This is a genomic window from Cellvibrio sp. 25HG11W-0 (assembly GCF_057815475.1).
The window spans coordinates 173,015-230,685 of sequence record NZ_CM174230.1 but is presented as its reverse complement, the minus strand read 5'-3'; the positions used below and the strand labels follow the sequence as shown (position 1 = coordinate 230,685).

The 57,671-nt window shown below is 49.5% G+C and carries 54 protein-coding genes (2 of these 54 running past the window's edge); 19 read left to right on the top strand and 35 right to left on the bottom strand.

Features of this window, described 5'->3' with window-relative positions; all coding sequences use genetic code 11:
- The 6 genes from AC0KUT_RS01025 to AC0KUT_RS01000 all read right to left on the bottom strand — a co-directional run.
- Nucleotides 1-2,101, bottom strand: the 5' portion of a protein-coding gene (locus AC0KUT_RS01025; protein WP_488832802.1) for a putative bifunctional diguanylate cyclase/phosphodiesterase. It extends 227 nt beyond the left edge of the window; the window shows 2,101 of its 2,328 coding nt (coding positions 1-2,101); the start codon lies at nucleotides 2,099-2,101; the stop codon falls past the left edge of the window.
- A 20-nt stretch (nucleotides 2,102-2,121) separates the two neighbouring features.
- On the bottom strand, nucleotides 2,122-2,775 hold the full coding sequence (locus tag AC0KUT_RS01020) for a hypothetical protein (protein ID WP_488832801.1): 654 nt from the start codon (nucleotides 2,773-2,775) through the stop codon (nucleotides 2,122-2,124).
- Nucleotides 2,776-2,786: 11 nt separating this feature from the next.
- Nucleotides 2,787-4,646, bottom strand: coding sequence for a GGDEF domain-containing protein (locus AC0KUT_RS01015; RefSeq protein WP_488832799.1), 1,860 nt, complete (start codon nucleotides 4,644-4,646; stop codon nucleotides 2,787-2,789).
- Nucleotides 4,647-4,786: 140 nt separating this feature from the next.
- The gene (locus AC0KUT_RS01010; protein ID WP_488832797.1) at nucleotides 4,787-5,434 is read right to left on the bottom strand and encodes a thiol:disulfide interchange protein DsbA/DsbL; all 648 of its coding nucleotides are present in this window, start codon (nucleotides 5,432-5,434) and stop codon (nucleotides 4,787-4,789) included.
- Between the two features lie 68 nt (nucleotides 5,435-5,502).
- Nucleotides 5,503-6,147 carry a thiol:disulfide interchange protein DsbA/DsbL gene (locus tag AC0KUT_RS01005; RefSeq protein ID WP_488832795.1) on the bottom strand — a complete coding sequence of 215 codons (645 nt, stop codon included), beginning with the start codon at nucleotides 6,145-6,147 and terminating at the stop codon, nucleotides 5,503-5,505.
- A 165-nt stretch (nucleotides 6,148-6,312) separates the two neighbouring features.
- A complete protein-coding gene (locus tag AC0KUT_RS01000; protein ID WP_488832793.1) occupies nucleotides 6,313-6,996 on the bottom strand; it encodes a c-type cytochrome in 684 nt (227 codons plus the stop codon).
- Nucleotides 6,997-7,309: 313 nt separating this feature from the next.
- Between AC0KUT_RS01000 and yihA the strand changes: the two genes are divergently transcribed.
- Entirely contained in the window at nucleotides 7,310-7,954 is a 645-nt protein-coding gene (yihA, locus tag AC0KUT_RS00995) for a ribosome biogenesis GTP-binding protein YihA/YsxC (protein ID WP_488832792.1), read from the top strand.
- 480 nt (nucleotides 7,955-8,434) lie between these two features.
- Here yihA and AC0KUT_RS00990 read toward each other — a convergent pair whose 3' ends face one another.
- Together AC0KUT_RS00990 and polA are read right to left on the bottom strand one after the other, a co-directional pair.
- Nucleotides 8,435-9,340, bottom strand: a complete 906-nt coding sequence (locus AC0KUT_RS00990) for a hypothetical protein (RefSeq protein WP_488832790.1) — start codon at nucleotides 9,338-9,340, stop codon at nucleotides 8,435-8,437.
- 168 nt (nucleotides 9,341-9,508) lie between these two features.
- Nucleotides 9,509-12,304, bottom strand: a complete 2,796-nt coding sequence (gene polA / locus AC0KUT_RS00985) for a DNA polymerase I (RefSeq protein ID WP_488832789.1) — start codon at nucleotides 12,302-12,304, stop codon at nucleotides 9,509-9,511.
- 579 nt (nucleotides 12,305-12,883) lie between these two features.
- Between polA and AC0KUT_RS00980 the strand changes: the two genes are divergently transcribed.
- Entirely contained in the window at nucleotides 12,884-13,147 is a 264-nt protein-coding gene (locus tag AC0KUT_RS00980; RefSeq protein WP_488832788.1) for a hypothetical protein, read from the top strand.
- A 274-nt stretch (nucleotides 13,148-13,421) separates the two neighbouring features.
- The gene (locus AC0KUT_RS00975) at nucleotides 13,422-13,706 is read left to right on the top strand and encodes a hypothetical protein (protein WP_488832786.1); all 285 of its coding nucleotides are present in this window, start codon (nucleotides 13,422-13,424) and stop codon (nucleotides 13,704-13,706) included.
- Here the strand turns inward: AC0KUT_RS00975 and AC0KUT_RS00970 are convergent.
- On the bottom strand, nucleotides 13,677-14,612 hold the full coding sequence (locus tag AC0KUT_RS00970) for a zinc ABC transporter substrate-binding protein (RefSeq protein WP_488832784.1): 936 nt from the start codon (nucleotides 14,610-14,612) through the stop codon (nucleotides 13,677-13,679). The two genes, AC0KUT_RS00975 and AC0KUT_RS00970, sit on opposite strands and share 30 nt — an antisense overlap.
- 141 nt (nucleotides 14,613-14,753) lie before the next feature.
- On the opposite strand from AC0KUT_RS00970, the gene AC0KUT_RS00965 reads away from it, so the two are divergent.
- From AC0KUT_RS00965 to AC0KUT_RS00945, 5 genes are all read left to right on the top strand, one after another.
- Nucleotides 14,754-15,248 carry a Fur family transcriptional regulator gene (locus tag AC0KUT_RS00965; RefSeq protein ID WP_488832783.1) on the top strand — a complete coding sequence of 165 codons (495 nt, stop codon included), beginning with the start codon at nucleotides 14,754-14,756 and terminating at the stop codon, nucleotides 15,246-15,248.
- The gene (gene znuC / locus AC0KUT_RS00960; RefSeq protein ID WP_488832782.1) at nucleotides 15,241-16,083 is read left to right on the top strand and encodes a zinc ABC transporter ATP-binding protein ZnuC; all 843 of its coding nucleotides are present in this window, start codon (nucleotides 15,241-15,243) and stop codon (nucleotides 16,081-16,083) included. The genes AC0KUT_RS00965 and znuC overlap by 8 nt, the downstream gene beginning before the upstream one ends.
- A 6-nt stretch (nucleotides 16,084-16,089) precedes the next feature.
- Entirely contained in the window at nucleotides 16,090-16,875 is a 786-nt protein-coding gene (znuB, locus tag AC0KUT_RS00955; RefSeq protein ID WP_488832780.1) for a zinc ABC transporter permease subunit ZnuB, read from the top strand.
- A gap of 143 nt (nucleotides 16,876-17,018) precedes the next feature.
- Nucleotides 17,019-17,237 (top strand): hypothetical protein, encoded by a 219-nt coding sequence (locus AC0KUT_RS00950; RefSeq protein ID WP_488832779.1) that lies wholly within the window; start codon nucleotides 17,019-17,021, stop codon nucleotides 17,235-17,237.
- A gap of 177 nt (nucleotides 17,238-17,414) precedes the next feature.
- The gene (locus AC0KUT_RS00945; protein ID WP_488832778.1) at nucleotides 17,415-18,293 is read left to right on the top strand and encodes a UDP-2,3-diacylglucosamine diphosphatase; all 879 of its coding nucleotides are present in this window, start codon (nucleotides 17,415-17,417) and stop codon (nucleotides 18,291-18,293) included.
- Nucleotides 18,294-18,540: 247 nt separating this feature from the next.
- Here the strand turns inward: AC0KUT_RS00945 and AC0KUT_RS00940 are convergent, their stop codons facing one another.
- The 6 genes from AC0KUT_RS00940 to AC0KUT_RS00915 all read right to left on the bottom strand — a co-directional run bounded on the left by AC0KUT_RS00940 (nucleotide 18,541) and on the right by AC0KUT_RS00915 (nucleotide 26,264).
- The gene (locus AC0KUT_RS00940; RefSeq protein WP_488832776.1) at nucleotides 18,541-20,016 is read right to left on the bottom strand and encodes an alkaline phosphatase PhoX; all 1,476 of its coding nucleotides are present in this window, start codon (nucleotides 20,014-20,016) and stop codon (nucleotides 18,541-18,543) included.
- A gap of 194 nt (nucleotides 20,017-20,210) precedes the next feature.
- Nucleotides 20,211-20,618, bottom strand: coding sequence for an acyl-CoA thioesterase (locus tag AC0KUT_RS00935; protein ID WP_488832774.1), 408 nt, complete (start codon nucleotides 20,616-20,618; stop codon nucleotides 20,211-20,213).
- Nucleotides 20,619-20,660: 42 nt separating this feature from the next.
- Nucleotides 20,661-21,449: a hydratase gene (locus AC0KUT_RS00930; protein WP_488832773.1), complete on the bottom strand. Its 789-nt coding sequence runs from the start codon at nucleotides 21,447-21,449 to the stop codon at nucleotides 20,661-20,663.
- A gap of 105 nt (nucleotides 21,450-21,554) precedes the next feature.
- Nucleotides 21,555-22,955: an HDOD domain-containing protein gene (locus AC0KUT_RS00925; RefSeq protein WP_488832771.1), complete on the bottom strand. Its 1,401-nt coding sequence runs from the start codon at nucleotides 22,953-22,955 to the stop codon at nucleotides 21,555-21,557.
- A 242-nt stretch (nucleotides 22,956-23,197) separates the two neighbouring features.
- A complete protein-coding gene (recG, locus tag AC0KUT_RS00920; protein WP_488832770.1) occupies nucleotides 23,198-25,312 on the bottom strand; it encodes an ATP-dependent DNA helicase RecG in 2,115 nt (704 codons plus the stop codon).
- Between the two features lie 43 nt (nucleotides 25,313-25,355).
- Nucleotides 25,356-26,264 (bottom strand): hydrogen peroxide-inducible genes activator, encoded by a 909-nt coding sequence (locus AC0KUT_RS00915; RefSeq protein WP_488832768.1) that lies wholly within the window; start codon nucleotides 26,262-26,264, stop codon nucleotides 25,356-25,358.
- Between the two features lie 68 nt (nucleotides 26,265-26,332).
- On the opposite strand from AC0KUT_RS00915, the gene AC0KUT_RS00910 reads away from it, so the two are divergent.
- The 3 genes from AC0KUT_RS00910 (at nucleotide 26,333) to AC0KUT_RS00900 (ending at nucleotide 28,631) form a co-directional block, all read left to right on the top strand.
- Nucleotides 26,333-27,238 carry an SDR family oxidoreductase gene (locus AC0KUT_RS00910; RefSeq protein ID WP_488832767.1) on the top strand — a complete coding sequence of 302 codons (906 nt, stop codon included), beginning with the start codon at nucleotides 26,333-26,335 and terminating at the stop codon, nucleotides 27,236-27,238.
- Nucleotides 27,239-27,314: 76 nt separating this feature from the next.
- A complete protein-coding gene (locus AC0KUT_RS00905; RefSeq protein ID WP_488832766.1) occupies nucleotides 27,315-27,758 on the top strand; it encodes a hypothetical protein in 444 nt (147 codons plus the stop codon).
- Between the two features lie 336 nt (nucleotides 27,759-28,094).
- Nucleotides 28,095-28,631: a LysE family translocator gene (locus tag AC0KUT_RS00900; protein WP_488832765.1), complete on the top strand. Its 537-nt coding sequence runs from the start codon at nucleotides 28,095-28,097 to the stop codon at nucleotides 28,629-28,631.
- Nucleotides 28,632-28,835: 204 nt separating this feature from the next.
- On the opposite strand, the gene trmB is transcribed toward AC0KUT_RS00900, so the two are convergent.
- The 6 genes from trmB to ftsY all read right to left on the bottom strand — a co-directional run bounded on the left by trmB (nucleotide 28,836) and on the right by ftsY (nucleotide 33,914).
- Nucleotides 28,836-29,582: a tRNA (guanosine(46)-N7)-methyltransferase TrmB gene (gene trmB, locus AC0KUT_RS00895; protein ID WP_488832763.1), complete on the bottom strand. Its 747-nt coding sequence runs from the start codon at nucleotides 29,580-29,582 to the stop codon at nucleotides 28,836-28,838.
- A 26-nt stretch (nucleotides 29,583-29,608) separates the two neighbouring features.
- Entirely contained in the window at nucleotides 29,609-29,986 is a 378-nt protein-coding gene (locus tag AC0KUT_RS00890) for a DUF423 domain-containing protein (RefSeq protein ID WP_488832762.1), read from the bottom strand.
- 79 nt (nucleotides 29,987-30,065) lie between these two features.
- The gene (gene rpoH, locus AC0KUT_RS00885) at nucleotides 30,066-30,926 is read right to left on the bottom strand and encodes an RNA polymerase sigma factor RpoH (protein ID WP_488832760.1); all 861 of its coding nucleotides are present in this window, start codon (nucleotides 30,924-30,926) and stop codon (nucleotides 30,066-30,068) included.
- 206 nt (nucleotides 30,927-31,132) lie between these two features.
- Nucleotides 31,133-32,221 (bottom strand): permease-like cell division protein FtsX, encoded by a 1,089-nt coding sequence (gene ftsX / locus AC0KUT_RS00880; protein WP_488832759.1) that lies wholly within the window; start codon nucleotides 32,219-32,221, stop codon nucleotides 31,133-31,135.
- Nucleotides 32,218-32,886 (bottom strand): cell division ATP-binding protein FtsE, encoded by a 669-nt coding sequence (ftsE, locus tag AC0KUT_RS00875; RefSeq protein ID WP_488832758.1) that lies wholly within the window; start codon nucleotides 32,884-32,886, stop codon nucleotides 32,218-32,220. Before ftsE ends, ftsX begins: the two co-directional genes overlap by 4 nt.
- Nucleotides 32,887-32,909: 23 nt before the next feature.
- Nucleotides 32,910-33,914, bottom strand: a complete 1,005-nt coding sequence (gene ftsY, locus AC0KUT_RS00870) for a signal recognition particle-docking protein FtsY (RefSeq protein ID WP_488835803.1) — start codon at nucleotides 33,912-33,914, stop codon at nucleotides 32,910-32,912.
- 393 nt (nucleotides 33,915-34,307) lie between these two features.
- Here ftsY and rsmD point away from each other — a divergent pair, with 393 nt between their 5' ends.
- Nucleotides 34,308-34,922 carry a 16S rRNA (guanine(966)-N(2))-methyltransferase RsmD gene (gene rsmD / locus AC0KUT_RS00865; protein WP_488832757.1) on the top strand — a complete coding sequence of 205 codons (615 nt, stop codon included), beginning with the start codon at nucleotides 34,308-34,310 and terminating at the stop codon, nucleotides 34,920-34,922.
- 51 nt (nucleotides 34,923-34,973) lie between these two features.
- Here rsmD and AC0KUT_RS00860 read toward each other — a convergent pair whose 3' ends face one another.
- A complete protein-coding gene (locus AC0KUT_RS00860; RefSeq protein WP_488832756.1) occupies nucleotides 34,974-37,166 on the bottom strand; it encodes a carbohydrate-binding protein in 2,193 nt (730 codons plus the stop codon).
- A 260-nt stretch (nucleotides 37,167-37,426) separates the two neighbouring features.
- Here AC0KUT_RS00860 and coaD point away from each other — a divergent pair, with 260 nt between their 5' ends.
- Nucleotides 37,427-37,906 (top strand): pantetheine-phosphate adenylyltransferase, encoded by a 480-nt coding sequence (gene coaD, locus AC0KUT_RS00855; RefSeq protein ID WP_488832754.1) that lies wholly within the window; start codon nucleotides 37,427-37,429, stop codon nucleotides 37,904-37,906.
- Nucleotides 37,907-37,912: 6 nt separating this feature from the next.
- On the opposite strand, the gene mutM is transcribed toward coaD, so the two are convergent.
- Together mutM and AC0KUT_RS00845 are read right to left on the bottom strand one after the other, a co-directional pair.
- Nucleotides 37,913-38,725, bottom strand: coding sequence for a bifunctional DNA-formamidopyrimidine glycosylase/DNA-(apurinic or apyrimidinic site) lyase (mutM, locus tag AC0KUT_RS00850; RefSeq protein ID WP_488832752.1), 813 nt, complete (start codon nucleotides 38,723-38,725; stop codon nucleotides 37,913-37,915).
- Between the two features lie 181 nt (nucleotides 38,726-38,906).
- Entirely contained in the window at nucleotides 38,907-40,325 is a 1,419-nt protein-coding gene (locus tag AC0KUT_RS00845; RefSeq protein WP_488832750.1) for an HDOD domain-containing protein, read from the bottom strand.
- 64 nt (nucleotides 40,326-40,389) lie between these two features.
- On the opposite strand from AC0KUT_RS00845, the gene AC0KUT_RS00840 reads away from it, so the two are divergent.
- Complete coding sequence (locus tag AC0KUT_RS00840) at nucleotides 40,390-41,952, top strand: cation:proton antiporter domain-containing protein (protein ID WP_488832748.1); 1,563 nt, start codon at nucleotides 40,390-40,392, stop codon at nucleotides 41,950-41,952.
- A gap of 123 nt (nucleotides 41,953-42,075) precedes the next feature.
- On the opposite strand, the gene rpmG is transcribed toward AC0KUT_RS00840, so the two are convergent.
- From rpmG to radC, 3 genes are all read right to left on the bottom strand, one after another.
- Nucleotides 42,076-42,231: a 50S ribosomal protein L33 gene (gene rpmG, locus AC0KUT_RS00835; protein ID WP_193906046.1), complete on the bottom strand. Its 156-nt coding sequence runs from the start codon at nucleotides 42,229-42,231 to the stop codon at nucleotides 42,076-42,078.
- A 15-nt stretch (nucleotides 42,232-42,246) separates the two neighbouring features.
- On the bottom strand, nucleotides 42,247-42,483 hold the full coding sequence (gene rpmB, locus AC0KUT_RS00830; protein ID WP_488832745.1) for a 50S ribosomal protein L28: 237 nt from the start codon (nucleotides 42,481-42,483) through the stop codon (nucleotides 42,247-42,249).
- A 296-nt stretch (nucleotides 42,484-42,779) separates the two neighbouring features.
- Nucleotides 42,780-43,454 carry a RadC family protein gene (gene radC / locus AC0KUT_RS00825; protein WP_488832743.1) on the bottom strand — a complete coding sequence of 225 codons (675 nt, stop codon included), beginning with the start codon at nucleotides 43,452-43,454 and terminating at the stop codon, nucleotides 42,780-42,782.
- A 366-nt stretch (nucleotides 43,455-43,820) separates the two neighbouring features.
- Here radC and coaBC point away from each other — a divergent pair, with 366 nt between their 5' ends.
- The 4 genes from coaBC to slmA are packed head-to-tail and all read left to right on the top strand — an operon-like array spanning nucleotide 43,821 to nucleotide 49,264.
- Entirely contained in the window at nucleotides 43,821-45,023 is a 1,203-nt protein-coding gene (gene coaBC, locus AC0KUT_RS00820; RefSeq protein ID WP_488832741.1) for a bifunctional phosphopantothenoylcysteine decarboxylase/phosphopantothenate--cysteine ligase CoaBC, read from the top strand.
- 54 nt (nucleotides 45,024-45,077) lie between these two features.
- Nucleotides 45,078-47,669 (top strand): phosphomannomutase/phosphoglucomutase, encoded by a 2,592-nt coding sequence (locus tag AC0KUT_RS00815; RefSeq protein WP_488832740.1) that lies wholly within the window; start codon nucleotides 45,078-45,080, stop codon nucleotides 47,667-47,669.
- A gap of 17 nt (nucleotides 47,670-47,686) precedes the next feature.
- On the top strand, nucleotides 47,687-48,592 hold the full coding sequence (gene argB, locus AC0KUT_RS00810) for an acetylglutamate kinase (protein ID WP_488832738.1): 906 nt from the start codon (nucleotides 47,687-47,689) through the stop codon (nucleotides 48,590-48,592).
- Nucleotides 48,593-48,652: 60 nt separating this feature from the next.
- Nucleotides 48,653-49,264 carry a nucleoid occlusion factor SlmA gene (slmA, locus tag AC0KUT_RS00805; RefSeq protein WP_488832736.1) on the top strand — a complete coding sequence of 204 codons (612 nt, stop codon included), beginning with the start codon at nucleotides 48,653-48,655 and terminating at the stop codon, nucleotides 49,262-49,264.
- Between the two features lie 55 nt (nucleotides 49,265-49,319).
- Here slmA and AC0KUT_RS00800 read toward each other — a convergent pair whose 3' ends face one another.
- On the bottom strand, nucleotides 49,320-49,931 hold the full coding sequence (locus AC0KUT_RS00800) for a hypothetical protein (RefSeq protein WP_488832735.1): 612 nt from the start codon (nucleotides 49,929-49,931) through the stop codon (nucleotides 49,320-49,322).
- A 22-nt stretch (nucleotides 49,932-49,953) separates the two neighbouring features.
- Nucleotides 49,954-50,604 (bottom strand): orotate phosphoribosyltransferase, encoded by a 651-nt coding sequence (gene pyrE, locus AC0KUT_RS00795; RefSeq protein ID WP_488832733.1) that lies wholly within the window; start codon nucleotides 50,602-50,604, stop codon nucleotides 49,954-49,956.
- 211 nt (nucleotides 50,605-50,815) lie between these two features.
- On the opposite strand from pyrE, the gene AC0KUT_RS00790 reads away from it, so the two are divergent.
- Entirely contained in the window at nucleotides 50,816-51,586 is a 771-nt protein-coding gene (locus AC0KUT_RS00790) for an exodeoxyribonuclease III (protein WP_488832732.1), read from the top strand.
- A 107-nt stretch (nucleotides 51,587-51,693) separates the two neighbouring features.
- On the opposite strand, the gene hemW is transcribed toward AC0KUT_RS00790, so the two are convergent.
- From hemW to AC0KUT_RS00760, 6 genes are all read right to left on the bottom strand, one after another.
- Complete coding sequence (hemW, locus tag AC0KUT_RS00785; RefSeq protein ID WP_488832731.1) at nucleotides 51,694-52,884, bottom strand: radical SAM family heme chaperone HemW; 1,191 nt, start codon at nucleotides 52,882-52,884, stop codon at nucleotides 51,694-51,696.
- A 39-nt stretch (nucleotides 52,885-52,923) separates the two neighbouring features.
- Nucleotides 52,924-53,523, bottom strand: a complete 600-nt coding sequence (locus AC0KUT_RS00780; RefSeq protein ID WP_488832730.1) for an XTP/dITP diphosphatase — start codon at nucleotides 53,521-53,523, stop codon at nucleotides 52,924-52,926.
- Nucleotides 53,524-53,529: 6 nt separating this feature from the next.
- Entirely contained in the window at nucleotides 53,530-53,985 is a 456-nt protein-coding gene (locus AC0KUT_RS00775; RefSeq protein ID WP_488832728.1) for a DUF4426 domain-containing protein, read from the bottom strand.
- A 60-nt stretch (nucleotides 53,986-54,045) separates the two neighbouring features.
- The gene (metW, locus tag AC0KUT_RS00770) at nucleotides 54,046-54,633 is read right to left on the bottom strand and encodes a methionine biosynthesis protein MetW (RefSeq protein WP_488832727.1); all 588 of its coding nucleotides are present in this window, start codon (nucleotides 54,631-54,633) and stop codon (nucleotides 54,046-54,048) included.
- On the bottom strand, nucleotides 54,633-55,775 hold the full coding sequence (gene metX, locus AC0KUT_RS00765; RefSeq protein WP_488832726.1) for a homoserine O-succinyltransferase MetX: 1,143 nt from the start codon (nucleotides 55,773-55,775) through the stop codon (nucleotides 54,633-54,635). Before metX ends, metW begins: the two co-directional genes overlap by 1 nt.
- Nucleotides 55,776-55,897: 122 nt before the next feature.
- Nucleotides 55,898-57,671 carry the 3' portion of a dynamin family protein gene (locus tag AC0KUT_RS00760; RefSeq protein ID WP_488832725.1) on the bottom strand. The gene runs 254 nt beyond the window's last position, so 1,774 of the gene's 2,028 nt are visible here — the last part of the coding sequence; its start codon lies off the right edge, out of view — the gene reads right to left on this strand; its stop codon occupies nucleotides 55,898-55,900.

The window sequence follows — 57,671 nt, the reverse complement described above, 5'->3', positions numbered from 1 at the left end:
TCATGATAAATGACTTATCAATTTTCAATTCACTGACGGGAAGTTTTTTTAACTGCGAAAGCGAAGAGTACCCTGTGCCAAAATCATCAATGGATAGAGTTAAACCTAGCGCCTCTAAGCGCTTCAAATTATTTATCGATTTTTCGGCTTCACGCATTATGGCGCTTTCCGTAATTTCTAAACATAAATAATCTGCAGGAACTTGGTGTACATTTAATAGTGCTCCTACATATTGCGGCAAGTCTTCCACCAACAAATCTAAAGCAGATAAGTTAACTGACAACTTTAAATTTATTCCTTCTAGGATAAGTTGTTTTATTTTTAGTATGGCAACTTTTAAAACCCAACGAGTCAATAATGTAATTTGGCCCGAGCTTTCCAAAATGCCGATAAATTCATCCGGACCAATAAAACCTATTTCTGGGTGATGCCAACGCACCAGCGCCTCCGCGCCTAAAACATGCGGGTTCTCTAAATTAATTTTAGGCTGGTAATGCAAACTAATATGATTTTTAGCAAGAGAAGTTTCAAACTCGCGCGACAAATGCAAACGGCGCAAATGATTTTCATCCCAACCATTCTGATAGAAGCAGGTATTTTTCCCAGCAATACGGCCATTATTTAACGCCAAATTAACCCGACGCAAAAGACTTTCTACTGAGCTGGCATCATCGGGAAAAGCAGCCAAACCTATATTGACTTCTATGTTGACCTGTATACCACTCACGATCATAGGATTTTTATAAGCACAGTGAATGGACTCAACAAACTCTCCTGCCGCTTCACTGGTATAATTATTGAGCACACCTAAAAACTCATCGCTTCCCAAGCGATACACCTTTCTCTCACCCATTGCCTGCAGTAACTTTTGTCCTGCTGCACGCAAAACTCCATCGCCAATTTCCTGACTAAGTTCATCATTGATTTGAGTAAAGTTTTTTATATCCATTACAAATAGATAAATTTTATTATTCTGTTGCTGAGCCTGTGCAATAACCGCCTCTAGCTCAGGCACTATACGAATACGATTAGGGAGCCCCGTAAGTGGATCATGCTCAGATTGATAGCGTACTTGCTGCTCCCGCTCACCTATAGCTTCCTGCATATTAATAAATGCACTCGCCAGTTCACCCAGCTCATCGTTAGACTGCACCTTAATAGGTGTATCATAAAAACCTTTAGCAATACGCCGCGCTATACCCGCCAGCTTACGCACCGGCCGCGTCACACTGCGCGCTAAAAACCATGCAGCTACGGCAGCGAGCGCAGAAAAACTTAATGCCAAAATAAGCAACTGAACATTTAAACTGGCGAAGGGGGCTAAGACTTTACTGAGCGGAACCTGCAAGACAGCGATGAGTGCTTTATTTTGACGCGCAAAGGGAACCTGCAGCGACATTAGACCTGCATATTCAAATACACTGCCTTCTGCATAATCTTGGCGCAACTCTGCAACTAGCCGTTGACGTTCATCATCATCGAGCGTCCCGCTTAGATAATTAATATTATCTGCATGGAAATTAACGATAGACACCTCTAACCCTGTGAGCCGCTTTAGATCGTTGCTAAACTCTCGTTTGACCTCAAAACCCATGCCCGCTAAGCCAATTACAATGGGTGCTTTCACAGCAAAGAAAACAAACTGATAGGCCTTACCATCCACAATGACGGTGTCATATGCCTGCCCTTGCGCCTCTGCTTTATCGCGCAATTGCTGTAGCTCATTCGTTACTTTTAAACCAAAACTGGCATCGCTTGCGATGAGCTTTCCATCCAGGGTTATTAATACCCCCACATCGGCGTTCACTCGTGCCGAATGATTATTCAATGCTGAACGAATAGTATTTTCGTCCTTTGTTGCTACTGCATCTTTAAAACCAAAATCTTCGGTGAGCACTTTTACCGAAAGCGCCAGCTGTTTTACGTTTTGTTCCACGATACGCTGAAACAACTCACCGCCCGCCAAAAGTTCAGCGCGCGCATTTTGGGTTACTGCCTTATTAATAACTATGCGTGTGGCCACATAAGAGATGGCCTCTAGTGTGACCACCAGACCTAAAACAAAAGCCAACAACTTTACGAGATAACTCGATTTCAACATGTATTTCTTTCGCTTAGTGTTTAAAAGAGATTGTCAAACTCACCCACATCTTTAACAGGAATGGAACCAGACAAGTTATTTACAACCAATACTTTTTGCTGCGCAGCGCCGGAAGTTACCTGTATTTTTTCCACAGGGTAGTCATCACGTAGATCGGGATGATGTAACTCCAACTGATAGTCACCTGCAGGAACATTATTGATAGTTAACTTTCCGTTCGCGTCACTTTTAGCAAAATACTCCGTATTTAATACGTAGATATAACCAATCATTGAATCGTGAATATTGCAGCCCAAAACCACTTTCCCCGCTTGATCAAAAACAATCGGTTCAGCCGTCAAACCATGATACAAACGCAATTCAAACTTTTTTGCCGGAGAAAAGGAATAAACGTGATGACGAACATCATCACTATTGGGGAAACGCACTTGCGTATTGACGCGTATTGCCAGTACGCGGGGATCAAACATTTTCTCGCGCTGATCCATTATGGCCGTAGGCATTTGGTTGTAATCTATAGCGCTGCTAGGCATGAGGGCCACAACGGCATCTTTCACGGGTTGGCCCTCTTTATCCTTAATAAAAATATCAAGGCTTTCTGCTTGCGCTATTGGCATAATGACTGCAAAAAATAACCCGATAAACCCTGTCAGCATTCTGTGTTTAATTTTCATCCACACCCTCATTACACTAGTTTGCAGCAATTTCTACCTGCCTCTTTTGCAGCATAAAGACCAGTATCTGCACGCTCAAATACAGTCTCTAAAACATCGTCTTGTTTAAACTCTGTTAAACCAACAGAAAAAGTAATAGAAAGATGCTGATCTTTATAATTAAAAGACGCGCAGGCGATGGCTTCCCGTATTTTTTCTAAAACAAGCAATGCGGCAGGGCCTGAAGTTTCGGGCATAAGGGCAACAAACTCTTCGCCACCATAACGACAGAAAAAGTCAACTTCACGCAGGCGCTTTTGAATAGTTTTACCAATGACTTTTATTACTCGGTCACCCGCTTGATGGCCGTAATTGTCGTTAATTTTTTTGAAGTGATCTATATCAAAAATAGCAAGGCTTAAGGGGCGACCGTAGCGCTGCCAACGCTGTATTTCTATTGCAATGCGTTGGTTGTAAGCCTCACGATTGGGTAAATCGGTAAGCGAATCATGCATTGCCTTATAGCGCTGTGTATCCAATGTCTCACGATTTTTTTCCGCCTCCACTTCCATATTTTTAATTTTTTCACTTAAGGTCGCAAGTTGTTGCGCCAGTTGGTTTTGATCCGCATCACTGTGCTGATAGCTATCAATTGCCTGACGAATATTACCTAGCTGTGATTGCACTTGATGCTTAAGTTGACTGATATCGGTCGCTGAGTGAGATTGGGTTGCTAAGTCATCCATATGACGCATCACATCTTCCTGCAATTGGCGCGAAGCAGCACGCTCTGATTGGCTGTGCTCTACCGCACCACCAATTAAAGAATAAATTTCAACAAGCTCTTGGTTAACATCTTTTAAATAGGTTGCAAAAGCATCATTAGCTGCAAGATAGGCTTCCATCACTAAGTCGCGCACACCTTCTAAGGTGGGAATCAACGCATCCGGTGGCAGCCCCTGATCCACCTTTTTGCGAATATCGTCTACTTTTGATTGAATGCTCGATTCATTTTCTAAACTATTAAGAAAGGCGATTAGCACCTGCGTAATCTTATCTGCTGTCTCGGGCGCGATAGCATCTATTTTTGCTCTGCGCTCCTGTGCCGCCTCATGTAATTCCGCTGGGTCCATTGGCAAGGAGTTATCTGCTGGCACAATTAACAAGCCACTATCATCTAAAACCTTTACCGTTACTTCCGTATTGTCTGTGGTAATTTTGCGCTCAGTAGCAGCCTCAAACTCTATTGGCTTCTCTAGCTCAAATGGCTTCTCGTTTGTTAGCGTAGTTTTAATATTTTTGAGTGCTGCAGCTTCCAGCATGGCAGATTCAAGCAGAGAGTTTTCTGCTTGGGGGTTGGTACTGCGACCCGGCAATAATCGGCTTAAAAAACTTGTTTTAGGCTTTTCCACTTCCTCTAAAGCACGAACCTGTAAATCCGCTAGTTGGCGCAGTAGCGCAGGATAGAGGTATATTTTTTGACTGCGTGCAGGCAAATTATCGATATAGCGGCTAATTTCTTTATTGATACTGCGCGACAAATCCAGTTGCTGTAAGGGTTTAAGTGTTGCCGTGAGCGACTCGCGCACCTCGCGCGCGCCCAGTGTTCGCTGATCTTCAAAGCCGATAACAGCTTTTTCGAGCCTAGCGAGCAGACCATCCATATCCTGCACATTCATAGTCGCGCCCATAGTGCGCAATCGTTCACGTAACTGGCTCAACATTTGGTCTAGCTCAGCATTTTGTCCATCCGCTGCCACACTCACCCGCACGAGGGTTTTTCGTAGTAGCTCCTGTTGTTGGGCAAAATCTTTTTCTAAACTTTCCTGTATATCCAGCGCATTTAGATACTTCTCTCGCCAGTTATTTTTGTCCTCGTTATGACTTGCCATGATCAGCCTAAACTCCCGCAGAGTGCTCAAAAACTACAATCTATTGAGTATAGCCATAGACCGCCATTCCACATTTTTTAAGCCAATAAAAAAGCCCGCTAGACAGCATCTAGCGGGCTTTTGGTTGAACTCGTTAAACCTTATTGCTTAGTCACCGCAGCGCGTGCGCGCTCCGCACGAATCTTAGTCACCAAGTAATCAACCACTTTAAGCATTTCTTCCTGCCCACCGGCTTCGCGTGCGCCAATGCGGTACTTGCCATCAACCACCATTTCAGGGGTGCTGGTGATCTTATAGCTGCGCGCGCGCGCCTCAGCTTGCTTGATTTGACTACTCACGCCAAATGAATTGTACGTGCTTATCGCTTTCTCTTTTGAGATACCATAGGTTGCAAAAAAATCAGCCCACTGCTCTGCGTTGACAAGATTTTTATGCTCCACATGTATGGCATTAAATACCGCCATATGGGTTTTATTCTTAATTTTTAACGCTATAGAGGTGTAAAAACCACGGAGATGAGGCTCCATTTGCGGGCTCCACATAGCGTGTGACTGTATAAACTTCACATCAGGCTTCTGTTTTTTCGCCCAAGCATCAACAATAGGCTCGAAATGAAAACAATGTGGGCAGGAGTAAGCAAATACTTCTGTTACTTCAATTTTACTCTCATCTGCTCCGCGAACAGCGGGCACAATCTCCATGTACTCTTTGCCTTCGGTGTAGGGTGCCGCTTGAGCGTAAAGGTTCCAAGAAATCATCCAGCCCAATAAGGCCACTAAAATTCGCATACTCTAATCCTCTTTTATTTTTAGGTTGAGATAATAGGCACATGCCTGCCATCTCTAATATTTCTGTATTACTTTTTAGCCAGTGCGCGCTCTTTACGCACCTTAGCAACCAAGAAATCAACAACTTTAAGCATATCGCCCTGACCACCCGTCATGTTGGCATTGATGCGGTATTTACCTTCAACCACCATTTCCGGTGTACCACTTACTTTATAGCTACGCATACGGGCTTCAGCTTGCATAACCATACTGTTTACACCAAAAGAATTGTAGGTGTTTATTGCTTTTGCCTTATCCACACCGTAGGCAGAAAAAAACTCGGCCCAATCTTCCGCTGTTGCCAATGGTTTGTGTTCAACTTGAAAGGCCTTGAACGCATCCATGTGGGTTTTATCTTTAATTTTCAACGCGATAGAGGTATAAAAACCGCGACTCAAGGGCTCCATTTGGGCATTCCATTTGGCGTGAGTTTGCACGAAATCAACATCATCTGCCTGCTGCTTTTCCCAGACCTGCAACAAGGCCTCAAAGTGCAAACAATGGGGACAGTGATAAGAAAACACTTCTGCCACTTCAATTTTACTCGGGTCAGCGGTGCGCACCGGCTGCTCCAGCACAAAGTAATCTTTACCTTCTTTGTAGTCACTGGTGGCTTCTTGTGCGCAGGCACTTAGAGCAAATACAACACCTAACAGGGCTATCAAACTACGCATTGAAGCAATCCTCATATTATTTTTGGTGGATGAAATCAGGCTTTAGGCCTATAAAACGCCGACAAGTTCCACGTATTGCGAATACTTCTCAGACAGGAAATGACGATACCAATTTATACATGAAAAAAAAGGCGACCTGAGCCGCCTTTTTAATATTGCTGATGCTTAATGTAAACCCGCGATAAAGTTTGCCAGCGACTTAATTTCCGCATCACTCAGCTTTTCTGCCACTGAACGCATAATCATTTGGTCGCCATCATTAGTGCGCTCACCCGCGCGGAAAGCGCGCAGTTGTTTCTCAATATACTCAGGGTGCTGTCCGCTCAAGCGAGGGAAACCTGCAGGAATATTACCCTGCCCATTAGGTGCATGGCAGCCCGTACACGCAGGTACACCATTCGCTAGGTTACCTGAACGATAGGTGCGTTCACCCAACTCTAAGGCATCAACTAAGATGCCCGAGTTAACTTTTACGTCCAGTTTTTGCGAACCAGACAGCTGCGTTGTTTGACTCGCAAAATGTGCGGCTATATCGGCAAGATCTGCTGGGGTCATTTTAGCCAGCAAGCCAGTCATTTCAGGCACTGCACGCCCTGTGGTCGCTTTTTTATCTGCATTAGGTTCAACATCCCACGCGCGAATATCTTTCATTTGCTTGAGTAAATATCTTTCGCCCAAACCAGCCAGCTTAGGGAATGTACCCATTACGCTGTTGCCATCAGCGCCATGACAAGCGCCGCAAATAGCCGCTTTACCAGCACCAGCTGCGGCATCGCCAGCTGCTATAGCGCCCTGTGCAAGCGCAATAAATCCCAGTGAAAAAAGTGCATTTCTTACGATATATTTCATTGGCTAATCCGATATGAACGATGATTCGATAGTGACTGTGCTCTGGTGCGTAGCCTGCTGATAAATCAGGCAATACACATAGAGTACCTTTTCGTTAAATGCAGATAGAAAATCTATTCGCTAAGAGTAGAGTATCTATTCGCTAAGTATAGATGCCAGACATGTTTTTGCGGGCGCAGCCAAAACATTGATGCGAAGTTCGCTTAATGACCAGCCAACAAGCTACAATTCCGCCTTTGGCGCGCAGCCAAGCCTAAAAGACGGCGGCATTATATACCAACGCGCTAATAACACACTATTTTGAAGGGTTTTTATGTCTACCGAGATTTCATTTAACCGCGCCCACTTTACCCAAAGCGCCCCCAGTATTCGTGAATGTCCCCCCGAAGGCGGTGTAGAGGTTGCTTTTGCAGGGCGTTCCAATGCTGGCAAGTCGAGCGCAATCAACGCCTTGACCAATAACCGCAAGTTGGCGCGCACCAGTAAAACCCCTGGCCGCACGCAGCTCATTAACTTTTTCAACCTAAGCGATACCCAACGCTTGGTCGACTTGCCCGGCTATGGCTATGCCAAGGTATCACGCGAGCAAAAGGAAAAGTGGCAACGGGATTTATCGGAGTATTTACAAAAGCGAGAATGCCTACAAGGGCTAATCCTACTTATGGATATTCGTCACCCCTTACAAGAATTTGATACCACTATGCTGAACTGGGCCATTCAGGGCCAAATGCCAGTACACATACTGCTGACCAAAGCCGACAAATTAAGCCGCAGCCAAGCTATGTCTGCACTGTTTGCCGTGCAAAAAAGCTTAAAAGCGAAGGGGATTGACCAACTAACCAGCGTGCAATGCTTTTCTGCTCTCAAAAATACCGGCCTTGATGATCTTAAAGCCAAGCTCAATGAATGGCTTTCACTGACCGATGAGTCAGATACAGTCGTTACAACCAGCGAATAATTAACGCTCATAAAAAAACCGGTGGCTCGTAAAAGCCACCGGAAAAAACTGACATCCTTGGGGTGATGCCAGAACTTGATTGACCACACAGATCAAAAACACCGATTAAAGCAGGGGTTGCGTTAATACTGATACTCTAGACCAACACCCCCGTAAAAAAGTTCTGCCGATTTCTCCTGCGCTTGCAAGTGCAACATTGTTTGCACAATTGCCCGATTTTAGGCCAAAAAAAACCCCGAACCAGTCGGGGTTTGCTTAGCAAAAAACTTCGCGCTTAGCTGGCTTAAAAGCCATTAGGGGAGGAGTTAGCTCATGATCGTAAAACACACATAACTGAGACTCGCACCCCTACAAATTAGTTCAAAAAATAATTGCAATATTTTGCACAATGTTTTGTTAATTAAAAAATATCCTTATAAATCAAAAAGTTAAATGTAATTAATTTTACAATTAACACAAATAAAATGCCCAATACTTACGCTATTCAGATTGCTTGCTAGAACTCGCGCGCGCAACTGGCGCTAAAAGCGACAAGAAATCAGGCTTAATGCTGAGCGCCAAACCACCCAACAGGGGATTTTCCAAATAAATCGCTTTTCGTTTCGATAATTGGGCCCACTCAAGACTGGTTTTGAAATGCTTTAACCACAACTGCTGTAGAGAACCGTCTTCGTATGCCATTTTAATACCGACCTCTAGCCGCTCTTTCGCTAGGGTATTTTTGCTGTTCATATAGAATAAGCGCGGCATAGAATAAACCAGCATAAAACTGTCATCTATTTCCAAATCAGTCAGCTCTTTAAACTGCATGCGTTCATTGAGTATTTCATTAGCGCCGCGACAAAAAAAATCGACGCGCCCACTTAATACCATTAAAAATATGCCGTCATAATTGTCCATTTCGCGCACACTCAAGCCATTGTGGCGCAAAATAGCAGTGTCCGCCCAACCTACACCATGCGCAAAAGTATACTTTTTCAGTTGCTCCAGATTGGTAAAATCTCGTCCACTTGCCTTTAATTTTGGGTTAATAAAACAAATTCTATAACCCAAAACACCCAAGTCCAGAGGGAAATCAATATAGGTCAGCTTGCTATTTTGATCGAGCAGTCGCTCATAACTTGTTTCGATCACCAGATTCGGATAAGCATTATCTACAGCGGCCTTGAGCGAGCGAGTGTAATTGCGTGGAGGCATAGCTTTTAATGTAAAAGGCCCATATAGCTGACGCGTTTTTTCCAGCGCTAATGCCAACAGCTCATTACTATAATCATGATGCTTATCGAGTGGCGTATAGGGCGAGCGGTGAGTAACAACAAATTCAGACTCAGCCAATACCCTCTCAGTCATTGCGAACAACAGTAAAACACGCAATAAAATTTTCATGCCTATTATGTACCCGCTATCAGCAAGAGACCGCCACGCGGTCTCTACTGGATAAAATTAAACACACTTATTGCTGCCCCCTAGATAACAATATCAACAAGAATGAACTGTATTGATTGCTTCTTGCTCAAGTCTAGTTGGCAATTTCACACAGTCCAAACAATGACTTTAGTGTGCCTCGTCCCAATTATTGCCAACACCAGCCTCAACCAGTAGTGGTACTTTTAAGGTCGCTGCCGCCGACATACGTGCGATCAACCCCTCAGTTAGGGCCTCAACCTGAGCTTCAGCGACTTCCACCACTAATTCATCGTGTACCTGCATGATGATGCGCGCATCCAATTGAGACTCTGCGAGCCATTGATCAACTTTAATCATCGCCATTTTGATGATGTCCGCCGCCGTACCTTGCATAGGTGCATTGATAGCGGTGCGCTCAGCGCCCATTTGTAAATTTTTATTTTTTGCGTTGATCTCAGGCAGATACAGACGACGACCAAACAGGGTTTCTACATAACCCTGCTCATGCGCAAGAGCGCGAATGTTATTCATGTAGCGCTGGACACCGGGATAGCGCTCAAAGTAGCGATCGATATATTGCTGGGCTTCATTGCGGCCAAGATGTAATTGCTTGGCTAAGCCAAAAGCAGACATGCCGTAAATCAACCCAAAGTTAATGGCTTTCGCACTGCGGCGCATTTCAGTTGTAACACCATCAAGACTCACGCCAAATACTTCAGCTGCGGTTGCGCGGTGAACATCCAAGCCCTGTGCAAATGCATTGAGCAGGCCTTGATCCTCAGAGAGATGCGCCATGATGCGCAATTCAATTTGCGAATAGTCTGCTGCGACCAGCTTGGTGCCTGCAGGCGCCACAAAGGCTTGGCGAATACGACGCCCCTCTTCGGTTTTGATGGGAATATTTTGTAAGTTAGGGTCCTGCGAAGACAGGCGCCCAGTGGCGGCTACCGCTTGATGATAGCTGGTGTGTATACGCCCTGTACGCGGGTTAATCACCAACGGCAGCTTGTCGGTATAGGTCGATTTTAATTTGGCGAGGCCGCGATATTCCATCAGCACTTTTGGCAATGGATAATCCAGCGCTAATTCTTGCAACACTTCTTCTGCGGTTGAAGGCGCGCCCTTAGGGGTTTTTTTGATGATGGGCAATTGCTGTTGTTCAAATAGAATCACTCCCAACTGTTTAGGCGAACTCAAATTAAACTCCTGCCCCGCCAGCTCATAGGCCTTGCGCTCTAATTGCGTCAAGCGCTCGCCCAACTCAATACTTTGCTCGCCGAGCAATTTTGCATCCACATAGGCGCCGTTGCGCTCTATGCGCGACAGTACCGGCAGCAGTGGCATTTCAATGTCTTGGAAGACCTTTTTACGCGCAGGACATTGCGCCAACTGCGGCCAAAAGAATTGATGTAACCGCAGGGTGACGTCAGCATCTTCTGCTGCGTAATGGCCCGCATCTTCAATCTTTAACTGATTAAACGTCAGCTGCTTAACACCCTTGCCTGCCAACTCTTCAAACGTCACCGTTTTATAATCTAAGTAGTTTTTGGCCAAATCATCCATGTTGTGGCGACTGCCAATGGAATTCCAAACATAGGACTCCAGCATGGTGTCAAAGCCGATACCGCGCAGCTCTATGTCGTAATTGAGCAACACACTGCGGTCATATTTTAAATTTTGGCCGATCTTAATATGGCGCTCATCTTCAAGAAGAGATTTAAGCTCTGCCAACACCCAATCGAGCGGCAATTGTTCAGGGGCGCCCATATAGTCATGGCCACAGGGAATGTAGGCGGCTGTACCCGCTTCAATCGCAAAACTTAAGCCGACTATCTTCGCTTCCATAGCGTCGAGACTAGTGGTCTCAGTATCAAACGAGAAAGCCTCAGCTTGCTGTAACCGTGTCAACCAAGTGGCAAATAGCGCCTTGTCGGTGATGATGTCGTAGTGAATAGCCGCGGGAGCCTCCGCTTTAATCGCATCAACATTAATAGTTTGAGTGGTATCGATGCTTGCTGCCGCCTGGCTTTGCGCATCTGCCTTAGGGGAGGCAGCATTATCGCCAAGCTGATTAACCCAGGTTTTAAACTCCAACTCTTCAAACAGTTCGCGCAAACGTTGATTGTTGGGCTGAGGCAAGTGAATCGTTTCAGGACTAAACGCCAGCGCCACATCTGTTTTAATCGTCGCCAACTCATAGGACAAGTAAGCCATAGCGCGATGTTCCGCTAATTTTTCCGGCATGGTTTTCGCGCCGCGAAAGGAGAGCGTGCGCACTTTCTCTAGGTCGGCATAGATAGCATCCAAGCCGCCCATACCTTGAATAAGCCCCAGCGCGGTTTTTTCGCCTACGCCCGGCACACCGGGAATGTTATCAACCTTATCGCCCATGAGCGCAAGGTAGTCGATCATCAGCTCAGGGCCAAACCCATACTTGCCTTGCACACCGGGAATATCGAGAAAGGTATCTGTCATGGTATTCACTAGGCTGACGTAGTCATTGACCAACTGCGCCATGTCTTTATCGCCAGTGGAAATCACCACATCGCGCTTTTGCTCCGTTGCCTGGCGCGCAAGCGTGCCAATGACATCGTCTGCTTCAACCCCATCCACTACTAAGAGCGGCAAACCCATGGCCTCTACGATATCCAAAATCGGCTGCACTTGCGGCCGTAAGTCATCGGGCATGGGGGGACGATTAGCTTTGTACTCCGCATAAATGTCATCGCGAAAGGTTTTACCCTTCGCATCAAATATCACCGCAATGGGGCAATCAGGGTAATCCTTACACAAGCGCCGCAACATATTGACCACGCCTTTAATAGCGCCTGTAGGCTGGCCTTTTGAATTAGTGAGCGGCGGCAGTGCGTGGTAAGCGCGATATAGATAGGAGGAGCCATCTACAAGTACTAAGGGGGCCTGTTCAGGCTGAAGTTGGGTCATGTTTGAGTTCTATTTAAGTCAGATTTGTTTAGGGCGGCATAGGTCATTGCGTACGCACGCACCGGAATGGATAAAATTTTAGGCTTGCAGGATACACCAAAGGCCTTTTACACGGGCATTAAGGCGAAGAGAGAGAAAAAGGCGATGCTCACCTCGGCCTGTGTGCGGGGCGAGAGCGTAAAGAGAAGCTCAATCTCCTCCACTTTCAATCCACCTTGGTCTTTATCAAACCATCAGGCTTTAGGTTCCATCAATAAGTGTTACTGATATATAGAATGTGTTACCAGATGACAGCTGCCGCCTAAAATCTTGTTTTTATAGCTAAGTTTCGGTATTCGTTCACATTTTTACTATCCCTATAACAAAATGTTGTAACTGACCTCTAGCCATTAAAAATATATGTGTTACCATGCGTAACATATTAAAACGTAACTCAGTAACAGTTTAAGTCCACCCTAAAGATCAGGTTTTAGCGGCATAGGATTAAAGCTATTTACTTGTTACCCAACCCCAAGCTTTATTAATTATGAAGGTCGCCCACAAGGCAACTGGATATGAATATCATCTGAGGAACCTACGATGAAAAAGACTGCTCTATTACTTGCCGTTTTAACCTTAACCGCTACTGGTGTTTACGCTGACGAAATCGCAACACAAACACCTAAGCTCACCTTGGCGGCCGCTGAACTCAGCAACAAAACCCAATGGGTTGATACCGAAGAAGATGTGCAACTGCGTATCGAACAAGATTTGACCGACAAGACCGCTGCACTCAATGCTAAGGTTAACGCCAAGCTGGAACAGCAATTAGCCGATAAATTGGCGCACGATCTTGATCTGTAAAGAAAAGAATTCCACTGTCAAATTACAGTGAAATATGTTTTAAGTTATTGTTTTATTTGGTTTTTCTCTCCTCGTCTTATTGCCCTCACCCCATCCTTATAACTTTTTGTTTGGATGGTTTTGAGGGCTTTTTTATGGCGGTCACAAATATGAAACCTTGTTTGTTAATTAATCTCCTCCGGTTAAATATCAACCTAGACTGCCTTTAAGTGCTGCTGATTAAGCACTTGGGGGATCAACTTTTTATTAGCCATTTTTAGCCGGAGTCACACCTATGGACAACCTGATCTTTTCTCAGACTGCTATTTTTCGCATGCAACAATTAGCCAGCAGCTACTACCATAAGACCGGCATTCGTCATCGCATGGCAACACCTGAAGGTATGCTGGCGCTGCTACAAGAAGCGGGCCTATCGAACGACAAAGATATTCGCCACTGTTACGAGGCTTTTGTGGTTAGCCTCAATCAACGTCAAATGGATCAGCTGCGTGCGCGCAACGTAAAACTGCACCAACCTTCATCTATATCATTAGGGCTCAACATGCGCCAAGCAGGCTAAGAAACTCGCCCCCATGGTATTGAGTAACTGCTCATAGCTGGACACCTCTTGATTGCCAATAGGGTCCAGCAAGCCAATGCGTAGATTTAATTGCGCGGCCATAGTTTCCAAGGCTGCACTGTGATTGAAAGGTTCCATAAACAAACATTCACCCTCTTGCGCAAGCAATTGCCGCAATTCCTGTAGATGTTTTGCCCCAGGGCGACGCTCAGGGGTAAGTGCCACGTAGGCCAATTGATGCAGACCATAGCGCCCCACAAAATGAGCGTAGCCCTCATGATAGACACCAAAGCCACGCGCACTAATCGGCTTAAGTTGCAGCGCCAACTGCTGATCTAAGGTATTTGTCGTGCGCACAAAATTAGTGAGATTCACGGCGAAGTTGGCGCTAAGCTCAGGGTGCATGAGGCTCAGCTTGGCTGCCAACGCCTGTGCAATCACAATGGCATTGCGCGGATCTAGCCACAAATGTGGGTCATGTCCGCCATGTTCATGGGCCTGATGGTGATGCTCATCCGCATCCTCTGCGTCTTTCTCCCCCGCGGGCCAATAAATCCCCGCAAGATCATAAGCGCTCATCACTCGCTCAGCGGGCAAGTTAGCAAGCGGCTTGGCTAAAAAACTCTCCAACTCTGGACCAATCCACAGCACCAGCTCCGCCTTTTGCAAGCGCAGATGATCCGACATTTTGAGCGGGTAATCATGGGGCGATGCAGTTATAGGCAGCAGAGTTTCTACTTTAAGATGAGTGCCAGTAATCGCCTGTGCAATCAAGGCCAAGGGCTTGATGCTCGTAAGCAACAAAGGCTCAGATGCCGCTTGCGCCGCGGGAATCACGCCCTGCCAGAGCAGTGCCAAACCTAACGCTAATTGACCCATGAAACACTGCACTTTTTTAAACTTCACCGCTCACTCCATATAAACAAGATAAAGCGCTGCCTGAAATCGCCACGGCAGCGCAAATGACCTTATACCAAAAGATGTTATATAGTAACATAAAGCCTTTCTGACCCAAGGCATCAGTGCCGCCTTAAGATCTCCCAGATTATGACCACCCCCATTGCCTGCAGCCAACATAATCACGCGCATTGTATTAACGATGCATTGGCCGCTGCGCGCCAAATTTGCGAGCAGCGCGGCACACGTTTAACCCCCCAGCGCCTGCAAATTTTGGAACTTGTTTGGCAGAGCCACAAACCTCTAGGCGCCTATGCCCTTATGGATCAATTAGCGCAGATGGCCACCCGCACTGTTGCACCGCCTACAGTTTATCGCGCCTTAGAGTTTTTATTGGAACAAGGCTTAATTCACCGTATTCATGCACTTAATGCCTACATTGGCTGCCCCGCCCCCAAACACCAACATCAAAGCCACTTTTTACTCTGTCGCGACTGCGGCATAGCGGTTGAAATGGTGCAGCCAGCGCTGGTGCAGCACATTAACGACAGCGCTCAAGCGGCGGGATTTAGTGTCGTTTCACAAGCACTGGAAGTGATGGGCCGCTGCCCTGACTGCCAAACACGGAATACATCTCATGACTGAACAAAGCGTCACACAAGCATCAGCAACCGACTACCTAGTACGCGCCCAAGGTGTGGGTGTCATACGCAACGGACGCCACATTTTACAAAACGCCGACTTGACCCTTAGCGCCGGGAAAATCGTCACCCTCATTGGCCCCAATGGCGCGGGTAAAACAACCTTAGTGCGCAGCATTTTAGGCTTAATTAAGGCCGATGAAGGATCCATTGAGCGCGCAGCAGGTTTGCGCATTGGCTATATGCCTCAAAAATTACATTTAGAAGCCAGCCTGCCTTTGAATGTGGCGCGCTTTCTCGCCTTGGGCGGCAAAGCGCGTGTCGATTTAGCGGAAACCATGCAGCTAACGGGCATTGCCCATCTCGCGGCTAGTGCCATGCAGTCGCTCTCGGGCGGTGAAACACAGCGCGTACTTTTGGCGCGCGCACTGCTGCGCGACCCACAACTACTGGTGTTGGATGAACCCGTGCAAGGCGTCGACATTACCGGACAAGCAGCGCTCTACGCCCTCATTAATGAAATTCGCACCCGTCGCAATTGCGGCGTACTGTTGGTATCCCATGATTTGCACCTGGTGATGGCAAATACCGACATTGTGATTTGCTTAAATCAACACATCTGCTGCCAAGGTCACCCCGAGCAGGTCACCAATGACCCCGCCTATATAGCACTCTTTGGGGAGCTGGCGGGCATCAGCCAGAACCCACCGCAAGTCGCGCTCTATACCCATCACCACGACCATCAACACGATGCGCACGGCAATGTAATAGCAGCAAAAAACGACAAAGCCGGCCACGTTCACGTCCACAGCGCAAGCTGTCAGCATCATCACGAGTAAGTCATCATGCCCGAATTTCTCACCCTCGCCCTCTTGGCAGGTATAGCGGTAGCCTTGGTTGCCGGCCCCCTAGGCTCCTTTGCGGTATGGCGACGCATGGCCTATTTTGGCGATACGCTCGCGCACTCTGCGCTATTGGGTATCACCTTTGGCCTGCTGCTCGACATTAATCTCAATCTCGCCGTAGCCTTAGGCTGCCTGCTGCTTGCACTGATTTTGGTCGCACTGCAACACAATCGCTTTTTAGCGACCGATACCCTCCTGGGCATATTGTCTCACTCAACCCTCGCGCTCGGGCTGATCTGTGTAAGCGCCTTCAGCGAAACCCGCATTGATCTACTCGCCTATTTATTCGGCGACATTCTTGCGGTAAGCCGCGCCGATGTGATTAGCGTTTGGATCATTTCACTGAGTGTATTGGCGGCACTTGCGTGGCTCTGGCGCCCGCTGCTCGCCATTACCGTGCACGAAGAATTGGCGCAAGTAGAAGGCGTGCCCGTTACCGCCGTGCGCACAGCGCTTATGCTGTTAATGGCCTTAGTCATTGCGATTGCGATGAAAATTGTCGGGGTACTGTTAATCACCGCACTGCTGATTATTCCCGCCGCGGCCAGTCGCCGCCTGACCCATACCCCAGAGCAAATGGCACTGGTTGCTAGCCTCTTGGGAATGGTCGCTGTAGCCGCAGGTTTAGCGGCCTCCTACTGGTGGGACAGCCCTGCAGGGCCAGCCATAGTGCTCTCGGCAACGCTAATGTTTAGCCTCACGCTCTTTAAAAAACAGCCTGCTTAAAGCATCACTTGATGAAAGCTTGTGCGACATATCGCACAAGCCGTAATGGCAAACTCGCCTATCAGCTTCTGTTTGCCTCAGCCATAATGTGTAACAAATGGTGATTAAACCACTAAGACCTCCAACAGCAAGGGAACTGAGCTATGACAATACTCAACATTGGCAACGAAGCATTTAACAGCATGGATATCGCTGAAAAGGTTCAAAACGACATTGGTTTTCTCAATGAGCGCATCACGCTCTTGGAGCGCCAACCCCATTACAACCCCGTCGTTATGCAAACCTTGCGCGACATGCTAAGCAGCCGCACAGCGGTGTTAGATTGGCTCGTGCAAGATCACAAAATTGCTGTCAATCAGTAAGGTTTCCGAACACTAACCTACTGTCACCTACAGCTTCTTACTCCACTATTTTGTACAATTTTTTTCTATTCAACTGCTCCGATTTTCGGTGCAGTTGTCACCCAAAGTTCATAAAAATGTTGTGTTTTCGTCATAAGTTCACGCCACACTTGGGTGAAACAGCCACGGAAACACACTATGAACTTACCTCACTCAGTGTTGGCCAATGCCGCCCAGCTACTTGAATCCGCGGTCGAAAGTTCTGCCAATGATGTTCAAACGCCGCGCACCACCCGCCACCTTATCAATGCGCGCACGCTGTGGATTTCGGATATCCACCTAGGCTTTCGCGACTGCAAAGCCGATTATCTCTTAGATTTCCTTAATAACATTCACTGCGAAACCCTCTACCTTGTGGGTGATATTGTCGACCTATGGTCACTCAAGCGCCGCTTCTGCTGGCCCGCTAAGCACTACCAAGTCATGCTCAAGTTCTACGAATTGGCGGCGCGCGGCGTACGCGTCGTCTATGTACCTGGCAACCACGATATCCCCATGCGCCGCTTTGATGGCGAACTCTTTGGTCCCATAGAAATTATGGAAGAGTGCGAGCACATCACCCCCGACGGTAAACGCCTGCTGATCATGCACGGCGACGCCATGGATGCTTACATCAACCACAGCTGGCTGAAGCGCATGATCGGCGACCACGGCTATGAATTACTGCTGTTTATCAATCGCTGGTCCGAACGCATTCGCAAACTCGTGGGTCGCCCCTACTTTTCACTTGCAGGACTGATCAAAAGCAATATTAAAGGTGCCAAAACAGCGATTGAAACCTACGAGCGCGAAGCCTTGGCCGAAGCCAAGCGACGCGGTTTTGATGGGGTTGTATGCGGGCACATTCACTACCCTGCGCTGCGCGAAGAACAGGGCTTGCGCTACGCCAACTGTGGTGACTGGATCGAAAACTGTACGGCGCTAGTGGAAGACCATCAGGGCACTATGCGTCTGCTCCATTACAGCGACAAAATTGAATGGCGCGCTATGGATCAAGCTGCAGTGGCAACCGCGTAAACGCAACCCACTGACAACAACAGCCAGATAGCGCCCAAAGAACAAACCACCTAATAACAACAAACATAATAACAAAACGACTAACAATAAATCGCAACAAGCCACACCAAAACCATCCTGACTGGAGGCTCCCGGGAGCTTCCAGTAACTTAGAATCCAGCCGTGAAGCCCCTCAGTAAGACGTTGCTTTGGCCCTTTTTCGGTACGACGCGCGCTTGAGGCCTAATGTCCAAACAAAGTATTTTTTCTACCCGCGTTTGAGCCCCTTCGCTTGATTGCGTAAATGCCCCCAAGGACCCGTGATGGCGATGGTCATGCCAGGGCGCTGGATATTGACGAACAGCGTGGTGCCATCGGGCGAGAAACAAGCGCCGCAGAACTCTCCTTTATCGGGATGTGCATTCATCGCCAGGGTGTAAATACGCCCATCGGGTGTGAGGCCGCGCAGGTAATTCACGGTATCGGGGTTGTCTGAGTAACTGTCTTCGCAGATGATCAAATCGCCCCAAGGCGCAACCGCGAGGTTATCGCAAGATTCCAACACCGCGCGGTTGTGTGTTTCATAAAACAGCTCCATCACGCCCGGCTGCTCCACCTCGCGCTCAGTTCCTTCAAAAGGGCTGGGCTGATAGCGCCACACCTGACCGATTTTTAGCGGGCCGCCGCCAGTAGCCGCCAAGAAAATCTCGCGGGTTTTATCCGGGCGCAAAGCAAACGCTAAACCTTCACCGCGCGCAAAAATAGCGGCGCCCTTAGCTTCACCACGGGTACTTAAATCGCCATCGGGTGAGGTGACATCATCAAGATCAATCCACTCACAATTAAAACGTTGATGCAGTGCGACCGACTGCGCATTCTTATCCTCGGCATCCTCGGGCCAGTTGCGCGTATTCGCGCTATGCCAGCCACGCATCGCCAGCGCTTGTAAACGACCGCCTTCCGCCAGCTTGCCCGGTGTGCTGGGAATAAAACGGTAAAACAGGCTGCGATTGTAATCCTCCGACAAATAGACAATACCGCTGGTGCTATCAACCGCAGTAGCTTCGTGCACAAAGCGCCCCATGTCTTTCAACGGAATTGCATCAACCAATCCCTTAGCCTGCGCGGGCACTTCATACACATAGCCATGCTCGCGTCCAAAACCCTTCGCTTTCCCGTCGATGGATTCTTCGCAGCTGAGCCAAGACCCCCAAGGTGTGGCGCCACCGGCACAATTGCGTGTGGTACCGATTAAGCTCAAATGACTGCGTTCGACCCGCTGGCTTCTGTGACTGTATAACAGTGTTGTAGTACCGCCATTAATCGGGAGCTGGCTGGACAGGAAGTAATCATAGGCTTTGCTGCCAACATGTTTCTTGGCAAGATCGACACGCCCCTCAAAAGGGCCTATCTCATTGCTACCCGAATCCAACTCATGATTGCGCACCAAAATGCATTGGCTAGCATTGCCCGGCACCGGAAATGCGGCCATGCCGTCGGGTGCACTGGGCACTATTAGGCCATCGCTCATGCGCTCGCCGCTGCGGGAGATAATCTGGTAGCTAAAGTCGCGCGGCAAATTGAGGATGCCCGCCGGGTCTGCCACCAACTGGCCAACCTTATCGATGCCATAGACCGGATCCTGCACATAAACCTGCGCCTGCAGTTGCAAATTGTGAAGACCGCCCAGAGCAACAGCGGTAGCGCTGGCATTTTTAAGAAAGTGACGACGAGTTAAATCCATAACAAGACCTTATTAGGAAACGTAAAAAGGGGCGCAAAAAGATCCTCAGCCTGAATATTTTTGACCGCCAAAATATGACAGTAAAATAAAGACGATTGACAGCTTAACGTATAAGCATAAAAGAAACTCTGCCCGCCGTGGCGATAACCTTGCTGGGCATCAGCATTCCAACTTAGATATTGAGCACCTATTGACTAACGCTCAAACCAAGCACGTACATTGTCTGGCAGAGGTACAGATTTACCATTTTCGCTGCTCACCCACACCACCTTGGAGTAGCCTTCAGCCGCTGGGGTACTGGGGTCGCTCAAGGTAAAGACTTGATACTTCATCATAAAACTGGAGCGCCCTGGCTCGCTGATCGACAATTCAATACGCAGGGTTTCAGGGTGAAAAATAGGCCGTAAAAAAGTACAGCCAATGGTGACTACCACGGGGTGAGTCGCGCTTTTTAAAGGCATACCTTCTGCCAGCATCCACTGAAAGCGCGCCTCTTCAAAGTAGCGAAAGTAGTTGGTGTTATTGACGTGGCCGTAGGCATCCATATCGCCCCAACGCACGGGAATTTCGCAACTAAATAGCGGTGCTTTTATGTCGTTCATAGAATTCAAATCCTCGCTCTGCAGCTTAATAATTGGCCTTATTTAATAGGTTGTGCGGGCGTTAAAACTGACCTGCATTTCACCCAAGCCTGCATAACTGATGTGAATATCAGACTTTAACGGCACTTCTAATACGCCCGCATAGGAGCCGGTAATTACGGCCTGCCCTGCGACTATACCCTCGCCCCGGCTGCGCAAAAATTCAACCAGCCAATACAGCGGCGCGCGCGGGTGACCATTGGGATGCTGCCCCTGATGCAACTGGGTTTCACCCTTGGCAGTAACCGCTATAGTAAAACTGCTGGCCGCGCGCGCCAGCTCTGCATCCACTTCTGGGCCAATATACAAGCCCTGATTCACCAAACTATCTGCCAGCATATCGGGGAATTCACAATTGGCAGGCTCGGCGTAGCGGCAGTAAATTAACTCCAGTGCCATGTGGGTGCGGGCTATAGCGGCATCCACTTCCGCAGGGGTGTAGGGCGCAGCGCGAGGAGGTAAATCTGTACCAAAAAAGAACGCCAATTCTGGCTCTATGCGCGCCAAATCACCCTTTGGCCACAGGGCGACAGGTGCTACGGAATCGATGGTGCGGGTATAAATGGGCGCAACAATTAAACGATCTTGCGGCGGTAGTAAACACTTCCAACCGCCGATGCTATCGTCCATCTGTTCACACCAGCGCGCAGTCACTGCGGCTTGTATCTGCAAAGCATCATCGAGGTTCGCAGGGCGACAACCACTGGGCAAAGGCTCTGCTTGGGCGCCTGTTAGGCGGCGCTCAACCAATATAGCGGCGGCTTCGGCGGCGGCGATTAGGGTAAACGTCATAGAAAATCCAACATCAAATAACTAATAATAGAAAGAAAATGCTCAGGCCAAAAACACAAAACCCCTCGCAAAAGGGGTTGTGTTTAGCTGCTGAACAGGCGGGAATTAATGCGGCTCTAGCTCATGGGCTATGTGTTTGAGATCTTCGCTCGACTCTATGATATTTGCAACCGTCATGGCCGCTTTTTCGGGGTCGAGGTGCAACTCCTCAAAAATATGATCAGGAATAGCCAACTTGGGGCCCTGACCAATATTGTTCTGGTGCAACAAGCGCTGGGCCACAAAAATCAACTTGGCGTATTGATGGAACTCACCGTCATAAGCCGGGTTATTTTGATGACGCAAACCAACCACTACTTCTTCCGGCATTGACCAGAGCGACATCAAAGTGGCGCCCAACTGCTCGCGGGTAACACCCAACAAATGACGCTCAATGGCCTGATGGCCTATATGCGGATTGGCATCGCTCAGTTCGCAATAATTTTTAAAATAAGGTGGAAATACTTCGGCCAAAATCAGGTAACCAAAATTGTGGAGTAAACCACAGAGATAGGCCATGCCAAAACTGGGGCGATGATCCCGTGGAATCGCCGTCACTAAGCCTTCAATCGTCGCCGCCATATAAACGGCTTGCTGCCAGTAGGGCAAAGTACCGTGGGCGCCTTCTTTTGGAATCGTCATGGTTTTGCCTAAAGACAAACCCAAGGCTAGGTTCAACACCATATCAAAACCCAGCACGCGCACTATGGCGTCATGAATAGATTTGATTTTGCCCGGTGCTGAGTAATAGGGCGACGCAGCCCAACTCACCACCTGCGCGGCCAAGCTGGGATCAGTCTCCACTATTTGCGCCAAATCACTGATATCGGCATTGGGGTTTACGCGCAACTTGATAATGCGTTGCGCCGTGTCCGAGAGCGGTGGTAGCTCCAAGGTTTCTTCCAAGCGCTGTTTGATACGCAGCTGGGTGAAATTGCGTACGGCGCCCAGTATTTGATCGGTATCACTGGTGCCAGAATCATCGATTTCAAGCGGTAAAAGAGGCACGGCTATGTCGCAAATGACCGCATCATCAAGAATTTGTTTGAACTCATCGTGACTGAAATGGAGCAATTGTTGATCGTCGCCTGAATCAGCCCAGAGTTCCTTTTGCTCAAATAGATTGCGATCGACTAAGGTAAGCAAGCCCGCCAATTTAGGCAGTGCTGGAATGCTGTTGAGATTATGAGAGAGGCAGAATTTTTGAATTTCTTCGGTGCTAGCCGCCTGCAGTTCGCGACTTAACTGGCGATTAACGGCCTTGAGGTCCAACAGCCGATCGGCGGCGTGTATGACCTGAACTCGCCCTTTATCATCTTGTAAAATAACGGATTTTGCTGCGCTCATATTTCGCAAGTGCTGGTCGTGCCATAACCCGCGTTCCTGTTCGTCCATAGGTACCTCAGCAACTTGGTAGTGTACATTTTGCCTATTGAGCATGGATTGAACGCTGGTAGGTACTGGCACGGCCTACTCCTTTATATTCAGTGTTAATGAAGTGAGATTTTTTCGTGTGAAACCCCGTTCAGCACAAAAAAATAGAATTGAATTAGATCTAAATACAGCCGCTGCGCCGAGCTGAAGAGGTAACTCAAAGCATAGTCGAGATTCTCCTAAGCAACAGCTGAATCGTCTATTGCGCAGAAAAAAGAACCCAAAAGAATGAGACTCCTTCGCGGTTTATGGAACCTCGCCTCATGGCCCGGCCCTTAAACCTGTAAGTAGCGCTGACTATTGCCCAACCAGCGCGCCACTAAAGCCGCACATTGCTGCGGATAATCTGCCATTAGCAACAAGGCCGCCGCCTTCACCTCGTCCAATAAATGACTGTCGCGCACGAGATCGGCAATTTTAAATTGCATATCACCGGTTTGGCGGGTACCCAGCACTTCGCCCGGGCCGCGCAGTAATAAATCCTGTTCTGCGATATAAAAACCATCGCTGCTTTCGCGCATCACACGCAGCCGCTCGCGACTGTGCTCACCCAGAGGCGAACCGTAGAGCAACACGCAGTGGCTCGCCGCCGCACCGCGCCCAACCCGCCCGCGCAGCTGATGCAGCTGTGCCAAGCCCAAGCGCTCGGGGTTTTCAATAATCATCAAACTGGCATTGGGTACATCCACCCCGACTTCAATCACCGTAGTCGCGACCAGTAAATCTAATTCCGCTGCTTTGAAAGCCTTCATCACCGCGTCTTTTTCCGCGGCTTTTAAGCGGCCATGAATCAGGCCAACGCGCAGATGCGGCAGGACCTCGACCAGCGTTGCGGCGGTTGCTTCTGCCGCCTGTGCTTCTAAGGCTTCCGATACTTCGATGAGCGTGCACACCCAATAGGCTTGGCGCCCCTGTTCGCAGCCCACACGCACGCGCTCGATCACTTCTTCGCGGCGCTGATCGCTAATCACCACGGTCGTCACCGGTGTGCGCCCCGGCGGCAGCTCATCAATAATGGAGCAATCCAAATCGGCATAGGCACTCATCGCGAGGGTGCGCGGTATGGGAGTGGCGGTCATGATTAATTGATGGGGCCGCATATGCCCGGCACCGAGATTGGCGGCGGTGCCTTTTTGCGAGAGCGACAGGCGCTGCTGCACGCCAAACCGATGCTGCTCGTCGATGACGATGAGCGCTAAATCCGCGAATTCCACCGCCTCTTGAAAGAGCGCGTGAGTACCTACTATAACCTGCGCCTCACCACTGGCGATAGCGGCTAACTGGGTACGGCGCTCGGCCACTTTAAGCTTGCCTGTGAGCCAACCCAGCTGTGCGCCCATGGGCGTAAACCATTTGCCAAAGTTGATGCGGTGCTGCTCAGCTAAAATTTCCGTGGGCGCCATAATGGCCACCTGCTTACCCGCGGCCACAGCAGCCATAGCAGCCATCGCAGCTACCACGGTTTTACCCGAACCCACATCGCCCTGCACCAAGCGCAGCATGGGAATAGGTTTGACCAGATCTGCACGAATTTCTGCAACCACGCGCGTTTGTGCTGCGGTCAGCTGAAAACCCAACTGCGCTCGAAATTCCTCATATTGTTCATCGCTCAATTGCAGGCGACACGCACCGTCCGCCTGGGTTCGCTGGCGCAACAACAGCAAGCTCAAGTGATGCGCCAATAACTCCTCAAACGCCAAGCGCTGCTGGTAGGGGTGCTCGCCATCCAGCAACAACTGCACATTTACCTGTGCCGGTGGCTGATGTAAAAAACGCAGCGCCTCGGCCAGTGAACATTGATTAAGCGCGCGCCGCACGGCATAGGGTAAGAGTTCGCGCACACTGTGAGTATTGAGCCAAGTGAGTGCCTGCTGGGCGAGGCTGCGCATACGCGGTTGCGTAAGGCCTTCGGTCGCAGGGTAAATAGGGGTGAGCGCCTGCTCTAAGGGCAAGGGTGCCGCTTCATCAAGCAGTTCATATTCGGGGTGATAGAGTTCCAAACCCGCCGCGCCGCGCCGTGTTTCGCCAAACACCCGCAAACGCGTGCCCTGGCTCAAGTGCTGCTTTTGGGCGCCATTGAAGTGGTAAAAACGCAGGCTGATAGTGCCGGTCCCATCTTGAATACGACACACCATGCTGCGCCGTTTGCCAAAGACTATATCGCAGGCGCGCACTTCCGCTTCCACCACCACAGTTTGATTCGGCTGAAGCGCACCTATAGGCGTAACGCGGGTGCGATCGAGATAGCGCAAAGGTAAATGCAGCAGAATATCTTGTACGCTAAAAAGGCCGATTTTCGCCAATTTAGCAGCCAAACTTGCGCCAACGCCTTTCAGTGCGGTGACGGGCACCTGTTCCAGCGACGTGACAGCAGGACCAGGCTTATTCATTTTTGGGGCTCAAAGATGGGCGCAAAGGGAATCATACAAAACACTAGCGACACATCTGTATCGCTTTGCGCAACGCATCTATCGCCTTGTGCCGTGGAAAGCTAGCACGCCACGCCAAGGCAACCGTGCGGCTAGGCGCGGGGCTGATGAAAGGGCGCGTTACCAACACCTCTGAACTGTAAATGGAGTTTTCAGCCGCCGAGATAGGCAAAATAGTAATGCCCAAGCCCGATGCAACCATGTGGCGCAAGGTCTCCAAGGAGCTACCCTCAGCCGCTGTGCGCACATTGCCGGGGTGATCATCGCTATTGCCATGCTGCAGCCCCGTACAGGTGGTCAGCACCTGATCGCGGAAGCAGTGCCCCTCCCCTAAGAGCAGCATTTTTTCGTCGCCCAGCTCGGCAGGGTCAATCTCGATTTTAGCCGCCAAAGGGTGCGACTTGGGCATTAACACCACAAAAGGCTCGTCGAAAAGAGATTGCGTCACCACATCCGGCTCCACAAATGGCAGCGCTACTATGATCACATCCAGCTCGCCATTGCGCAGTTTTTTACGCAGGCTGTGGGTATAACCCTCCTCCACATAAAGCGGCATTTTGCTGGCGATAGATTGTAAATGCGGGATAAACTGCGGCAGCAAATAGGGGCCAATGGTAAAAATGGCGCCCACGGCCAGCGGGCTACTTAATTGGTCTTTACCGGCTTCGGCCATATCTTTGATCGCCGCGCTCTGCTCCAGTACCAAATTAGCTTGGGCGACAATTTGCTCGCCCAGCGGTGTTGGCTGAACCCGCGACTTGGTGCGTTCAAACAGCGCCACACCCAATTCATCCTCCAGCTTTTTCACCGCAATACTCAAGGTGGGCTGGCTTACATGACAGCGCTCGGCGGCGCGGCCAAAGTGCTGCTCTTGGGCGAGGGTCACTATGTAGCGCAATTCAGTAAGGGTCATGGGCTTGGCTCCTGCAGGTGTGAGGATGTTGAATAGCCTAAAACTATCAGATTACAGGCGTTTATCAAATGACAATTACAGATACTTCAGCAAAAAACCCAAATAAACCACAAGAAACGCCGCTTAAATCAACAGAAAGCTGTTTAATTTTAGGCTGCGGCGACTTGGGTGAGCGCCTCGCGGCACAGCTCACACCCCTAGGTTATGCCGTAACAGGCCTAAGACGCAGCCCCGCTTCCGACACCCCACAGCTCAAGTATCTGCGCGGGGATATTCACAACCCCGAACAACTAAGCACAATCTTGCGCGCTAACTACAGTGTTATCGTCATCACCATGACCCCGGGTGAACGCAGCGATAGCGGTTATGAGCGCGCCTATGTAGACAGCTGCCGTAAGCTGCTCGCAGAACTAGGATCACAACACTTAACACCACGATTAATCCTATTCGCCTCAAGTACCGCCGTGTACGCCCAAGATGATGGCAGCTGGGTTAACGAAGACTCACCAACACTGCCCACAAATTTTAGCGGGCAACGGCTGCTAGAAGCGGAAACACTCTTGCGCACCAGCGAACTCACCAGCTGCATACTGCGCTTTAGCGGCATCTATGGCCCTGGGCGCAGGCGCCTTATCGAACAAGTAACAGCCCGCCGCGCCAGCCCAAGCCCCGCCTTCACCAATCGCATTCACGCCGATGACTGCGCCGGTGTTATGGCGCACCTCATCGAACTGCAAAAACAACAACCACTCGCCCCGCTCTACCTCGCCAGCGACAGCCAACCAACGCCCATGGTCGAGGTCATTCAATGGCTGGGCGAACAACTGGGCATTAGCGACCCCTACGCAACAGATGCCACCAATGAACGCGGCAATAAACGCTGCAGCAACCAAAAGCTGCTCGCCACCGGCTACCAATTGCGCCATGGGGAATTTAAAAGTGGTTATGGGAGTTTGTTGCGGAATACTGAGTAGGCCGAATCATATTAGAACTAGATGATTCTGATTAGTTGAATTCACATAGCGACGATTACAAAAAGTACAAACACTCATGAAGCTCACACAGGCAACAACGGAATCGGATTGGAGTATTGCCTCATCAATATTAATTGAGGTAATGAACCACCTAAACGCTAATGGCAATTCACTTTGGATGGAAAGCCAGCTGAATATTGACGGACTAAAAGCGCACTACACACTCGCTGACTTACATCTATTCCATGGGGAAAATGACATCGAAGGCGTAGTCTTTTTACAAGAGCGCGACCCTTTATTTTGGCCAGAATTAGGCGACACACATGACAGTGTATTTATACATAAGCTCGCCATAAAACCAAAATATCGAGGCAAAGAAAGAGGGTCGGATTTATTGCGCCTAGATTGCGATGACCGAAAACCATTGCATCAGTTTTATCTCGCCAACGGCTTTCACTATGTTGATATTGGATTAGTAAATCAATGCCGAGTGGCTAGATATGAAAAGGACATATACTAGAGAATACGCCCCAAAAAACAAGAATCTCGCCCCTCATGAAGCTCCTTTCAAGTGCTCGGCATTCATCTTTAGGCTACAAATAGCGCGAATAATTTTGTTTCTTGTCGCTCGCGCCAAAAGCTGTTCAAATAGCAGCCTACTCAAATCACGCATCAGCAAGGATTTTGTGATTTTAAACTTAATTTTCTACAGCCTCGTTAGCTTCACAAATAAATGGAGATTATCTTAAATGTTTGGCACGCAAGATCTCGCTATATTTATTGTTTCTGGTCTTCTCCTTAACATTGCTCCAGGCCCTGACTCACTCTTCATTATGACTCGTAGTGCTGCACAAGGTTGGCGCGCTGGCTCCATAGCCGCACTCGGTATTGGTTCGGTACTCTTGTTCACATATTTGCTGCTGCTTTAGGTGTTTCCGCCATAATCGCCACTTCAAGTAATGCTTTTTTATTACTGAAATACATTGGAGCTATGTATCTTGTATATATTGGAATTAGACAGGTATTTAGCAAGCAAAAAACTTCAGCGGAAAGCGTCACTTCCAATTTAAAATATTACGAAATGCCATATCGGAAAATTTATATTCAGGGTTTTCTTACCAATGTTCTGAACCCTAAAGTAGCGGTGTTTTTTTTGGCATTTGTTCCTCAATTTATTTCACCGGCCGCAGCTCATAAATTTTTGGCCTTTATTGCATTAGGGCTAATATTCAATTTCAATGGGATGCTTTGGTGTCATTTTCTTGCAATTACAACCGCATTTGCCAGCAAAAAAATCCAAGTTAGTAAGGCAGTGGCGCTTTGGCTTAGTAAACTCACTGGTGTTATTTGTGTATCTTTAGGTATTAAGCTCGCCTTTACACAGCAACGCTAACGCGTTGCTGCTCAAAATTATTTTATAGAAAGAACATAAAGACCCAGCATTTAAGAAGCACATAGTCACGTAACCACCAACTTCTAGTTCAAAAGCTAACACTTCTCCATTAGCGCCTGATTTTTGAAATATAGCGTTACTGCAAGGCAGAATCACTATTGTCGAACTAAAGCCCAACCTAGGGGATGGCGGGCATTCCCTCTATCAATCAACTTTACGAAACAACAAATCCCACACGCCGTGGCCCAAACGCTCGCCGCGTTTTTCAAACTTGGTGATGGGGCGATGTTCTGGGCGCGGTGAATAGCCTTCATCGGCATTGCAGTTGGTAAAGCCCGGCGCGGCGGTCATTACCTCTAGCATTTGCTCGGCATAGTGTTGCCAGTCGGTGGCCATGTGGAATACACCACCTTCGCGCAGTTTTGGGCGCAGGTTTTGCACAAAAGGCGGTTGAACCATGCGGCGTTTATTGTGCTTTTTCTTGTGCCAGGGGTCGGGGAAAAAGAGCTGCAAACGATCGATGCTGCCATCGGCAATACAGTCTTCCAGCACATCCATGGCATCGGCCATGTAGACCCGCAGGTTAGTTACACCCGCTTGCTGTGCTTCATTAATTAAACGGCCCACACCGGGCGGGTGAACTTCAATCCCAATAAAATTCTTGTCCGGTTCGTTTTGCGCCATTTCCAGCAGCGAACTACCCATACCAAAACCAATTTCCAACACCAAAGGCGCGCTGCGCCCAAAGATTTCGGTAGGGTTAATGAGACCCTTGTAGAGGCTCAAGCCATAGGTTGGCCAGCACTTTTCGAACGCATTTTTTTGCCCGAGCGTAATGCGCCCCGCGCGTATCACAAAGCTGCGAATAGCTTTAGGTTTAAATTCAGGCTTAATCAAAAAGCCCTGCTCCTCGCCTTCTGGGGCGGGGGTTAGTTCCAGAAAATCAGACATAGAAGAATTATCAGAAGGTTAAAAAATCAGAATTTAGCGCGCCAAGCGGCGCGCACCAGCAACAGCCAGCCCGCCATAAAACACAGGCCGCCAAGCGGCGTTATAGGGCCCAACCAGTGCGGAGCACCTAACGCCAAGGCATAAAGGCTGCCACTGAATAATAAGCTGCCCAGTATAAAGGCTAAGCCGCTGGCGGTTAAACCTGAAAGATCAGGTTTTACTATGGCCATGAGCGCGACCAACAAGAGCGCTAGGGCATGAAACATTTGATATTGCACCCCTGTTTGCATCGCACTTAGGAGCGCTGGTGACAACTGCTGCTTTAGGGCGTGCGCAGCAAAAGCCCCCATAATAACGGCAATTAGGGCGCTAAAAGAGGCGAATATGATAAAAATACGCGGCATTGCGAGTTCTCGTAAAACGGAGTGAATCGACCAATAAAAAGGCCGCGCAATGCGCGGCCTTTTTGGCACTCAAAAACGGTTAGGCTTCTAAGATCATGCCCTTAACTTTATTCATGGCATTTTTTTCTAGCTGGCGAATACGTTCTGCAGAAACACCATATTCAGCGGCCAATTCGTGCAAGGTTGCTTTGTCGTCGTTTAACCAGCGGCGCTGCAATATCACGCGGCTGCGCTCATCGAGCTTAGACATAGCCAACTCCAGACCATTAACGCTCGATTCTTCCCAGTTGGATTCTTCCAAACGCACAGCAGGGTCGTAGCGACTGTCTTCTAAATACTGCGCTGGGGCCACAAAGCCGTCGTCGTCATCGTCATCGCTCGCGTCAAAGCCAGCATCGTAAGAGGCGAGGCGACCTTCCATCTCACGCACTTGCTTAACTTCTACGCCTAAATCTTGGGCTACGGCGTGAGCTTCATCGTTCGTTAACCAAGCCAAACGCTTTTTGGCGCCACGCAGGTTAAAGAAGAGTTTACGCTGTGCTTTGGTGGTGGCGATTTTGACAATGCGCCAGTTTTTTAAGATAAATTCGTGGATTTCGGCTTTGATCCAGTGCACAGCAAAAGAAACCAAACGCACGCCTTTATCGGGATCGAAACGTTTTACCGCCTTCATGAGCCCAACATTACCTTCTTGGATCAAATCGCCAAGGGGTAGACCGTAACCGTTGTAAGAGCGGGCGATATAAACCACGAAGCGCAGGTGCGCCATAACCAGTTTACGCGCGGCGTCGAGATTGCCGTTGTGATGTAAATCGCGTGCCAGTTCTTGCTCGTCTTCGACGGTAAGAATGGAAAAGCTGCTGACCGCTTGAACATAGGCATTCAGGTTTGCACCCGGGGCTAATACGCCGATAGGTTGCAGACTGGTGCTTGTGCTCATGATGACCTCCAAATTCAAAGTTGCCCGAGTGTAGCATCTCGATATTGCTTGTGCTAGGTCTTGCTCAGACCCGAAAAGCCTATCCTTATGCCGTAAAATGCCTTATTCCTTCATCTAAAAACCTAAAAATAGAATTTTAAAAGCCTGTGCTTAGGTGCAGCAATAGCTAAAAAGTTCCGCCACTTCAGCCAGTGTGCAAGCTCAAATTAGCGCGGCTTGATGATGTAGAGATAGCGCGCTACCGCAATCCAAGCGCCGATAAGACCAATCACACCGGCAACTAAAATAAGCTGCAGGCTCTCTATGAAGCCTAAGCCTTCTAAACGAAATTTACTTTGATAGAGATCAGCCAGCTGCGCAACGGGCGCGGAAAACCACCAAAACCCAAAGGCCAAAAGCAGTGCAGCCAAGATGCCGCCGCCCACACCATACCAAAGCCCAGTATATAAGAAGGGGCGCCGCACATAGGCGTCGGTACCGCCCACGAGCTTGACCACCAGAATTTCATCGCGGCGATTTTCAATCGCCATGCGAATGGTGTTACCTATTACCAGCAGCACCCCCAAGGCGAGCATAACCGCCAAGGCCACTACAAAACGCTCCGCGACCGAGGTGAATTGATGCAGGCGCTTAACCCAGAGCATATCCAAACGCACTTCGGCCACACCACTCTCAGCGGCTAAGGCTTGCTCCAATACCGCCAAGGTATCGGGAGCATTGCCACCAATTTTAGGCTTGACGAGCAGCACACCCGGCAAGGGGTTTTCATCCAAGCGATCAACCAACTCCCCCAAGCCCGAACCCGCTTTGTATTCCGCTAAAGCTTGCGCGGGCGACAGATAAATCACTTGGGCGACATCTGCACGCAGTGCCCAGCGCTGGCGCAAACCCTCGGCCTGACCGTCGCTAAGCCCCTTATTGAGATAGACCGATATCTGGCTAGAATCCTGCCAGCTTTGGCTCAGCTGCTGCACATTGCCAAATACCACCATTAAGGTAGCGGGCAGTGCTAAGGCGATGGCGATAACCAGCCAAGTCATGAGGCTTTGCAGCGGCGTGTCAAAGAGGCGCAATAAGCTCTCTATCGCCGAATTACTGTGGTGTGCAGTCCAGGCATCAAGCCGGTCGCGCAGCGAGGTTTGGCTTTGCACCGCACCTTGATTGCGGCCAGTATCGCGCTCAGCGCGCAGCTGTTCGCGGGTTGGACGCGCAGGGCGTTTAGCGGTAGCACCCGCGCGGGCCGCACCGGATTCGGGACGCGCAGGGCGGCGATCATTGGGACGCTGTGGTTTCACCAGAGAACTCCATCGTGTACCAGCTTGCCTTGAATTAACCCCAAAACGCGTTTATTCATACGCTTAAGCAATTCTAGGTCATGGGTGGCGACCAATACCGTGGTGCCCACTTCGTTAAACTGACGAAACAAGGTCATGATTTCGTTGGATAACTCCGGGTCAAGGTTGCCCGTAGGTTCATCTGCTAATAAAAGTGTGGGCTTGTTGATTACCGCGCGCGCTATACCCACGCGCTGCTGCTCACCGCCCGACAGCGCTATGGGATTAACACGCTCTTTGTCCAGCAAATCTACCTTATCCAGGGCGGCGCGCACGCGCTTGCCAATTTCTTGGTGGGGATAACCGGCGATTTGCAGCGGCAAGGCCACGTTGTCGTACACGCTGCGGTCGAACAACAATTGGTGGTTTTGAAACACCACACCTATGTTGCGCCGAAAATAGGGAATCTGGCTGGAGGAAAGCCGCTCAAGATTGCGGCCATCCACAAAGACTTGGCCGTGAGAGGGTTGCTCCAGCAGCATAATCAACTTCATGAGGGTACTCTTACCGGCGCCCGAGTGCCCCGTTAAGAAGACCATTTCCCCCGCCGCCACTTCGAAGTCTACCCGCGCTAGGGCTTCATAGCCTGTGTCATAGCGCTTGCTGACATTTTCAAATCGAATCACACACGTTCCTGTTTAGAGATGATTTAGCTGTTGTTTTGATTGAAGAGCGCGTTGATAAACGGCTCGGCCGCAAAAGGCTGAAGGTCATCTATACCCTCACCCACGCCTATATAGCGCACCGGTAAGGCAAACTTTTTACTCAAGGCAAAAATAACGCCGCCCTTGGCTGTGCCATCAAGCTTGGTCAGCGCCAAGCCGGTAACGCCCGCCGCTTCGATAAATTGTTGCGCTTGGTTAACGGCATTTTGACCGGTGCCCGCATCCAGCACTAAGAGCACTTCGTGGGGCGCATTCACATCCAGCTTCGCCATTACGCGCTTAACCTTGGCCAGCTCATCCATTAGATGACTTTTATTGTGCAAACGGCCAGCGGTATCGGCGATGACCACATCGATATTGCGCGCTTGCGCAGCTTGCAGCGCATCAAAGATTACCGAGGCAGAATCCGCGCCAGTATGCTGCGCAATTACGGCAACATTATTGCGTTCACCCCACACCTGTAGCTGTTCGACCGCGGCGGCGCGAAAAGTATCCCCTGCGGCGAGCATGACTTTTTTGCCTTCATTTTGCAGGCGCTTGGCGAGCTTGCCGATGGTGGTGGTTTTACCCACGCCATTAACACCGACGACTAAAATCACAAACGGCTTTTGGGTCGCATTAATCACTAAAGGCTGCTCGACTGGGCGCAGTAAATCGGCCAAAAGTTCACGCAGAGCAGCATAGAGCGCATCAGAATCCGTGAGCTGTTTACGGGCAACACGCGCAGTCAATTTGTCGATGATCTCGGTGGTGGCGTCCATCCCCACATCAGCCAAAAGCAACTGAGTTTCCAGTTCTTCAAAAAGCTCATCATCAATGGTTTTACGCCCGAGGAAGAGCTTACCCAAACCTTCAGCAAAGTGGCTGCTAGTGCGGCTAAGGCCTTTTTTGATGCGCGCGAACAGGCCCAGCTTGGGCGTAGACGCCTCGGTGGGCTCCACTTGCGTTACTTCTTGCGAGGCTGTTTCTTGCGTGACAGGTGCTTGTATTTCTTGAGGCACTGGTTCTTGGGCCACCAGCTCTTGATAAGCGCCCTCGTCATGAACAGCCTCTTGGCCCTGAGGGTCTTCCGGCGTTTGGGCTGACTCAAGTGAGTCGGCAGTAGGCTCAGAGGCTTGCTGATTTTCGATAGGCAACTCGGGCTGCTCAACCTTCAGCTCACGCACAAGCGGCGCATCATCAGCCTGGGGCGATTGCGCAGCAGATGTTGAATCGAGCGTTTCTTCAACCGCCTTATTCTCGGCAGTTGTTTTGGATTTATCTGACTTTTTAAAAAGATTGAAAAACATAGTTGTTTCTTGGTGATGACAAAATCGGACGGCAGAATAACAGCCGCAGCTGAAAAGCCGCTATGCTACCACTTCTCACCTCTCGATAGAGCAATGACCTTGGCAAAACTGATGGCAAAAGCAACAACTTCTTCCGTTAAAACCCAGAATCAACTGCGTATTATTGGCGGCCTGTGGCGCGGGCGCAAACTCAGCTTTCCCGCTGTGGAGGGCTTGCGCCCCACAGGCGACCGCATTCGCGAGACACTGTTTAATTGGCTCGCGCCCGATATTCAAGACGCTCGCTGCCTCGATCTCTTTGCCGGTTCAGGCGCCTTAGGTTTAGAAGCCTTGTCGCGCGGCGCAGCTTTGAGCCTGTTAATTGAGCGAGACACCAAAGCAGCCGCACAATTGCGCACCAACCTGGAGGTACTGAAAGCCAATAAAGGAAAAGTGATCAGTACCGATAGCATGCAGTTTTTGCAGCGCGGTAATGACAGCGAAGCCTACGATATTGTTTTCATCGACCCGCCCTTCCAGCTAAACCTTTGGCAGGCGGTGATTGATGGGCTTGAAGCGGGGAATTATTTAGCGGAAAACGCGGTGATTTACATTGAGTCGGGACGCGAACATCACTACAACACCCCGGCGCACTGGCAATTGCATCGCGATAAAAGTGCCGGTCAAGTCAATTACAGGCTCTTTTATCGGACGCAAGTTAAGCTATAGATCGGTTCATTTAACGTATTGTAAAACCTTCGGTATTGAGACCAAAGGCGCCTACTGCGGCGCCATGTCCACGAAGTTACTGTAAATACCATTCTTATCAAACGCGGCTATCTGGAATACATACTCACCTTCCAGCCAACTAAAATTGTAATAATTTTGCCAGGCATCATTAATCGATACATAGATATAGCTTGTGTCGGTTACGCGTTTATAGCGCAGCTCATAACCACCCAACTCTGTCACATCTAAGTAGGTGCCATTTTCGCGCTGATTGGGAATAATCCATTTGAAGGATACCGGCCCGGTCACCTGAGCCGTCCCCGATGTGCCGGTTCCAGCAGGTGCGCTCGACGCACTGGATTTACTGCTGCTGGATACGCTGACAGGCGGCACCGAAGACGCCACGGAAGAACTGGCTACGCTGCTGGTGGTCGCGGCAGTCGTCGCCGAACTCGCAGCAGAACTTGATGCACCCGCCTGCCCCACAGCCTCTAACTTGAACCAATTAATATTAAAACCTGAGCCGCGACTGACAGCCGTAATTCCGAGGCTGTGCGCCCCTTTGGTTAAACTAATTACGCGCTCTAGATCCACCCACTTTTGCGAACCGCCAGTAGCGGGTACCGCGATCAAATCATATTGCGCGCTGCCATCCACCTCGTGCAGTGCAAAACTACCACCACCGCTCGGGCTGGCGACTCGGTAGGTAATTTTATAGGAGCCTGTGGCGGGAATATCAAAGACAGTGTCCGCATAGGACATCGAATCGCCTGGATGAATATAACCAATATTCAAACCACCCCCAATATCCGTTGTGGCCTCTTTTTGAATGCCGTACATCGCCGAATAGCTTTCCGCTTCCACCTTAGCGGGCAGGGCTATGCCCTTAAATTCAACTTTGAACCAGTTGATGTTAAAGCTAGAACCACGGGTGATTGCCGTAATCCCAAAGCTGTGATCCCCCACTGGCAGCGAAATAGTGGTTTCTATATCTACCCACTGTTGCGAGCCGCCCGTGGCTGGTACCTGAATCACACCATATTGCACGGAGCCATCGGCAGAGTGCAGGGCAAAGCTGCCACCACCGCCAGGGCTGGCGACACGGAAAATCATGTTGTAATTGCCGGCTACAGGTGCATGTATCGGCTTGCCGGAATAGGAGAGCCAATCGTTGGGGTGGATATAACCTATATTCTTTCCACCCCCTACATCTGTAGTGGGTTCAGCCTGAATACCAAACATAGAAGTAAAGTCTTCAGCTTGAATGGTGACAGGAAGTGTCGCCGCCTTAGGCGCAGCAGAACTTGCGGCAGATGAAACACTCGCAGGGGCTTTTGAACTTGCCGTTGGCGTGCTGGAAACAGGAGCGCTGGATGCCGTTTTACTAGAAGCTGGCGTACTAGAGACCGCTGCACTGGATACAGGAACACTAGACGGTGTAAGCGCAGGTGCTGTCACCACCGAGGCTGCTGAACTGGCCGCCTGACTGGAAACCGAGGCGGGTGCCGCAACAGCTTCAATCCTAAACCAATTGAAATTAAAGCCCGAGCCGCGCTCCAATACATTAATGCCAAAACGGTGCGTTCCTGCAGAGAGGGTAATTGTGCGCTCAACATCAATCCACACTTGTTCACCGCCAGTTTTGGGAACACTAACTCGATCAAACTCTACCGAGCCATCGGCTTCACGCAGGGCAAAAATGCCGCCACCACCAATACTCGCCAATCGATAAGTAACCTTATAGGTGCCCGTTGCGGGCACCAGTATTTCGGCATTTCCATAAGCTAGCCAGTCGTCCGCATGTATCCACCCCACATTTAAACCTCCACCCACATCGGTTGTTGGTTGGTTTTGGACGCCATACATACTGGTGTAATCTTCTGCCTGAATCGTTAGGGATTGCGTTGCGCTCGCTTTCGTACTACTCGCTGTACTGCCGGAGCTGGCTGCCGCTGCACCCACGCCGAAGGACATGAGAGGAGCGCACAATGCCATGGCGATGGTCATACGCCGTAATGACATCTGCCAACTCAAGCCACGCTTGAGTTGCTGCTCCGTAATGAAACCAAATTCAATGAGAATTTTACCTAGCGAGCTTGCATCCATTGCTTCGCTATCACTTGTATCTATAGTTCGACGACGCTGTTGCTGCTCGACGATTGCTTTGCGCAATTGGGCTGAATTTACCAGCCCTTTTTCCAATAAAATGTCGCCTAATCGCGTTGCCTGCGTCTTATCCGTCATAGCTACCTCGCCAATTTACTGCCCATTTTGAGTCGCTAGGGTTTACTAATTACCTTTTTTCATCTTCTGCTTCTGGCATCAGCCAAGGAGCCCAGCCACGTCGCCGGTAATTTTAAGCCTAGGTTTAAAGTGTAGATGGAGTCACAATTTACCGATGGTCGTTTATAGACTTTTTTGTACTGTCTAGTTTGCTAGTCAGTTCATTCTGAATTTTGTACTATGCCTTCCCCGCCGCAAGGCCAGCACCCAAGAGATACTCTATGCGCACAGTCGTCTATCCTGGCACCTTTGACCCGATCACCAACGGTCATATAGATTTAGTCGAGCGCGCCTGTCGTTTATTCGACAAGGTGATAGTCGCCGTGGCCGCAAGCAGTCGCAAAAATCCACTCTTCACGCTCGATGAGCGGGTGGCACTGGCGCAGGAAACACTGCAGCATCTGCCCAATGTTAGCGTTTGTGGATTTGATATTTTATTGGTGGAGTTTGTGCGTCAGCAGAATGCGCAAGCAGTATTGCGGGGGTTGCGCGCGGTATCTGACTTTGAATACGAATTTCAGCTAGCCAATATGAATCGTGCACTGGCACCGACCATGGAGAGTATCTTCCTCACGCCCGCCGAACACCTTTCTTACATTTCCTCGTCTATAGTGCGTGAAATTGCATTTTTAGGCGGAGATGTCAGCAAATTCGTTGCACAGCCAGTAGAGTCAGCGCTTAAAAAGAAATTTGATCGGTAGCGCCCATCACCCTTGGCAATGCACGCAATAAACCGTGGTGCGATCATTCATACGCACCTCTTTTAGCGGTTTTTGACAGAGGCTGCAGGCCTCGCCGCCGCGCCCATAAACGAGCAATTGCTGCTTAAAGTACCCGGGTTTGCCGTCGCCGCCCACGAAATCGCGCAATGTAGTCCCGCCTTGTTCAATCGAGCGCGCCAACACAAACTTAATATCGCGCACCAAGTCCTCACAGTGCTTGCGGGTTAAGGCACCCGCTTTGCGAATCGGTTTTATACGCGCCATAAAAAGCGATTCATTGGCGTAGATATTACCGACCCCCACGACAATTTTGCTGTCCATAATAAACTGCTTCACGGCTTGGGTGCGCTTGCGGCTGCGCGCGAAAAGGTAATCCGCATCAAAAGCATCGGTCAGAGGTTCAGGGCCCAGATCACGCAACAACTTATGCTCGCTCGGCTCACCTTCCAGCCACAATAAACAGCCAAAACGGCGCGGATCGCAGTAGCGCAGGGCGATTTTTCCAAACACCAAATCAAAATGATCGTGAAATAAGGCAGGCTCGCTCGCGGGAACTATGCGCAAACTACCAGACATTCCCAAATGAATAAGCAGATACTGATGGCCAAAGTTCAACAGCAAATATTTACCGCGTCGAGACACCCCAATCAGTTTTTTTCCACCTAAACGCTCATTCAGATCCGCCGGAATAGGCCAGCGCAAGCGCGGTTGACGCACCACCGCAGCGCTCAACGCCCTACCTACAACATGGGGTTCAATACCGCGTAGGGTAGTTTCGACTTCGGGTAACTCAGGCATAAGGTTCTGCTGGTATAAGGTGAACTGAGGCGAGGATTATCCTGCATAAAGGCGCAACTGACACCCCCTAAAACCAAAGGTTAATATGATTCACCCACAGCAATAATGCCCTTACGAATACTTAACCTTGTTTAGCGGCCAGGGTAAAACAGCGGCAATATAGGGAATACCGACTATTTTTTTATGCTGCATTTATCTTCATCATTAAATTAAGCTGATTGGCAATAATTTGAAATTCCTCGAATTGGCGTGCAACCAGCTCATCACCCACAGTGCCCGCATCGGCGTAGAGCAACGCCACTAAACGCTTGTTCAATATAAGCGGCGCGAGAAAAATATCACCCTTAGCTGCCAATACGGCCAAGGCACCCAACATTTTCGGCGCTTGTTTTGGCCGGTACCAGTAGGGTTGTTGCAGGCGCAAAAAATCGTGCAGCAGCTCGCCTTTGTGCAAACTTTCCAAATTAATTTTAATTTGCTGGCGCCAAAGGTGCGTTCCCTTGCCAGCCACATAGCGAATGTCTAAGGATTTCGTTTTGTAGTCGATCGGTGCTAAAGCTGCGCGCGCCAGACCTACCGCTTCATGCAGCGTCGCTATGGACATTTGGGTAATACGCGAAGCATCTTCGCTGGCTAATAATGATTTGTTGATTTGATTGAGCTGCTGTTGAAATAAAAATTCAGAGCGCTCCTGCGGCGCGTGTTTGTCCTCCAGTAAGTTGGGGTCAGGCAAGGCACTAATAATGACTTCTATGCCGTAGGTTTTAGCAATAATCGACGCTTCATCTGCCATTAACAGAATTTGTTTACGGGCGTCCTCGAAAGAAATTTTGCACAGCGCTGCGGTTTGCTCGCACAACTTGTGCATCTGCTTACTCTTTATACCCGTGTGAATCTGCTTGCTCAGCTCATTACCCAAATTCACCGCGCGCGCAGCAGGGCTGGAAAGTGTTCGATTCTCACAGGCTTCGCGCAGCAGATCTCCGAGCGCCCAATCCTTTATCAACATACGGCTGAGTAAATTGGTATCCACCCCCAAGTACTCTTGGGCGATACGGCGCTCCGCTTCCGGCTCCTGCTCGCGCGCCAGTAAAAATTCCTCAACAATAGGGCGACCAGTGGTAATCAAGGCCAGCTCGCCAATATTGCGCAACAAAGCGGCGATGAACACCTGTTCTTTTTTATCACCATCCAAATAAGGCACCATAGCCTTGGCCTGTACCGCCGCATGAAATGAACGCGCGAGGCTTTGAATCAGCAATGATTTGGGCTTCCCCATTAAAAAATTATTGATGAGCGTGGTGGTGAGGGTGATGTTGCGCAGATTGTCAAAGCCCAATTGCACAATAGCGCGCGATACCGTTTTAATAGTGGTAAATGATGGATTGTAATGCACAGAATTAGCTATTTTGAGCACTTTGGTAGTGAGGTCAGCATCGCGCAATATAATATTAGTTAAATCATCCGCGCGGCATTTATCGTCCTCACTCAGCTCACAAATCTCTTTCACTACGGCATCGAGGGTTGGCAAATCTAATTCTGACAATATCAGCGTCCAAGCCTCTAGACCGCGAATCTCACCCATATCATTTTTTCTCATTAACTATGCGCAAAGGAAACTTGAGTGTAGCCTAAGGCGCTTATAACTGCTGTGGAGCTTATTAATGCTGGTTGGATTATGGATTGCGATCGCCTATAGCTTGGGTTTACTCATGCGCTTTGTTGGCTTGCCGCCGCTGTTAGGATATTTGGCGGCAGGTTTTATCTTGCACGGGCTCAACCCACTGCTGGAGTTACCGACTGAAGGGGAAGTTTGGCTGCATGAGTTATCGCACCTTGGTGTGCTATTGCTTATGTTTACCGTGGGCCTAAAATTGCGCCCCGCCACCATTGTGCGGCCCGAGGTACTCGGCGGCGGCTTGTTGCATTTTATTATCTCAGTTGCTGTGCTGGCCCCACCAATTTATTGGATATTTGATTTACCGCTACAGACCGCTATTTTACTCGGCTGCGCGCTCGGCTTTTCCAGTACCGTACTCGCCGCTAAAGTGCTCGAAGACAAGCGCGAACTGCGCGCGTTTCACGGTCGCGTCGCCATAGGTATTTTAGTACTGCAAGACATCATCGCCCTCGCCATCATGAGCCTCGCCGGTGATCACAGCCCCTCGCCTTGGGCGTTGGGCGTTTTGGCACTGCCGCTTTTGCGGCCACTGCTCTACAAATTACTCGATGCCAGCGGCCACGATGAATTACTCATCCTGCTCGGCTTACTGCTCGCGGTAGCCGTCGGCGGCTATGGTTTTGAGTTAGTCGGTTTAAGCTCCGAGCTAGGCGCCCTCGTCTTTGGTGCGCTACTCGCACAGCACAAACGCGCGGTGGAGTTAGCGCATTCGCTTTGGAGCATCAAAGAAATTTTTCTCGTGGGCTTTTTCCTGCAGATAGGTAGCAATGGCTTGCCCGATCACCAAGCTCTAATGTTTGCCCTGGCGATGGTGTTGGTACTACCGCTGAAAATGCTGTTCTTTTTCTTCCTCTTGATTGTCTTCAAACTGCGCGCCCGCAGCGCTTTCTTAACCGGCCTGAGCTTGGGCCAGTACAGCGAATTTGGCTTGATAATGGCAAGCGTACTCATGCCTGAATGGCTAGTGCCGCTAGCCATCACGCTGGCGCTATCATTTGTTATTTCCGCACCGCTCAATCGTATCGCTCACCCGCTTTACGAGCGACTGGCTAATTATCTGCTGCCCTTTGAACGCGATATCCGCCACCCAGATCAGCAACCTGTTTCCCTCGGCGATGCTGAAGTCTTAATTATTGGTATGGGGCGTACAGGCACCGCGGCCTATGATTATCTCGCCACCGAAAACTTAAAACTGATCGCACTCGATTCCGACCCCGCCAAAATCGAACGTCACACCAAGGAACAGCGCCATGTACTCTTTGGCGATGCAGAGGATATTCTGTTTTGGCAGGACTTGGACTTAAGCTATTTAAAATCGGTGATTCTCAGTACTAGCGACCTAGAATGTAAAATCATTGCGGCGCGCAAGCTGCGTAAATATGGTTTTACCGGCTTGGTTCTATCTCACAGCCTCTACCCTGATGAAGCTAAAATTATCAATAATGCAGGCGCCGATAAAACCTACCTCACCATGAGCCAGGCGGGCGAAGCGCTCGCTGAGCATTTACTGGAGGAGCAAAAATTGCGCGCAACACACACTGCCTAAACACAAGTGTGTTTCTACATAAGATAGCCGCACCTGAACATCAAAAAACCGCACAACTAGGTTAAATTTCAGGCAATAAAAAACCCGGCCAAGGCCGGGTTTTTTATTGAACACAACAATCAATTACTTGATTTTGCCTTCTTTGTAGACCACGTGCTTACGCACAACTGGGTCAAACTTTTTGATTTCCATTTTCTCGGGCATGGTACGCTTGTTCTTGTCAGTCGTGTAGAAATGACCGGTACCTGCACTTGAGTTCAAACGAATTTTATCGCGCATGACTGTGCTCCTAAATTAAACTTTTTCGCCGCGTGAACGGATGTCAGCCAAAACTGCATCAATTCCGAGCTTGTCGATAATGCGCATACCTTTTGGAGTTAAGCGCAAAGAAACAAAACGCTTCTCAGCTTCAACCCAAAAACGGTGCGATTGCAGGTTTGGCAAAAAACGACGCTTGGTGTGGTTTTTTGCGTGTGAAACATTGTTACCAGTAATTGGACGTTTGCCAGTAACTTGACATACCTTAGACATTCTATTGCCTCATTTAAAAATCAGCGCGCTAAGCTGGTAGCGCTGGGTTAGAGCCGTAAAACAGACTAACAACCAGCTTAGAGCATTGTTGTAAGCAGCCTATTCGTTTCTATACGCGGCTTGAAATTGATGGGTCGGACCAAAGATTTTAATAAAAAAACCTGTCGAAGACACGATATAAACCCTGCCTTAAACAACCCTGCCGTAAAGAGCCGCGTTTTATACCAAAACAGTCCCCCAATAGCAATCACAAGCTGGTTTTTTAGCCAAAAAACTTGATTTTTTGCCCATATTGATCAAATTAGCCCGCGCTCAGCAAACGAGACGACCTCTTCATCACCCACCACCATATGATCTAAAACACGCACATCGACCAAATTTAAGGCCGCCTGCAAGCGCTCGGTAATGCGCTGATCCGCCTGACTAGGCTCGGCCACACCTGACGGATGGTTGTGCGCCAAAATCACCGCCGCGGCATTGCGCGCCAAGGCTTTTTTCACTACTTCGCGGGGATAGACGCTGGCGCCGTCGATAGTGCCAAAGAACAGCTCGTCGTATGCGATGAGACGGTGTTGGTTGTCGAGAAAGAGCACCGCAAAGACCTCACGCGGTTGATGGCGCAGCTGAGCACTCAAATACTGGCGCACCTGCGCGGGGCTGGAAAGTATATCGCCCGCCTTTAAGGTTGCCGCCAAATGGCGCCGCGCCATTTCCAATACTGCCTGCAGCTGGGCGTACTTAGCAGACCCCAAACCTAGCCCGCGACAAAACTCAGTTTGGCTAGCCTCAAGCAGCGGCCGCAACCCACCGTATTGGGTTAAGAGTTCGCGGGCGAGATCTACTGCGGATTTACCCGCGCAGCCAATGCGTAAGAAAATAGCGAGGAGTTCGGCATCCGATAAAGCACTGGCGCCAAGACTTAAGAGTTTTTCGCGGGGACGTTCGGCCTCAGGCCAATCGGCAATAGACATTTCACAGCTCCTTAGTGACGTTTCATACAAATCCTTTCACGCACAATTTACCCTAGAATCTAGCCTTGGCTCAATAGCTTAGCAAACAGATGTCAGCTCAGTGGTAAACAGAGGGCTTGCAGGGAGCCTGTATCTCGCTAAACAGCTATAACGAGATTTCGACATTAACCTTAAGAATGTTATCTTAGTCGTCTTTCATCAATGCTGAAAACGCGCTGCCCTTTTTGCAACATTTGATACGACAGCAGATAGATAGTGCCCAGCAAGGTAAGTAATTGATCACACTCGCGCCAACTAGCGGGCCTGGAAACGCTTAACTAACTAGGTGTTTTCAACGACGGTAACGACTCAGGATCACGCGCAATTATGACGAGCTCTCTGTTTAATAAACATATTCTGCTGGGTGTCACTGGGGGTATAGCCGCCTACAAGAGCGCCGAATTAATTCGTCGCCTGCAGGATTTAGGCGCCGCTGTGCAGGTGGTTATGACCCCTGCCGCGCAAGAATTCATCACGCCACTGACACTGCAAGCACTCTCAGGCAATCCCGTACACACCCAATTACTCGACCCAGAAGCCGAAGCGGGCATGGGCCATATTCAACTCGCGCGCTGGGCTGATTTAATCCTAATTGCCCCTGCCACAGCGGATGTGATGGCGCGCTTGACCCAGGGCATGGGTAATGACTTACTCACCAGTGTCTGCCTCGCCAGCGCCGCGCCGCTCGCTCTCGCACCCGCCATGAACCAAGGCATGTGGGCCAATGCCAGCACTCAAGCGAATCTCACCACACTCAAAACCCGCGGTATTCATATTTTCGGCCCCGCCGAAGGGTTGCAAGCCTGCGGCGATATAGGCCTTGGGCGCATGTTAGAACCAACCGCTATCGCAGAAGCGGCCGCAGGCCTATTTCAACGCGGTCTTTTGGCGGGCAAGAAAGTGGTTATTACTGCTGGGCCGACCCGCGAAGCAATTGACCCTGTGCGCTACATCAGCAATCACAGCTCCGGCAAAATGGGCTATGCCCTAGCACAGGCTGCCGCCGAAGCGGGCGCACATACCATTCTTATCAGCGGCCCCTGCGCGCTCGCCACACCACCGCGGGTTGAACGCATCGATGTGATTAGCGCCGCAGACATGTATACGGCCTGCCATGCGCAGGTGGCAGGCTGCGACCTGTTTATAGGTGCTGCAGCCGTTGCCGATTTCCGCCCGGAAAACATTGCACTGCAAAAACTAAAGAAAGGCACGGCAGATACCATGACCTTAGAACTGGTCAAAAACCCCGATATTATTGCCAGTATCGCGGCCCTGCCTAACAAACCCTATACCGTTGGTTTTGCCGCAGAATCGGAACAACTGGTGCAATATGCGCAAGCTAAGCTACTGAATAAAAGACTAGATTTGGTGATTGCCAATGACATCAGTGCCGCCAATATTGGTTTTAATAGCGATGATAACGCGGTAACCCTCATCTACCCTGAAGGCACCCAAACGCTGAATCAGCGCAGCAAGCAACAGTTAGCGCGTGAGCTGATTGCTCTAATTGCCGCGAAAATCACTCTATAATGACTCATCAACTGACAGCCGCAGATCCATCCTGCAGATCAAAAGGGTAAGAGCGTGGACTCACAAAAAAATATAACGAGCAAGTCTGAACCGAGCACACCTCCGCTAAGCCGTAGCGCCCAACGCGCACTCGATTCCGCGCGGCAACTGGCAGCTGCGCAGCAAAAACGGCTGCTAGGCCTGCTTGCAATCGGAGTAGCCCTCAATGCAATAATCGCTTTTATTCTCTACGATTATTTAGTCATAGAACGGGAGTCCGATAGACTTGAGCAACTGAGCCAAATGCAGCTGGATAAGCGCGCTGCTGGCATAAATAGCTTTATCACTGAGCAAAACCAACAGTTAGATCAGCTGGCCACTACACCTGAATTACTCGCCAGCGTAGAAAACCTTGCGACGCCGCTTGAAAGCCCTGTCAGCCCTTTAGCAGAAAACACAAAAGCAGGACAACCAGAAACAGATCCCGTATCAAAACCAAAAGAAGCGTTTGAATTCACCCAATTACAGCAAAAATTAGCGAATGCCACCCCTATGGCGCTCAAGGTACGAGTAATCCCGCTCGATACCGCCACGCTGGAGCAAGAAAGCGAATTTCCCTTGAGTTTTGCTGAACTCAACTTAATACGCCGCGCCGAACAACGCGCGCCAACACCACCCGAACTCATCACACGCAACAATGAATGGGTAATCAACTTTATCCGCCCTTTGCCTTTGGATGCTAAAACCGACGTGCGCGCGACGTTACTTGTCACCCTTAACGCTAAGGACTTACTAAAAGCCCTTAGCGCCGGCGAGATGAGCGCTGGTGAAACCCTGCTACTGCAACAATTTCCTGCCAGCCCCAGCCAAACGATTCAAAGCTTAGGCGCAGGTGGCGCAGGGCCAAGCCTTGAGAGCAAGATCAAGGGCACCTTTCTCAACATAAAATTTACGCCTTCACCCGCACTGGCTCAAGAAGCAGAAGAATTACCAACGCTCTGGCTACTGTGCATAGGCCTCATAGCAGCCGCGAGCCTTGTACTCATTTTGTTAATTAACCGCGTGTTAAATCGTCGCGAACGCATCAGCAATGAAGACTTCAGCTCAACAGTCGAACACAAGGTCGCCATCACCAAAGCTGCCAGCAGCAGCGAAACCTTAAGCAGCCCACTCTTTCAGCCGCATGATGTGCTTGATATCGCCATGATCGACGAAGATGCTGACATTTTAGGCTTAAAAGATGCCACCGGTAAAAAATCCAATGCAGCAGCTAAAGTCAAAATCAATGAGAGCGACGTCCCTCTGGAAATTTTTCGCTCCTACGATATTCGCGGTTTAGTTCCCAGCCAAATCACCCCCGATTTCGCCTTTAGATTGGGGCAAGCTATTGGCAGTGAAGCCATTGATCAGGGGGAGCAGAGCCTCATAGTCGCGCGCGATGGTCGCACTCACAGCGAAAAACTCACAGAGGCACTCATCAAGGGCATTCTGGGCACTGGCTGCAATGTCATCAATATCGGCGTTGTGCCCACTCCGCTCATGTATTTTGCCAGTTTTCACTTTGACGACAGCAACAGCGGCGTCATGGTAACGGCCAGTCACAACCCCAAGGAGTACAACGGCTTTAAAGTCGTGATGAATAATCGCGCCCTCGCGGATGAGGCGGTATTGGAATTGCGCGCGCGCATTATCAGCCAACGCATTCATCAAGGCGCAGGCGTTGAATCCGAGCGCCCCATTATTCCCGACTATATCGATCGCATTTTTTCCGACGTCGCCCTTGCGGGCAATGTGTCGCTGGTAATTGACGCCGGTAACGCCGTCCCTGGTTTAGTTGCGCCGGCTCTTTTTGATGAGCTTGGCTGTGAAGTAACCGAACTGTTTTGCGATCTCGATGGGGAATTCCCCAATCACAATCCCGACCCTACGGACGCGAACAATCTCCAAGCCCTCATCGCAAAAGTACAGGAAGTGAATGCTGACCTCGGCGTAGCCTTCGATGGCGATGGCGATCGTCTCGTGGTAGTCACACCTAAGGGTGACATTATCTGGCCCGACCGGTTATTAATGCTATTCGCCAAAGATATTCTCGCGCGCAACCCTGGCGCAGACGTTCTCTTTGATGTGAAATGCTCGCGCCAACTCAATCAAGTTATCAGCAGTTACGGCGGCCGTCCCATTATGTGGAAAACTGGCCACTCCCCCATGAAAGCCAAAATGGAAGAAACCGACGCGCTCATTGGCGGGGAGTATTCCGGACATATATTTATCAAAGACCGCTGGTATGGTTTCGATGATGGTATCTACGCTATGGCCCGCTTACTAGAAATCATCACCCTGCGCGACCAAAAGATTGATGAAATCTTTGCAGCCTTTCCACAGCTCATTTCAACCCCAGAATTAAAAATCGCCATTGCTGAAAGCGAAAAATTTGGCTTCATGCAAAAGCTGGTTGAAAACAGCGACTTTAACAATGGCAACCTCACCACCATTGATGGCTTGCGCGTGGATTACACCAAAGGCTGGGGTCTCGTGCGCGCCTCTAACACCTCGCCCGCGCTCACCTTGCGCTTCGAAGCTGAAACGCAGGATGCGCTGGAAAAAATTCAACAAATCTTCAAACGTGAATTGCTCAAAATCGATAGCAACTTAACTCTCAACTTTTAATTTTAGGATTTTGCTTTATGTCTTTAAGTCGCGACTCCGCCATGAATATCGCCAATGTATTAACCGAAGCACTGCCCTATATTCAACGTTTTACCGGCAAAACGGTTGTCGTTAAGTTTGGCGGCAACGCCATGGAAGGCGAAGAACTGCAAAACAGTTTTGCGCGCGACATAGTATTGATGAAACTCGTCGGCATGAACCCAGTAGTGGTTCACGGCGGCGGCCCACAAATTGGCAGCCTGCTAGAAAAGCTCAACATCAAATCAGAATTTATTAACGGTATGCGCGTTACTGACAGCGCCACTATGGATGTGGTGGAAATGGTCTTAGGTGGTACGGTTAACAAACAAATTGTCAGCCTCATCAATCGCAATGGCGGTCAAGCTATAGGTTTAACCGGTAAAGATGGACAACTGATTCTGGCTAAAAAACTTACGGTATCGCATAAAACACCCGAGATGCTCGAGCCAGAAATTATTGACATTGGTCATGTCGGTGAAGTTGCTAACATCAATACCGATGTCATTAATATGCTGGTTAACAGCAATTTTATTCCTGTAATTGCGCCCATTGGCGTCGGTGAAGACGGATCTTCCTACAACATCAACGCTGACTTGGTTGCAGGAAAGTTAGCGGAATACCTAGGCGCAGAAAAACTAATGCTGCTCACTAATATTTCTGGCTTACTCGACAAGCAAGGTAAGGTGTTAACTGGTCTTAGCACTGAACAAGTCGATGCACTGATTGCCGACGGCACCATTTATGGCGGCATGTTACCCAAAATTGGCTGCGCATTAGATGCAGTAAAAGGTGGCGTAAATAGTGCGCACATTATTGATGGCCGCGTCGATCACGCGGTACTGTTAGAAATATTCACCGATGTTGGGGTAGGCACGCTCATCACCAATAAAGCTAACACCTAAACACACCACCACCTTGCTCGCGGGCGCTGCAACGCCCGCGCCAGCACCAGAGTTACCTCTATGAATAAAGCGCCTATAAAGACCCCGCGGCGGCAGCAAATTTTAGAATGCCTTGCCCAAATGCTCGAAGCCAGCCCGGGTGAGCGCATTACCACCGCGGCACTGGCGCAGCAGGTGGGTGTCTCTGAAGCTGCGCTTTATCGTCACTTTCCCAGCAAATCAAAAATGTTTGAAGGTCTCATTGAATTTATCGAGACATCGGTATTTTCGCGCATCACCAGCATTCTCGCCGATGAGAAAAACACGCTAATTCGCTGCGAAAAAATCCTCACATTGCTACTGGTATTTGCCGAGCGCAACCCAGGCCTCAGCCGATTGCTTACTGGCGATGCACTCACCGGTGAAACCGCGCGCTTGCGGGCGCGTATTGCGCAGTTTTTTGATCGCATTGAAACGCAACTCAAGCAAGTGCTGCGCGAGGCTGAGCTGCGCGATAATTTGCACACGCAACTGCCAATTAACGCAGCCGCCAATCTACTGGTCGCTATAGCAAATGGTCGCATTGCCGAATTTGTACGCAGTGAATTTAAACGCCTACCCAGCACTCACTGGCCGGAACAATGGCAACTACTCGCACAAGGGTTTCTATTACCCACTGAAATTCAGGTATAAAAAATGGCGCATGCAATGCGCCATTTTTAAACAAAACCAACTCATAAACTAAACGTTAATTGGACTTCGTAATCTCAATAAAGCGCTTACGATCCGCATCAAAATTATCCGATACCGACTGATACTCCTGCTCACGCTGCTTAACCTGCAATTTGATATTGCGGATCTCCTGCTCCAAATTACCAATATTTTTCAATATATCCTCGGGCACCTTACGTCCGCTGCGCTCAAGCTCTGCTGCACGTGCCAAGGTAGCTTCCAAACGATTATTTGCCGAGCTTTTATTGGCTTCTAAAATTTGAATGTTGCCGCGCAAACTTTCCAGATTGCGTGTTTTCGCAGCATCTATATCTTTTACATTGCTGTAACTGCGGCGCAGTTGGGTATCAACGCGTTCACGCTCTTCGCGCTCTAGCCGTTCAACGCGCGCCTGTTCCGCCTCTTCGCCTTCTAAAGAAGGAGCCACCACTTTCAAGACCTTGCCACTATGTGACACTATCTCGTACCCCTTGGGCACAAACTCCGGTGGTATAGAAGAATCCATCACCGTCACATTCTGGTGATTTTTATAGCGATAAATCACTTTTGTACTCGCTTCTCCAGCGGCCCAAGCTGTATTGCCAACAACCAAGCCACAGAGCAACGTGAGAATTACTACATTTCGCATCAAAAGTTCACCTCACCCACGATTAACCCAGTTCAACCCCATAGGTTGCACGGTACGTTTTGATTTTCTCAACCATGTCTTCTTGCCCACTTTGGGACTCAAGATAGCCAATAATGTGGTTGAGATTAATAATACTGATCACCGGAACACCAAAACGCTGCTCCACTTCCTGAATGGCGGATAGCTCCCCCTGACCTTTTTCTTGGCGATTTAAGCCAATGAGCACCGCTGCTGGCTTGGCGCCAGCCTGATCAATGATCGTCATGACTTCGCGCACGGCGGTACCTGCGGTAATCACATCGTCCACGATTAACACCTTACCCTGCAGCGGCGCGCCCACCAGCGTACCGCCTTCTCCGTGATCCTTTGCCTCTTTGCGATTGTAGCAATAGGGCAAATCGCGGTCATACTGATCTGCCAAGGCGATGGCCGTTGTCGCAGCCAAAGGTATGCCCTTATAGGCAGGGCCAAAGACTATATCGAAATCTACAGCAGCTGCCGTGATGGCTGCCGCATAGTAGCGCCCTAACTCGGCTAAAGCCTTTCCGGTCTGGAAACGGCCAGCATTAAAAAAGTAAGGACTGGTCCGGCCAGACTTGAGGGTAAACTCGCCAAAGCATAAGGCTTGATGGCTGATAGCGAGCTGAATGAAATCAAATTGATACTTTTCCATGCAAACTTCCCGATCATGAACTAAGTTTGAGAGGTAATTATAAAAACAACGAAGCTTGGGCACTGAACAAGCTCGCATTTGGTGATAACGCCCTAAGCCAAGTGTAAGGATGTGAAAAATAGTAACCACTACCACAAAAAACCCAGTCGTATCGGTAACACAATCACATAAAGCTCGGGTATGATACACAGTCCGTAATCAAGGGGCTAACATGAGAGTTATCAGTCTTAGCGTCGATGGCATTTTTCAGGCGGCGCAGCGTGGCCTATATACTTGGCTCGCCAGTCAGGACGCAGATTTTATCTGCTTGCAAGACCTTCGTGCACTCGAGCGCGAAATGGAAACGTCCGCTTTCGAATTGAAAGGTTACCACGCCTATTTTTTTGATTCCGGCACTAAACACTACAATGGTGTCGCTATTTATACGCGTCTGCAGCCTAAAGCCCTTATCTATGGCTTGGGGTTCGCATCGGGTGTGGATATGGAAGGTCGCTATTTGCAGGTCGATTTTGAGCAAATGAGCATTGGCTCCTTGCTGGCGCCTAGTGCCACCTCCGAAATGGAGTCGCAAGAAGTCAAAATTAAGTTTTTTGACGACTTTCAGGCACACCTCGACAAAATCACCCGCAAGCGTCGCGAGTACATTTTTTGTGGTAACTGGGCTATGGCTCACACCCCAAAAGACGTCAGCAACAGTGCTACCAATCAACACAATTCTGGCTTCTTGCCCTATGAACGCCAATGGTTAAGTCAGCTGTTTAACCAAATTGGCTATGTCGATGCCTTTCGTAAGGTTAATAAAGACGGGGATGAATACAGTTGGTGGCCCAATGGCACCAAAGATGAAGGCGATGGTTGGCGCACAGACTTTCAAGTCGTCTCCAATAGCCTTGGCAATAAAGTGGAATATGCCGCTATCTATAAAACCCAGCAGTTCTCTAGCCATCTGCCGGTGATTATCGATTACGATATCGAGCTCTAACACACCCAAAAAAATATTATGAAAACTAAAAAGGCCAGCTGACTACTATGTCGCTGGCCTTTTTTAATAAGCCTGTGGCCACCAGCCAAGGCGACGAATCCACCAGCTTAATCTTTAGCCGTAAAATTCCCCAATACTCGGTTTAAAAAACGATGCCCCAAGGGCGTGGTGCACGCACGAGCGGGGTCGCTTAACACTAAGCCTTGGGCAATCAGCTGATGCCATAGCGGCGTTATAGCATCCAACGCCAAACCTGTACGCGCACTAAAAAAGGACAGGTCAACACCTTCATTAAGACGCAATGCATTCATCATAAACTCTAGCGGCAGCGCTTCCACCCCAAGTTGCTCACTACCTCCGCCAAATACATTTTGGTGACCGCAAAGATTGGTGGATATTTTTTGGCTGGACGCACTCTCTAAATAATTTTTGGGCACCCGCGTTTTCCACAGGCGAATAATCTTATCTTGCGCAGGCAAGGTGATTTTGCCGTGGGCGCCAGCACCTATGCCGAGATAATCGCCAAACTGCCAGTAATTAAGATTGTGGCGCGCTTGCTGCCGATTGCGAGCATAGGCAGAAACTTCATATTGTTCATAGCCCGCTTGGGCGAGAAGCGCCTGACCCGCGTCCTGAATATCCGCCAGAATTTCCTCTTCGGGTAACAACGGCGGCGCAGAGTAAAATGCGGTGTTTTGCTCAATAGTGAGCTGATACCACGAAATATGCTCTGGTGCTAAATCAATTGCCTGCTGCAAATCAGCGCAGGCATCCGCGACACTTTGCTCTGGCAAGCCATGCATAAGATCGAGATTAATATTGTCGAAGCCAGCGCTACGCGCTAAGCCTACGGCGCGCAAGGCTTCAGCGCGCCCATGGACGCGGCCAAGTAATGTTAATTGGCGATCATTAAAACTTTGAATGCCGATAGAAAGGCGATTAACACCCGCTGCGCGAAAACCCGCAAACTTTTCTTGCTCAAAAGTACCGGGATTTGCCTCTAGGGTAATTTCAATATTCGCGTCAAAACCAATAATGTTTTCCGCATCTTGAAGAATCTGCGCAATCGCCTGCGCCGACAACATACTCGGCGTACCACCGCCAAAAAAAATACTGCTGAGTTTGCGCCCCTGCGCGAGCACATGATCCTGCTGCAAGTCATAGCGCAGTGCGGCAACATAGTCCGCTTCAGGGATATCATCATTCGCTTGATGTGAATTAAAATCGCAATAGGGGCATTTGCGAATGCACCAGGGGATGTGAATATAGAGAGCAAGCGGCGGAAGGCTGAGTGTCATTAACAATTCATTCTATAAGAGGGGTAACTGCTACGCCAGTTAGAAGGTTAAACCAGCAAGTCGCTGTAATAATTCCTGCATGGCTTTACCGCGATGGCTAATTCGATTTTTTTCTGCCTTGGCTAATTCTGCCGATGCGCATTGATGACTCGGCACCCAAAATAAAGGGTCGTAGCCAAAACCACCCTCACCGCGCGCCTGGGTGAGAATAGTGCCTTCCCACACGCCATGGCAGAGAATAGGCGTTGGATCTTCGGCGTGCCGCATAAACGCAAGCACTGCGTGATAGCGCGCGCTGCGTTTTTCTGCGGGAACGCCTGCAAGCTCCTGCAACAACTTCGCGTTATTATCGGCATCCTGTGCCGCTTCACCTGCATAGCGCGCCGAGTAAATACCCGGGCGACCATTAAGCGCATCCACTTCAATACCTGAGTCATCGGCCAATGCCGGCAAGCCGGTTTTAGCACAGGCATAGCGCGCTTTAAGAATCGCATTTTCTACAAAACTCAGCCCAGTCTCCTCAACGTTTTCGCTAAAAAAATTTGACTGAGGTACAACGTCAAAACCGCAATCACCTAAAAGTGTTTGAAATTCACGCAGCTTGCCTGCATTACCGCTGGCCAATACAATTTTTTTCATGGCCACTTAATCTCGATAGAGCGTACGCGTAAATTTAATCTGCATAGGTTCAGCATCGGGGGCATTTTGCACTTGAATATCAAAATGTAGCAGCTCTTCATTGTTGAAAACAAACGGCGCTAAATAGTAGGTCGCATCGCCTTCTTTGATTTCGATAAAGGTTAATTTTTGCTGTTGCTGCATAAGGTTTTGCGTCGACCCCAGCACCACAGCTGGCAAACCCAAGGTGGTAATGCCATCTTCTGTTTTAGTAAAACTAATATTGACGATGGCGCGGTCGGTACCGCGTACTAACTTATAGGCTTCTGCAACTTTGGGGGCAATGATACTGCTATTAAATACATTGTAATGAATAGTGTATTCGCCAAATTTTTGCGCGGTTTCGATTTCTTTGGTCTGATCAATTTGCGCGAAAGTACTCACGGAGAGCAAACAAAAAATGGCACTGATAAGATATTTCATAATAAACCCTCTTGTGCATATAGGCGGAACTCACTCACGATAAGTGCGCAACGCCAACGGCTATTTGCTTAAATGATAGATGGCTGTTTCGCCAAACAGGTTGGGCATAATATCTTTAAATGCCTGACCCGCCTGCTCATTCACCACCAAGCGGTTAATCACCTTGATATTTTTTTCGCGGCAGAGCACTTCAAAATCTTTAAAGGTACAAAAGTGAATGTTGGGCGTGTTATACCACTCATAGGGCAACAGATCTGATACGGGCATACGTCCGTGAGTTGCCAAATGTAGGCGCGCTTTCCAATGTCCAAAATTAGGAAAGGTGACAATACATTCCTTTCCTACTCGCAGCATCTCATCCAAAACCCGGTGCGGGTAATGCAAGGTTTGCAGCGCTTGGGTCATGAGTACCGTATCGAAACTGTTGTCAGCAAAGTTGCCGAGGCCGCGATCGAGGTTTTGCTCAATCACGTTCAACCCTTTATCGATACAGCTATTCATTTGCGTCGGATCAATCTCTAAACCATAGCCTGTTACAGATTTGGTATCGATTAAAAATTTCAGCAGGGTGCCGTCGCCACAACCTAAGTCCAGTATACGACTCCCGCGGGCGATCCAGGGTTGTATTTCATTGAGATCAATACGCATCAGAGTGTCACCCCCGCGAGGTAGCGCTGAAACACTTGTTGATAGCGTTCATCGGGCAGTAGGAAGGCGTCGTGGCCATGTTTAGATTCAATTTCTGCATAGGTCACTGCGCGATTAGCACCCACCAAGGCATTGACGATTTCGTGGGAGCGCTCGGGCGCGAAACGCCAATCGGTAGAGAAAGACACCACTAAAAATTTAGCCTGCGCTTTTTTAAAGGCTTCTATAGGGTCATCGCCGTATTCTCTGGCCAAATCAAAATAGTCGAGTGCTTTGGTGATACGAATATAAGAATTGGCATCAAAGCTAGTTGCAAAGCTGTCGCCCTGATAGCGCAGATAACTTTCAATTTGAAATTCGACCGGCTCATCGGTGCCCAGCTCAAAACTGCCGCTGCGCAGATCGCGGCCAAATTTCTCGCCCATCGCAAAATCAGACAAATAGGTGATGTGACCAATCATACGCGCCACCGCCAAACCATTTTTAGGTAGGGTGCCTTGCGCCAGATAGTCGCCATCGCAAAAGTTAGGGTCGCTCACAATGGCTTTGCGCGCCGCTTCGTTAAAGGCAATATTTTGCGCTGATAGTTTTAAGGCAGAGGCAATAACCACTGCGTGACGCACGCGCTCAGGATAATCAATCGCCCAGCGCATTACCTGCATGCCGCCAAGGCTACCGCCGATAAGCGCAGCCCAAGATGCAATGCCGAGGGCATCAGCGAGGCGTCTTTGGCTTTCGACCCAGTCGCGCACGCGCACCATGGGGAAATCTGCTCCCCACGGCTTGTCGGTATCGGGGTTAACGGAGCTGGGGCCAGTAGAGCCGTGACAGCCACCCAAATTATTGAGCGACACCACAAAAAACCTATTGGTATCTATCGGCTTACCGGGGCCTATATAAGCATCCCACCAACCGGGACGCTTGTCCTCAAGGCTGTGAAAGCCCGCGGCATGATGGTGCCCAGAGAGGGCGTGGCAGATAAGCACGGCATTGCTTTTGGCCGCATTTAGCTGGCCATAGGTTTCATAAACCAGATCATATTGATTCAGCGTTCTGCCGCAAGCCAACAACAGTGGCTCGCTAAAATGCAGGGTTTGCGGGGTGACAATGCCCACTGAATCAGCGGGAATTAGCTTGGACATGGCAATCTCGTAGCGGCTGAATTAAACGCTGCACCCTTGCAGCAAGGGCGCCAGTCTAAAGTTGCACTGACGGTGCTGCAAGTTATCTCTTGGCTAGCGAGTATAGCGGCTTATAAGACCGCTTAGTTGCTACGTGCGTTTTGGCGGGCATGATCAAGCGATACGACTTGCGCGCGCGCGTCTCGTCCCTTGGTAACAGGCGCCGCATCATCCATCAATTCGGGCGTTAAAGGCTCGCTCAAGAACGCGCGATAGAGGGGTTCCAAATCACTTAAGGCAGTTTGCAATTGATAGATATTGGTTTGCAGGCTGTGCAACTGTTCACTCTGGCTATTGCGCTGGGTCTGCAGTTGCGTCAGGTGCAACATGTGATGTTCAAGCAATTGCTTTTGGTATTGATTGTGATGGAAGAGCGGCGCCAAAGCCTCTTGCAGCCAGTGATTGATATGTTGATTAATATCGACATATACATTGCGCACTTCCTGTACCAGCGTACTGATAAAGCGGCTAATAAGCGTGCCTTTGCGGCTTAGTACAGTACTGGGTGCGCTGCAAAAATCCTGCGCACGCTTGTGTAATTGATGCAGCTGACGACGCTGCTTTTGCACTTTTAACAGGTGACGCATCATAAGATCGTCGTTACTTAATGCATGCTCAGGGCGCTCATATACAGAGGTCAATACGCGATTGGTACGTTCCATTTCACGTTCGAGGTGGCGCACACTGCTGTCGACAGCATCAAAGAAGTGGCTGATTGCCCGCACCAAACCTACAGTTGTCCAGCTCTGAGCCAAGCTCTGATGTGCCTCATTAATTTGCTCTTCCAAGAGCGCTATGCTTACAGGTGCCAACAAGGCCTGCTTTTGCGATTCTAACAAGCGCTGACTGGTGCGCAGCGACAGCGCCTGCTTATGATATTCGTGGTGATTGCGGCGAATGGTGTCGCGCACCTGCTGTAATTTCTCTTGCAGTGCTTGCGGTGCGGTGCTGCGCAACTCCACCAATTCTTCCTCGCAGGCTGTTAGCCTCTGGATCAAACTTTTACGGGTATGGATGATCATGCTGTAGCTATCGCCCACTAAACGATGGCCAATAATCTGCTGCTGATTGTGCAAAACACACTCTGCCAACATCTTTTCCAATTGGGGAAAGTTACTGCGCGCCAGTTGTTCTTGATTGCGCCCAACCTTGCCCAATAGCCCCTGCTTCGCCGAGAGCGCCACCACAAGTTCGGGTGACAATTGCAGCTGTTGCGCAGTCAATCGACGCAGCCGTTGGATATTTGCCTGTACTTCTGCCTCTGGGGTTAAGTCATCCCACAGGCTGTCGATTTTATTGAGCAGCGCTATGACCGCCGTGCATTGATTGTCACGCAGGAGCTGAATATGCTCGCGCCAAATCGCCATATCGCTGGCGCTTACACCCGCATCAGCAGAGAGTAAAAACAGAATCGCCTGTGCATCAGGCAGGGTTTTGAGGGTTAATTCAGGTTCGTTGCCTAGGGCATTCAAGCCAGGCGTATCCACAATACGCAGCCCTTGCCGCAGCAGCGGGTGGTCGAGGCTGATAAGCGCATGGCGCCAAGCTGGCACTGTCACCATGCCAGCGGCATCGCGCTCGCCTAATTCATCTTTTGCAAAACCCAGTTTGAGCGCATCGCTCGGGCTAACTTGTTTGCTGGCAGACACCTGATTAATAGCCGCGCGTGTTTCCTCAGGATCTTCGACATTAAAATGAATCGTGGTCCAGTTTTGCGGAATACGTTTGAAGTTTTGCAGGCTGGTATTGGTACGCCGCGTTTCAATCGGCAAGAGGCGCACACAATTTGCGGGTTGATGTGCATCCCAATAAATTTCTGTTGGACACATAGTGGTGCGCCCGGGCTGCGAGGGCAGC

Coding starts and splice junctions, on each gene's coding strand:
- AC0KUT_RS01010 (WP_488832797.1), bottom strand. CDS start 5,434: ATGCGAATTTTAGTGGCCTTATTGGGCTGGATGATTTCTTGGAACCTT.
- AC0KUT_RS00915 (WP_488832768.1), bottom strand. CDS start 26,264: ATGACCCTTACTGAATTGCGCTACATAGTGACCCTCGCCCAAGAGCAG.
- znuB (WP_488832780.1), top strand. CDS start 16,090: ATGCCCGAATTTCTCACCCTCGCCCTCTTGGCAGGTATAGCGGTAGCC.
- yihA (WP_488832792.1), top strand. CDS start 7,310: ATGTCTACCGAGATTTCATTTAACCGCGCCCACTTTACCCAAAGCGCC.
- AC0KUT_RS00935 (WP_488832774.1), bottom strand. CDS start 20,618: ATGAACGACATAAAAGCACCGCTATTTAGTTGCGAAATTCCCGTGCGT.
- AC0KUT_RS01015 (WP_488832799.1), bottom strand. CDS start 4,646: ATGGCAAGTCATAACGAGGACAAAAATAACTGGCGAGAGAAGTATCTA.
- AC0KUT_RS00860 (WP_488832756.1), bottom strand. CDS start 37,166: ATGACGGATAAGACGCAGGCAACGCGATTAGGCGACATTTTATTGGAA.
- znuC (WP_488832782.1), top strand. CDS start 15,241: ATGACTGAACAAAGCGTCACACAAGCATCAGCAACCGACTACCTAGTA.
- coaBC (WP_488832741.1), top strand. CDS start 43,821: ATGACGAGCTCTCTGTTTAATAAACATATTCTGCTGGGTGTCACTGGG.
- rpoH (WP_488832760.1), bottom strand. CDS start 30,926: ATGAGCACAAGCACCAGTCTGCAACCTATCGGCGTATTAGCCCCGGGT.
- radC (WP_488832743.1), bottom strand. CDS start 43,454: ATGTCTATTGCCGATTGGCCTGAGGCCGAACGTCCCCGCGAAAAACTC.
- pyrE (WP_488832733.1), bottom strand. CDS start 50,604: ATGGAAAAGTATCAATTTGATTTCATTCAGCTCGCTATCAGCCATCAA.
- AC0KUT_RS01005 (WP_488832795.1), bottom strand. CDS start 6,147: ATGCGTAGTTTGATAGCCCTGTTAGGTGTTGTATTTGCTCTAAGTGCC.
- AC0KUT_RS00950 (WP_488832779.1), top strand. CDS start 17,019: ATGACAATACTCAACATTGGCAACGAAGCATTTAACAGCATGGATATC.
- AC0KUT_RS00980 (WP_488832788.1), top strand. CDS start 12,884: ATGAAAAAGACTGCTCTATTACTTGCCGTTTTAACCTTAACCGCTACT.
- rsmD (WP_488832757.1), top strand. CDS start 34,308: ATGACCTTGGCAAAACTGATGGCAAAAGCAACAACTTCTTCCGTTAAA.
- trmB (WP_488832763.1), bottom strand. CDS start 29,582: ATGTCTGATTTTCTGGAACTAACCCCCGCCCCAGAAGGCGAGGAGCAG.
- AC0KUT_RS00845 (WP_488832750.1), bottom strand. CDS start 40,325: ATGAGAAAAAATGATATGGGTGAGATTCGCGGTCTAGAGGCTTGGACG.
- AC0KUT_RS00910 (WP_488832767.1), top strand. CDS start 26,333: ATGACAATTACAGATACTTCAGCAAAAAACCCAAATAAACCACAAGAA.
- polA (WP_488832789.1), bottom strand. CDS start 12,304: ATGACCCAACTTCAGCCTGAACAGGCCCCCTTAGTACTTGTAGATGGC.
- AC0KUT_RS01000 (WP_488832793.1), bottom strand. CDS start 6,996: ATGAAATATATCGTAAGAAATGCACTTTTTTCACTGGGATTTATTGCG.
- AC0KUT_RS00945 (WP_488832778.1), top strand. CDS start 17,415: ATGAACTTACCTCACTCAGTGTTGGCCAATGCCGCCCAGCTACTTGAA.
- AC0KUT_RS00930 (WP_488832773.1), bottom strand. CDS start 21,449: ATGACGTTTACCCTAATCGCCGCCGCCGAAGCCGCCGCTATATTGGTT.
- AC0KUT_RS00905 (WP_488832766.1), top strand. CDS start 27,315: ATGAAGCTCACACAGGCAACAACGGAATCGGATTGGAGTATTGCCTCA.
- argB (WP_488832738.1), top strand. CDS start 47,687: ATGTCTTTAAGTCGCGACTCCGCCATGAATATCGCCAATGTATTAACC.
- coaD (WP_488832754.1), top strand. CDS start 37,427: ATGCGCACAGTCGTCTATCCTGGCACCTTTGACCCGATCACCAACGGT.
- recG (WP_488832770.1), bottom strand. CDS start 25,312: ATGAATAAGCCTGGTCCTGCTGTCACGTCGCTGGAACAGGTGCCCGTC.
- slmA (WP_488832736.1), top strand. CDS start 48,653: ATGAATAAAGCGCCTATAAAGACCCCGCGGCGGCAGCAAATTTTAGAA.
- AC0KUT_RS00890 (WP_488832762.1), bottom strand. CDS start 29,986: ATGCCGCGTATTTTTATCATATTCGCCTCTTTTAGCGCCCTAATTGCC.
- metX (WP_488832726.1), bottom strand. CDS start 55,775: ATGTCCAAGCTAATTCCCGCTGATTCAGTGGGCATTGTCACCCCGCAA.
- mutM (WP_488832752.1), bottom strand. CDS start 38,725: ATGCCTGAGTTACCCGAAGTCGAAACTACCCTACGCGGTATTGAACCC.
- AC0KUT_RS01020 (WP_488832801.1), bottom strand. CDS start 2,775: ATGAAAATTAAACACAGAATGCTGACAGGGTTTATCGGGTTATTTTTT.
- AC0KUT_RS00780 (WP_488832730.1), bottom strand. CDS start 53,523: ATGAAAAAAATTGTATTGGCCAGCGGTAATGCAGGCAAGCTGCGTGAA.
- AC0KUT_RS00975 (WP_488832786.1), top strand. CDS start 13,422: ATGGACAACCTGATCTTTTCTCAGACTGCTATTTTTCGCATGCAACAA.
- AC0KUT_RS00940 (WP_488832776.1), bottom strand. CDS start 20,016: ATGGATTTAACTCGTCGTCACTTTCTTAAAAATGCCAGCGCTACCGCT.
- metW (WP_488832727.1), bottom strand. CDS start 54,633: ATGCGTATTGATCTCAATGAAATACAACCCTGGATCGCCCGCGGGAGT.
- hemW (WP_488832731.1), bottom strand. CDS start 52,884: ATGACACTCAGCCTTCCGCCGCTTGCTCTCTATATTCACATCCCCTGG.
- AC0KUT_RS00990 (WP_488832790.1), bottom strand. CDS start 9,340: ATGAAAATTTTATTGCGTGTTTTACTGTTGTTCGCAATGACTGAGAGG.
- AC0KUT_RS00965 (WP_488832783.1), top strand. CDS start 14,754: ATGACCACCCCCATTGCCTGCAGCCAACATAATCACGCGCATTGTATT.
- AC0KUT_RS00790 (WP_488832732.1), top strand. CDS start 50,816: ATGAGAGTTATCAGTCTTAGCGTCGATGGCATTTTTCAGGCGGCGCAG.
- rpmG (WP_193906046.1), bottom strand. CDS start 42,231: ATGCGCGATAAAATTCGTTTGAACTCAAGTGCAGGTACCGGTCATTTC.
- AC0KUT_RS00800 (WP_488832735.1), bottom strand. CDS start 49,931: ATGCGAAATGTAGTAATTCTCACGTTGCTCTGTGGCTTGGTTGTTGGC.
- AC0KUT_RS00775 (WP_488832728.1), bottom strand. CDS start 53,985: ATGAAATATCTTATCAGTGCCATTTTTTGTTTGCTCTCCGTGAGTACT.
- AC0KUT_RS00840 (WP_488832748.1), top strand. CDS start 40,390: ATGCTGGTTGGATTATGGATTGCGATCGCCTATAGCTTGGGTTTACTC.
- rpmB (WP_488832745.1), bottom strand. CDS start 42,483: ATGTCTAAGGTATGTCAAGTTACTGGCAAACGTCCAATTACTGGTAAC.